The 57,671-nt window shown below is 41.7% G+C and carries 57 protein-coding genes, 2 tRNA genes and 1 rRNA gene (1 of these 60 running past the window's edge); 3 read left to right on the forward strand and 57 right to left on the reverse strand.

The window, feature by feature from the left end:
• The 22 genes from HF078_RS15240 to spoIIE all read right to left on the reverse strand — a co-directional run.
• Positions 1-153, reverse strand: a 16S ribosomal RNA gene (locus tag HF078_RS15240); the annotation flags it as partial.
• A gap of 417 nt (positions 154-570) precedes the next feature.
• Positions 571-2,061: a lysine--tRNA ligase gene (lysS, locus tag HF078_RS15245; protein WP_169291938.1), complete on the reverse strand. Its 1,491-nt coding sequence runs from the start codon at positions 2,059-2,061 to the stop codon at positions 571-573.
• Between the two features lie 158 nt (positions 2,062-2,219).
• Entirely contained in the window at positions 2,220-3,221 is a 1,002-nt protein-coding gene (gene dusB / locus HF078_RS15250) for a tRNA dihydrouridine synthase DusB (protein ID WP_169291939.1), read from the reverse strand.
• On the reverse strand, positions 3,221-3,451 hold the full coding sequence (locus HF078_RS15255; RefSeq protein ID WP_169291940.1) for a helix-turn-helix domain-containing protein: 231 nt from the start codon (positions 3,449-3,451) through the stop codon (positions 3,221-3,223). Before HF078_RS15255 ends, dusB begins: the two co-directional genes overlap by 1 nt.
• Positions 3,403-3,921 (reverse strand): 2-amino-4-hydroxy-6-hydroxymethyldihydropteridine diphosphokinase, encoded by a 519-nt coding sequence (folK, locus tag HF078_RS15260; RefSeq protein WP_169291941.1) that lies wholly within the window; start codon positions 3,919-3,921, stop codon positions 3,403-3,405. Before folK ends, HF078_RS15255 begins: the two co-directional genes overlap by 49 nt.
• Entirely contained in the window at positions 3,921-4,283 is a 363-nt protein-coding gene (gene folB, locus HF078_RS15265; RefSeq protein WP_169291979.1) for a dihydroneopterin aldolase, read from the reverse strand. The genes folK and folB overlap by 1 nt, the downstream gene beginning before the upstream one ends.
• Complete coding sequence (gene folP / locus HF078_RS15270; RefSeq protein ID WP_169291942.1) at positions 4,276-5,130, reverse strand: dihydropteroate synthase; 855 nt, start codon at positions 5,128-5,130, stop codon at positions 4,276-4,278. Before folP ends, folB begins: the two co-directional genes overlap by 8 nt.
• Positions 5,081-6,004: an aminodeoxychorismate lyase gene (gene pabC, locus HF078_RS15275; RefSeq protein ID WP_169291943.1), complete on the reverse strand. Its 924-nt coding sequence runs from the start codon at positions 6,002-6,004 to the stop codon at positions 5,081-5,083. Before pabC ends, folP begins: the two co-directional genes overlap by 50 nt.
• A 1-nt stretch (position 6,005) precedes the next feature.
• Positions 6,006-6,587, reverse strand: coding sequence for an aminodeoxychorismate/anthranilate synthase component II (gene pabA, locus HF078_RS15280; RefSeq protein ID WP_060666732.1), 582 nt, complete (start codon positions 6,585-6,587; stop codon positions 6,006-6,008).
• On the reverse strand, positions 6,584-8,014 hold the full coding sequence (locus tag HF078_RS15285) for an anthranilate synthase component I family protein (protein ID WP_169291980.1): 1,431 nt from the start codon (positions 8,012-8,014) through the stop codon (positions 6,584-6,586). Before HF078_RS15285 ends, pabA begins: the two co-directional genes overlap by 4 nt.
• Positions 8,015-8,129: 115 nt before the next feature.
• Entirely contained in the window at positions 8,130-9,056 is a 927-nt protein-coding gene (cysK, locus tag HF078_RS15290; protein ID WP_169291944.1) for a cysteine synthase A, read from the reverse strand.
• Between the two features lie 94 nt (positions 9,057-9,150).
• Positions 9,151-10,068, reverse strand: coding sequence for a peptidyl-prolyl cis-trans isomerase (locus HF078_RS15295; RefSeq protein WP_169291945.1), 918 nt, complete (start codon positions 10,066-10,068; stop codon positions 9,151-9,153).
• 9 nt (positions 10,069-10,077) lie between these two features.
• Entirely contained in the window at positions 10,078-10,959 is an 882-nt protein-coding gene (gene hslO / locus HF078_RS15300; protein WP_169291946.1) for an Hsp33 family molecular chaperone HslO, read from the reverse strand.
• A gap of 22 nt (positions 10,960-10,981) precedes the next feature.
• Positions 10,982-11,755 (reverse strand): type III pantothenate kinase, encoded by a 774-nt coding sequence (locus HF078_RS15305; protein WP_060666727.1) that lies wholly within the window; start codon positions 11,753-11,755, stop codon positions 10,982-10,984.
• Positions 11,730-12,152, reverse strand: coding sequence for a hypothetical protein (locus HF078_RS15310; protein ID WP_169291937.1), 423 nt, complete (start codon positions 12,150-12,152; stop codon positions 11,730-11,732). The genes HF078_RS15305 and HF078_RS15310 overlap by 26 nt, the downstream gene beginning before the upstream one ends.
• A gap of 121 nt (positions 12,153-12,273) precedes the next feature.
• Positions 12,274-14,208, reverse strand: coding sequence for an ATP-dependent zinc metalloprotease FtsH (gene ftsH / locus HF078_RS15315; RefSeq protein ID WP_169291947.1), 1,935 nt, complete (start codon positions 14,206-14,208; stop codon positions 12,274-12,276).
• 85 nt (positions 14,209-14,293) lie between these two features.
• Positions 14,294-14,842 (reverse strand): hypoxanthine phosphoribosyltransferase, encoded by a 549-nt coding sequence (gene hpt / locus HF078_RS15320; RefSeq protein ID WP_010191424.1) that lies wholly within the window; start codon positions 14,840-14,842, stop codon positions 14,294-14,296.
• Positions 14,839-16,260, reverse strand: coding sequence for a tRNA lysidine(34) synthetase TilS (gene tilS, locus HF078_RS15325; RefSeq protein WP_169291948.1), 1,422 nt, complete (start codon positions 16,258-16,260; stop codon positions 14,839-14,841). The genes hpt and tilS overlap by 4 nt, the downstream gene beginning before the upstream one ends.
• A 142-nt stretch (positions 16,261-16,402) precedes the next feature.
• Positions 16,403-17,446: a protein kinase domain-containing protein gene (locus tag HF078_RS15330; RefSeq protein ID WP_169291949.1), complete on the reverse strand. Its 1,044-nt coding sequence runs from the start codon at positions 17,444-17,446 to the stop codon at positions 16,403-16,405.
• Positions 17,412-18,149 (reverse strand): VWA domain-containing protein, encoded by a 738-nt coding sequence (locus HF078_RS15335; RefSeq protein ID WP_169291950.1) that lies wholly within the window; start codon positions 18,147-18,149, stop codon positions 17,412-17,414. Before HF078_RS15335 ends, HF078_RS15330 begins: the two co-directional genes overlap by 35 nt.
• 88 nt (positions 18,150-18,237) lie before the next feature.
• Entirely contained in the window at positions 18,238-18,705 is a 468-nt protein-coding gene (locus HF078_RS15340; RefSeq protein WP_169291951.1) for a hypothetical protein, read from the reverse strand.
• Complete coding sequence (spoIIE, locus tag HF078_RS15345; RefSeq protein ID WP_169291952.1) at positions 18,706-21,192, reverse strand: stage II sporulation protein E; 2,487 nt, start codon at positions 21,190-21,192, stop codon at positions 18,706-18,708.
• Positions 21,193-21,505: 313 nt separating this feature from the next.
• On the opposite strand from spoIIE, the gene HF078_RS15350 reads away from it, so the two are divergent.
• Both HF078_RS15350 and HF078_RS15355 read left to right on the forward strand, forming a co-directional pair.
• Positions 21,506-21,582 (forward strand) — tRNA-Met (locus HF078_RS15350).
• Between the two features lie 9 nt (positions 21,583-21,591).
• Positions 21,592-21,663: transfer RNA gene (locus HF078_RS15355), tRNA-Glu, on the forward strand.
• Positions 21,664-22,215: 552 nt separating this feature from the next.
• Here HF078_RS15355 and HF078_RS15360 read toward each other — a convergent pair.
• The 26 genes from HF078_RS15360 to metG all read right to left on the reverse strand — a co-directional run bounded on the left by HF078_RS15360 (position 22,216) and on the right by metG (position 49,047).
• Positions 22,216-22,677: a S1 domain-containing RNA-binding protein gene (locus HF078_RS15360; RefSeq protein ID WP_060666719.1), complete on the reverse strand. Its 462-nt coding sequence runs from the start codon at positions 22,675-22,677 to the stop codon at positions 22,216-22,218.
• Positions 22,678-22,766: 89 nt separating this feature from the next.
• Complete coding sequence (locus HF078_RS15365) at positions 22,767-23,150, reverse strand: FtsB family cell division protein (RefSeq protein WP_169291953.1); 384 nt, start codon at positions 23,148-23,150, stop codon at positions 22,767-22,769.
• A 15-nt stretch (positions 23,151-23,165) separates the two neighbouring features.
• Positions 23,166-23,804, reverse strand: coding sequence for a spore cortex biosynthesis protein YabQ (yabQ, locus tag HF078_RS15370; RefSeq protein WP_169291954.1), 639 nt, complete (start codon positions 23,802-23,804; stop codon positions 23,166-23,168).
• A complete protein-coding gene (gene yabP, locus HF078_RS15375) occupies positions 23,801-24,106 on the reverse strand; it encodes a sporulation protein YabP (protein ID WP_169291955.1) in 306 nt (101 codons plus the stop codon). The genes yabQ and yabP overlap by 4 nt, the downstream gene beginning before the upstream one ends.
• A gap of 78 nt (positions 24,107-24,184) precedes the next feature.
• A complete protein-coding gene (locus HF078_RS15380; protein ID WP_060666715.1) occupies positions 24,185-24,454 on the reverse strand; it encodes an RNA-binding S4 domain-containing protein in 270 nt (89 codons plus the stop codon).
• Positions 24,455-24,563: 109 nt separating this feature from the next.
• Entirely contained in the window at positions 24,564-26,027 is a 1,464-nt protein-coding gene (yabN, locus tag HF078_RS15385; RefSeq protein WP_169291956.1) for a bifunctional methyltransferase/pyrophosphohydrolase YabN, read from the reverse strand.
• Between the two features lie 272 nt (positions 26,028-26,299).
• A complete protein-coding gene (locus HF078_RS15390) occupies positions 26,300-27,883 on the reverse strand; it encodes a putative polysaccharide biosynthesis protein (RefSeq protein ID WP_169291957.1) in 1,584 nt (527 codons plus the stop codon).
• Positions 27,884-28,019: 136 nt separating this feature from the next.
• Entirely contained in the window at positions 28,020-28,556 is a 537-nt protein-coding gene (gene spoVT, locus HF078_RS15395; RefSeq protein ID WP_060666712.1) for a stage V sporulation protein T, read from the reverse strand.
• Positions 28,557-28,759: 203 nt separating this feature from the next.
• A complete protein-coding gene (gene mfd / locus HF078_RS15400; protein WP_169291958.1) occupies positions 28,760-32,296 on the reverse strand; it encodes a transcription-repair coupling factor in 3,537 nt (1,178 codons plus the stop codon).
• 111 nt (positions 32,297-32,407) lie between these two features.
• A complete protein-coding gene (fin, locus tag HF078_RS15405; RefSeq protein ID WP_148990146.1) occupies positions 32,408-32,638 on the reverse strand; it encodes an anti-sigma-F factor Fin in 231 nt (76 codons plus the stop codon).
• Positions 32,639-32,768: 130 nt separating this feature from the next.
• On the reverse strand, positions 32,769-33,329 hold the full coding sequence (pth, locus tag HF078_RS15410; RefSeq protein ID WP_346775353.1) for an aminoacyl-tRNA hydrolase: 561 nt from the start codon (positions 33,327-33,329) through the stop codon (positions 32,769-32,771).
• A 966-nt stretch (positions 33,330-34,295) separates the two neighbouring features.
• On the reverse strand, positions 34,296-34,940 hold the full coding sequence (locus HF078_RS15415; RefSeq protein WP_169291960.1) for a 50S ribosomal protein L25/general stress protein Ctc: 645 nt from the start codon (positions 34,938-34,940) through the stop codon (positions 34,296-34,298).
• An 85-nt stretch (positions 34,941-35,025) separates the two neighbouring features.
• Complete coding sequence (locus HF078_RS15420; protein ID WP_148990143.1) at positions 35,026-35,976, reverse strand: ribose-phosphate diphosphokinase; 951 nt, start codon at positions 35,974-35,976, stop codon at positions 35,026-35,028.
• 201 nt (positions 35,977-36,177) lie between these two features.
• On the reverse strand, positions 36,178-37,548 hold the full coding sequence (gene glmU / locus HF078_RS15425; RefSeq protein WP_169291961.1) for a bifunctional UDP-N-acetylglucosamine diphosphorylase/glucosamine-1-phosphate N-acetyltransferase GlmU: 1,371 nt from the start codon (positions 37,546-37,548) through the stop codon (positions 36,178-36,180).
• Between the two features lie 149 nt (positions 37,549-37,697).
• Positions 37,698-37,988, reverse strand: a complete 291-nt coding sequence (gene spoVG / locus HF078_RS15430) for a septation regulator SpoVG (RefSeq protein WP_010191385.1) — start codon at positions 37,986-37,988, stop codon at positions 37,698-37,700.
• A 127-nt stretch (positions 37,989-38,115) separates the two neighbouring features.
• Positions 38,116-38,490: a 2-iminobutanoate/2-iminopropanoate deaminase gene (gene ridA, locus HF078_RS15435; protein ID WP_169291962.1), complete on the reverse strand. Its 375-nt coding sequence runs from the start codon at positions 38,488-38,490 to the stop codon at positions 38,116-38,118.
• A 15-nt stretch (positions 38,491-38,505) separates the two neighbouring features.
• Positions 38,506-39,348 carry a pur operon repressor gene (purR, locus tag HF078_RS15440; RefSeq protein WP_148990140.1) on the reverse strand — a complete coding sequence of 281 codons (843 nt, stop codon included), beginning with the start codon at positions 39,346-39,348 and terminating at the stop codon, positions 38,506-38,508.
• A gap of 57 nt (positions 39,349-39,405) precedes the next feature.
• The gene (gene ispE, locus HF078_RS15445) at positions 39,406-40,275 is read right to left on the reverse strand and encodes a 4-(cytidine 5'-diphospho)-2-C-methyl-D-erythritol kinase (protein ID WP_169291963.1); all 870 of its coding nucleotides are present in this window, start codon (positions 40,273-40,275) and stop codon (positions 39,406-39,408) included.
• A gap of 160 nt (positions 40,276-40,435) precedes the next feature.
• A complete protein-coding gene (locus HF078_RS15450; RefSeq protein WP_169291964.1) occupies positions 40,436-40,618 on the reverse strand; it encodes a small, acid-soluble spore protein, alpha/beta type in 183 nt (60 codons plus the stop codon).
• Between the two features lie 281 nt (positions 40,619-40,899).
• Positions 40,900-41,163, reverse strand: coding sequence for a biofilm formation stimulator Veg (gene veg / locus HF078_RS15455; RefSeq protein ID WP_010191377.1), 264 nt, complete (start codon positions 41,161-41,163; stop codon positions 40,900-40,902).
• Positions 41,164-41,425: 262 nt separating this feature from the next.
• Entirely contained in the window at positions 41,426-42,328 is a 903-nt protein-coding gene (yabG, locus tag HF078_RS15460; protein WP_169291965.1) for a sporulation peptidase YabG, read from the reverse strand.
• 740 nt (positions 42,329-43,068) lie between these two features.
• Positions 43,069-43,959, reverse strand: a complete 891-nt coding sequence (rsmA, locus tag HF078_RS15465; protein WP_169291966.1) for a 16S rRNA (adenine(1518)-N(6)/adenine(1519)-N(6))-dimethyltransferase RsmA — start codon at positions 43,957-43,959, stop codon at positions 43,069-43,071.
• Positions 43,960-44,514 (reverse strand): ribonuclease M5, encoded by a 555-nt coding sequence (rnmV, locus tag HF078_RS15470; protein ID WP_205831647.1) that lies wholly within the window; start codon positions 44,512-44,514, stop codon positions 43,960-43,962.
• 184 nt (positions 44,515-44,698) lie between these two features.
• Complete coding sequence (locus HF078_RS15475; RefSeq protein WP_169291968.1) at positions 44,699-45,907, reverse strand: G5 and 3D domain-containing protein; 1,209 nt, start codon at positions 45,905-45,907, stop codon at positions 44,699-44,701.
• 224 nt (positions 45,908-46,131) lie between these two features.
• On the reverse strand, positions 46,132-46,899 hold the full coding sequence (locus HF078_RS15480; protein WP_169291969.1) for a TatD family hydrolase: 768 nt from the start codon (positions 46,897-46,899) through the stop codon (positions 46,132-46,134).
• 159 nt (positions 46,900-47,058) lie between these two features.
• Complete coding sequence (gene metG / locus HF078_RS15485; protein WP_169291970.1) at positions 47,059-49,047, reverse strand: methionine--tRNA ligase; 1,989 nt, start codon at positions 49,045-49,047, stop codon at positions 47,059-47,061.
• A gap of 544 nt (positions 49,048-49,591) precedes the next feature.
• On the opposite strand from metG, the gene HF078_RS15490 reads away from it, so the two are divergent.
• Positions 49,592-49,873 carry an AbrB/MazE/SpoVT family DNA-binding domain-containing protein gene (locus tag HF078_RS15490; RefSeq protein ID WP_010191364.1) on the forward strand — a complete coding sequence of 94 codons (282 nt, stop codon included), beginning with the start codon at positions 49,592-49,594 and terminating at the stop codon, positions 49,871-49,873.
• A gap of 445 nt (positions 49,874-50,318) precedes the next feature.
• Here the strand turns inward: HF078_RS15490 and rsmI are convergent, their stop codons facing one another.
• The 9 genes from rsmI to HF078_RS15535 all read right to left on the reverse strand — a co-directional run.
• Positions 50,319-51,200: a 16S rRNA (cytidine(1402)-2'-O)-methyltransferase gene (gene rsmI / locus HF078_RS15495; RefSeq protein ID WP_169291971.1), complete on the reverse strand. Its 882-nt coding sequence runs from the start codon at positions 51,198-51,200 to the stop codon at positions 50,319-50,321.
• Between the two features lie 20 nt (positions 51,201-51,220).
• Complete coding sequence (locus HF078_RS15500) at positions 51,221-51,973, reverse strand: tRNA1(Val) (adenine(37)-N6)-methyltransferase (protein WP_169291972.1); 753 nt, start codon at positions 51,971-51,973, stop codon at positions 51,221-51,223.
• Positions 51,974-52,485: 512 nt separating this feature from the next.
• Entirely contained in the window at positions 52,486-52,857 is a 372-nt protein-coding gene (gene yabA, locus HF078_RS15505) for a DNA replication initiation control protein YabA (RefSeq protein WP_169291973.1), read from the reverse strand.
• A gap of 12 nt (positions 52,858-52,869) precedes the next feature.
• Positions 52,870-53,697 (reverse strand): PSP1 domain-containing protein, encoded by an 828-nt coding sequence (locus HF078_RS15510; protein WP_060666692.1) that lies wholly within the window; start codon positions 53,695-53,697, stop codon positions 52,870-52,872.
• A 1-nt stretch (position 53,698) separates the two neighbouring features.
• Complete coding sequence (gene holB, locus HF078_RS15515) at positions 53,699-54,691, reverse strand: DNA polymerase III subunit delta' (RefSeq protein WP_169291974.1); 993 nt, start codon at positions 54,689-54,691, stop codon at positions 53,699-53,701.
• Positions 54,692-54,709: 18 nt separating this feature from the next.
• Positions 54,710-55,150: a YaaR family protein gene (locus HF078_RS15520; protein WP_169291975.1), complete on the reverse strand. Its 441-nt coding sequence runs from the start codon at positions 55,148-55,150 to the stop codon at positions 54,710-54,712.
• 77 nt (positions 55,151-55,227) lie between these two features.
• Positions 55,228-55,557, reverse strand: coding sequence for a cyclic-di-AMP receptor (locus tag HF078_RS15525; protein ID WP_010191354.1), 330 nt, complete (start codon positions 55,555-55,557; stop codon positions 55,228-55,230).
• Between the two features lie 81 nt (positions 55,558-55,638).
• Positions 55,639-56,277 carry a dTMP kinase gene (gene tmk / locus HF078_RS15530; protein WP_481748024.1) on the reverse strand — a complete coding sequence of 213 codons (639 nt, stop codon included), beginning with the start codon at positions 56,275-56,277 and terminating at the stop codon, positions 55,639-55,641.
• 7 nt (positions 56,278-56,284) lie between these two features.
• Positions 56,285-57,671: the 3' portion of an aminotransferase class I/II-fold pyridoxal phosphate-dependent enzyme gene (locus HF078_RS15535; protein WP_169291976.1), read on the reverse strand. It continues 65 nt past the right edge of the window; the window shows 1,387 of its 1,452 coding nt (coding positions 66-1,452); its start codon lies beyond the right edge, outside the window — the gene reads right to left on this strand; the stop codon is at positions 56,285-56,287.

Below are 57,671 nucleotides of genomic sequence, written 5' to 3' on the forward strand. Positions count from 1 at the left end.
AGTTATCCCAGTCTTACAGGCAGGTTGCCCACGTGTTACTCACCCGTCCGCCGCTGACCTTTCAAAAGCACGCTTTTAAACGGTCCGCTCGACTTGCATGTATTAGGCACGCCGCCAGCGTTCGTCCTTAGCCAGGATCAACCTCTCCAATCAAGAGTCTGAGCTTTTGCTCAAAATTTGCTAGCTTGTGTTACTTAAATTCATTTTGTCGTGTTCCGTAGAACCTACGTTATGACGCTGTTGTTTTGTTTAGTTTTCAAAGATCATTTACTCTGTCGTCTCTCTCAAGGCGACTTTATTATCTTATCAAATCAATCAGTTTGTGTCAACAACTTTTTTCAATTCTTTTTTTAGAAGAAACGATGTCGTTTGTGACAACGAATATTAATATACCATCGCTAGAATACAAAGGCAATAGGTTTTTTCGATTATTTTCGTTAAATGATAATGTTGTAATAGTCTCATTATTCAGTGTGCCTTTTTGCTCTTTTTCTAAAACTCCTTTTATTCTTTCTCTAAACTAAAAAACGCCGCACTGCTTATTCTACAGTGCGGCGTTACATTTTAAAATTAACGGTGTCTCATTTGCGGGAATAACAACACATCTCTAATAGAAGGAGAGTTTGTCAACAACATAACAAGGCGGTCAATTCCAATTCCGAGACCACCTGTTGGCGGCATACCGTATTCAAGTGCCTCGATGAAGTCGTGATCCATTTCGTGTGCTTCGTCATTACCTTGCTCTTTTTCTTTAAGTTGTGCTTCAAAACGCTCTTTTTGATCGATTGGATCGTTAAGCTCAGTGAAGGCATTGGCATGCTCACGGCCAACAATGAACAATTCAAAACGATCAGTGAAGCGTGGGTCTTCTGCATTTTTCTTCGCTAGTGGAGAAATTTCCACTGGATGCCCGTAAATGAATGTAGGTTGAATAAGCGTTTCTTCTACTTTCTGCTCGAAGAATTCGTTTAAGATATGACCGAACTGCATATGTTCTGTAATTTGAATGCCGTGTTCTTTTGCAAGAGCACGAGCGTCTTCGTCTGTCATCTGCTGCCAGAAGTCTACGCCTGTTGCTTCTTTGACCGCGTCAACCATGTGCAGTCGCTTCCACTCAGGTGTCAGATCAATTTCGCTGTCGGCATACTGAACCTTGGTGCTGCCCAATACTTCCTTGGCGATGTGAGCAACAAGGTTTTCTGTAAGGCTCATGATGTCTTTATAGTCTGCGTATGCTTCATATAGTTCAATCATGGTGAATTCCGGGTTATGTCTAGTGGATACACCTTCGTTACGGAAAACACGGCCAATTTCATAGACTTTCTCTAAGCCGCCGACAATCAGGCGTTTTAGGTGAAGCTCGATGGCGATACGCATGTATAGAGTCATATCTAATGTGTTGTGATGTGTAATAAACGGACGTGCTGATGCTCCGCCGGCAATAGAGTGCATCATTGGCGTTTCCACTTCCAGATAACCATGGTCGTCCAGGTAGCGGCGCATCGCTTGGATGATCTTAGAACGTGCAATGAATGTTTCTCTGCTTTCTGGGTTTGTAATTAGGTCAAGATAGCGTTGACGGTACCGTTGTTCCACGTCTTTAAGTCCGTGATATTTCTCAGGCAGCGGGCGCAATGCTTTTGTTAGAAGTTCAAAAGAAGTCGCTTTAATAGAAAGCTCACCTACTTTTGTTTTAAAAATAAAACCTGATACTCCGACAATGTCACCGATATCTGCTGAATTGAAGATTTCGTATGCTTCTTCTCCTACTGCATCTTTACGAACATACAATTGGATTTGGCCAGTAAGGTCCTGGATATGTGCAAAACCCGCTTTTCCTTTACCGCGCTTTGTCATAATACGACCAGCAAGGGTTACAGCGATTTCCTGTTCGTCCAACTGTTCTTTTTCGATTTCGCCGTATTGGTTAATCAGTTCTTTGGAGTCGTTTGTGCGCTCAAATCTAGCTCCAAACGGATCCAACCCTTTATCGCGGTGTTTTTGTAATTTTTCTCTCCTAACCATTAACTGATCATTCAAGTTTAATTCTTCTTGACTCATTCTATTCAACTCCAACTAGTAATTTATCTACTCATTTATGTAGCAGCTTTTCTTTTATCTATCATATAGACTTTCCAACTATAAATAAAGCTAAAACTGCCAGTAACAACTTACTGGCAGTTCGATAGTGTTTTTGAGGTACAGTCGCCTAGCGTAGTTTAGATCGCTTGAGAAGTCATTGCTTCTTTTTCCTCAGACTCTTCTACAAGGTTATCAAGCAAACTTACAAGATCCATTCTTGTGTTGCATTCATTAATAGAGTTACGTACTATTGCGTTGCCGCGGATGCCTTTTAGGTACCACGCTGTATGTTTGCGCATTTCGCGCACTGCTGTATTTTCTCCTTTAAGGTCGATAAGACGATCAAGGTGCAGCTTACATACGTCCATTTTTTCACGTACAGATGGTTCCCCAACAAGCTTTCCTGTTTCCAAGTACTGTACCGTACTATAGATCATCCATGGGTTTCCGAGTGCCGCGCGACCAATCATGACACCGTCCACTCCCGTTTCCTCAAGCATTCTTTTTGCATCTTGAGGAGTTTGAACGTCTCCGTTTCCGATGACAGGAATGTTAACAGATTCTTTTACCTGCTTAATGATGTCCCAGTCTGCATGTCCCTCATACATTTGTACTCTAGTACGACCATGTACGGCTACCGCTTGCCCGCCTGCGCGTTCAACGGCACGGGCATTTTCAATGGCAAAGATGTGATCTTCGTCCCAGCCTGTCCGCATTTTAACCGTGACCGGCTTGTCGACTGCATCAACAACAGCTGCTACCATCTCATAAATTTTGTTCGGATCAAGCAGCCATTTGGCACCTGCGTCACACTTGACGATCTTTGGTACCGGGCATCCCATATTAATATCAATAATGTCTGCTGTTGTGTTTTTGTCCACAAATTTTGCCGCTTCGACAAGCGTATCTTTCTCGCCTCCGAAGATTTGCAGGCTAAGCGGTTTTTCGCGCTCATCAATATAAAGCATACCCATCGTTTTAGCATTTTTATAGAGGATCGCTTTGTCACTTACCATCTCGGCACAGACAAGGCCCGCTCCGAATTCTTTCACCGTCAGACGGAACGCGGCATTACAAACTCCAGCCATCGGCGCTAAGACCACTTGGTTTTTCATGTTGATATTGCCGATTTTTAACATTAGTTGTTGACCTCCTCCCTTTTTAGTTCTGGTGGTTCGAGTTCCTTAACCGTAATATTTAGTTCATCGGCAATCGACTGAACTAATTCTTGTGAGGGAACGCGGTTTCCTCGTTCAACCTCTCCTAAAACAGAGACTGATATATGAAGATTCTTCGCAAATGATTCTTGGGTATATCCTTTCAGCTTTCGGTAAGCCCGGATACGTCTTCCCCACTTCTCGGCTTCCATACATGTACCCCTTCTCTATCTTGTTGTGCAAGTAGTTCTTTTCTATCTATCTCTATGGGCAGATCATTATTTTCCGCGATCTCCATTAAAGGAACAAAAACAAAAGCTCTTTCCCACATTCTTGGATGCGGGATAATAAGCTCTTCTGTTTCAATATTTTCTTGGTTATACAATAAAATGTCAAGGTCTAAAGTACGCGGACCCCATCGCACTTCTCTTTTCCTGCCAAAAAGATGCTCAAATCCTTGTAATACCTTTAATAAATCAACAGATGTCAAATGAGTTTTTACTTTAATTACCATATTTAAAAACTTGTCCTGTTCTGTATAGCCGACAGGATCTGTTTCGTAGATGGATGATTCCTTCTCTACTATTATCTTGTCATGTTGATGGATTTTGTCTACTGCATCCTGAAGGTACCGGGCACGGTTTCCTTGATTGGACCCCAAGGCAATATAGGCTGTATTCATTAGGATCGGCCCCTCGTAATTTCTACTGCGACAGATTCATAATGTCCAGGGATTGGAGGATCCGGCTTGATGGCTTTGATGGTACAACTTTTAATCCGTTCAAAGGATGACAAAATCTCCTCTGCGATTCTCTCCGCAACGGTTTCGACTAATTTATGCGTTTCACCCTCCACTACTTTTTTACATGTATTATAGAGGTCCGCATAATTGACGGATTGTGTTAGATCATCGGATTTACCTGCTTTGGATAGATCAAGTTCCACTATCAGATCAATTATAAACCGTTGGCCGAGTTTTGTTTCTTCTGGAAAAACGCCATGGTATCCGTAGAATTTCATCTGATTTACATATATCTTATCGATAGGAAAGCCCTCCTTCATAAAGCATCGCATCCATCATTTTCGCCATACGCGCAATCTCTTTTACATCATGTACACGGACAATGTGGCAGCCTTTCTGTATGCCAAGACACACCGTAGCCCCGGTCCCTTCCATTCTCTCCTCCGCCGGAAGATCTAACACATGGCCGATAAACCTTTTTCTAGACGTACCAAGGAGAAGTGGGTAACCAAGCGTATGGAAGTGCTCAAGCTTTTGCATCACTTTGATATTGTCTTCATATGTTTTAGCAAACCCTATCCCCGGGTCCAAGATAATGTTTTCATCCTTCACCCCGGCAAGTTTGACCAATGTAATACTCTCAAACAAGTCACTGATCATATCCGGAATCAATTGGTGATAGTCCCGCTCTTTCCGATTTTGCATAAGTATGATCGGTACTTGAAGCTCCGCTGCAACAGAAGGCATATCAAGGTCTCCCTTAGCCCCCCATACGTCATTGATGATATGGGCCCCTGCCTGAATTGCCTGCCTTGCCACTTCTGCTTTATAGGTGTCAATGGATATGGGCACTTGCACTTCCTTTGATATTGCTTGGATAACTGGAATGACCCGCTCCAGCTCCATTTCCAGACTCACCTTCTCCGCACCGGGCCTAGTCGATTCCCCGCCTATATCAAGGATGTCGGCCCCTTGTTCGACGAGTTCCTTAGCACGCAAGACTGCCATTTCCACTTCGTTGTATTTGCCTCCATCGGAAAAAGAATCTGGCGTGGCATTCAAGATCCCCATTATTAAGGTTCTTTCACCCAGCGGCAAGTTATATGGTCCACATATCAGCTTCGTTTGATATAAGTTTGTATTTCCCATTTTTCCAATCTACCTTCTTTACCTGTTGATAGGTCATCAATTGCTGTTCTGTACTCTGTTTATATAAATCTTTGAGACAAGTGAGCCAAGATGTCTCAACCATAGGGAATACTGTGTCATCAAGTTTATTGATTCTTATTATTTCCTGGGTGGAGTTGGTGACGAATACCTCATCCGCTCCCAGAAGGTCCTCTAGGGGGAACTCCCCTTCTTTCACTTCCAGGTTGAGAAGAGCGCATAAATGCAGAATGAACTTTCTGGTCACTCCATTTAGAATGCCTGTTGAAATGCTCGGGGTATAGACCGTGTCCCCTTTTATCCAAAAAATATTGGAAACAAGTCCTTCTGCCACAAAGCCTTCCTGTGTAAGAAAGATCCCCTCTACATCCAGCTGAGTCCCTAACTCCCTTTTACCTAAAAGATTATTTAAATAGTGGTGAGACTTTAACCTCGTATCACCTTCTGGTGTATTGCGTCTCCGCTTTAAAATTACAGCATGTTTACTCGCTGTATTGTGTTCAGGTACAGGCCTTGTAAATAACAACAAGGACGGGGCCCGGTAAGTCTCTGTGGGAAGCCCCCAGTTACTGATGCCGGCTGTAACATTGAGCCGGATTACACCATCCGTTAAATCGTTTTTCTCTAATGCTTCTGTTACCAATTTATATAACTGCTCATCTGAATGGTCCCACTCTATATAGACCGACTCTAACCCGTCCCTTAAACGTTTCATGTGATCGTGAAACAAGAACGGGATGCCGTAATACGTACGGAACGTTTCAAAAAGCCCCACCCCGTATAGAAAACCATGGTCCATAACCGAAACATTTGTCTCTTCTATCGGCTGCCAGCTTCCGTCTTTATAAACAATCATGTTATACCTTTTTGGTAGAGTAGGTTGAGATGAAGTTGCGCAATAATTCTTTACCTACGGAGGTCATGATGGATTCCGGATGAAATTGAACTCCTTCGATTGGCAGCTCTTTGTGGCGGATGGCCATTATCTCATCCTGATCTGTCCATGCTGTTATTTCAAAGCACTCCGGAAGGGTTTCCTTTTTCACAATTAAAGAATGGTATCTTGTCGCAACAAATGGATTTGCCAAGGTACGGAAAATTGTCTTCCCGTCATGATGCATCTCAGATGTCTTGCCATGCATCAATCTTTCCGCCTGTATCACGTCTCCACCAAACACTTGGGCAATCGATTGATGTCCAAGGCATACTCCAAAGATTGGTTTCTTACCGGCAAAATGCTTGATTACTTCTAAACTAATTCCTGCCTCATTCGGCGAACAAGGTCCAGGAGATATCATTAAAAACTCTGGATTAAGCGCTTCTATCTCCTCAATGGTAATTTCGTCGTTTCGCTTTACCACTAATTCCTCTCCAAGCTCTCCTAAATATTGCACCAAGTTGTACGTAAATGAATCATAATTATCAATCATTAAAATCATACTCTCACCTCTGCTCGTTTTTTTAACTCTTCTTCACTCAGCTCTTTCGCTTTCCATAAGGCTGCGGCTTTCTTTAAAGATTCCTTATATTCCCGCTTCGGCACAGAATCAATGACCACTCCAGCACCGGCCTGTACATAAGCCATTCCGTCTTTAGCAATCATTGTTCGGATGGAGATATTCAATTCCATCTCTCCATCATAGCCAATCCACCCTATGGAACCAGTATATACAGAACGTCTTACCGGCTCAAGTTCTTCTATGATCTCCATTGTCCTAACCTTGGGAGCACCTGTTATCGTACCGCCGGGGAAAGTCGCCTCGATGATATCAGAAATATTCTTTCCTTCTTTCAATTTCCCCTGAACATTGGAGACAATGTGCATGACATGCGAATATTTTTCGATAGCCATGAACTCATTCACTTCTACCGTGCCGTACTCACAGACCCGGCCCAGGTCATTCCGCTCCAGGTCCACTAGCATGACATGTTCGGCACGCTCTTTTTCATTATCAATCAGCTCTTGTGCAAGCTTGAGGTCCTCTTCGTCCGTCTTGCCACGGGATCTGGTCCCTGCAATTGGCCGCGTACTTACCATATCTCCTTTTTTCTTAACTAAAAGTTCCGGGGAACCGCTGACCAGCTGGAAATCAGGAAACTGCAAATACCCCATATATGGTGAAGGGTTAATCTTTCTCAAAGAGGAGTATACTTCCATCGGATGAGTCATGAGTGGCTCTGCCTGTCTGACAGAAAGATTCACCTGAAAAACATCACCTTGTGCTATATATGCTTGAACCTTTTTCACAGCTTTTATGAAGTCCTCTTCTGTAAAAGAGACCTCTCTGTTTTCTATAGGTTGTCTTTCTGATGTATAGGGATAGCTAGATTCTTCCACTGGCTGTTCCCATTGCTTTTTATATTGCTCGAGTCGTGCTTTGGCGGTCCCTTCTTGTCCTTCACGAGAATGGCTAATTAAATAAAGCACGCTCTCTTGCTTGTCATATACGAACACATCATCAAATAACAAAAAGTAAAGATCAGGCAAGGCCAAGTCATCCTCTGCTATTTCCGATAAACGCTCAATGTATCTGACACAATCATAGGTCAAATAGCCAATTGCTCCTCCTGTAAAGTCAGGGAAACCTTGTAGTTTCTGAATAGATCGCTCAGAAATGATTTCTTGTAATGAAGATAAAGGATTGCCACTTCTCTTTTCCTTTTTCCCATCGTGATAGTCAATGTGCAGCTCTTGTCCTTTCCCTTGAATAGAGGCAATTGGGTCGAGCCCGATAATATGGTATCTCCCCCCACGTCCACTCTCCAAAAGGACATGATAAGGCTTGTCCTTTGCAAGTGCTTTATATTTTTTAAACCATTGATCTTCATTTAACGTTAGCTTAATTCCTACAGGCACCTTTTGCATTCTTGCTGTCACGCTCCTAAATTGCATACTACCCTTATATTACATGAAAATTACACTCGGATGCACGATAAAAGAAAAGGGAAACAGTTCAACAGACTGTTCCCCTTAAGATAACCTATTCTTCAAATTGATATAATGGTGTACTCAAATAGCGTTCCCCATTACTAGGGATAATTGCCAGCACCTTTTTGCCTTTTCCTAGCTCCTTAGCCACTTGCAGTGCCGCAGAAATGGCAGCGCCGGAAGAAATACCCCCAAGCAAGCCTTCACGTTTAGCGGCAAGGCGTGCATATTCAAATGCCTCTTCATTTTTCACTGTGATAATTTGATCGTAAATGTTTGTATCTAAAATTGAAGGTACAAACCCTGCACCAATTCCTTGAATTTTGTGGGGGCCTGGTTTTCCACCAGAAAGCACCGGGGAATCCGCAGGCTCTATAGCTACTATCTTAATTCCTGGGAATGCCTCCTTTAAGACCTCCCCAGCACCTGTTATAGTACCGCCTGTTCCGATACCGGAAACAAAGGCATCCAGACCGCCGCTGAATTGTTTTACAATTTCTCTGCCTGTCGTGTTACGGTGAATTTCAGGATTTGCCGGATTATTGAATTGCTGCGGCATGAACAACCCTTTTTCTTTTGCCAATTCTTCCGCTTTTCTAATCGCCCCACCCATGCCTTCCGGACCAGGTGTAAGCACTAATTCTGCTCCATATGCACGGAGGAGATTTCTTCTCTCCAAACTCATCGTCTCAGGCATGACCAAGATAGCCTTAAGTCCTTTAGCTGCCGCAATCATTGCGAGACCAATTCCGGTGTTTCCACTTGTTGGCTCGATAATGGTGTCGCCTTCTTTTAACTTGCCGTCTTCAATAGCAGCGTCAATCATCGCTAGGGCGATACGATCCTTTACACTGCTGCCAGGATTCATAAATTCAAGCTTCAGATACACATCTGCCATGTCTTCTTCTACAATTCGATTTAGCTTTACGACGGGAGTATTCCCGACTAACTCATCAATAGAATTTGCTACTCGTACCATTTATTTTTCCCCCTGCCTCTAAAACTTAGTGTTTTTGTCGGATTAATCCCATTTAACACCATTAAATCTGAATTGTCAATTTATTTGGTTCGACCTATTGTGCAGAAGGAAGGTTCCACTCCACACCCACTTCGTCCCAGAATATCGAGGCATCCACCGAACCGTCCATGTGTTCCATTGCAAGATGTCGTCGAATCTGATCTTTTACTTCTTCAAAGGAATATGTGACTCCGTCCATTTTTTCATGAAGGTAGATGATTGCATACTTTCCGTCAACAGAAATGGGATCGCTCCACGACTTTTCTTTTAGGTTTGCAGCTTCTGTCATATAGACTGTTGGATAGACTTGCGATTCATGTGTTAAAAATCCAAGGTCTCCTCCTTGATTTGCCGTCAACTCATCCGTTGAAACTTCCATTGCAAGAGACGTAAAATTGGATCCATCTTTTAGTTCCTTTACAACAGTTTCCGCCTCGTCCTTGGTCTCTACAATAATATGTGAGAGATGAAAAGAATCCTCAATCGTATATAGCTGCTTATTTTCTTGATAATAACTTTGCAATTCCGTTTCAGGTATCGTGACATCTTTAACAAGTAATTCTTCAAGCAATAAGCTAGAACGAATCTGTTCCTTCACAAGCTCTTCAGAAGTATTTGTATGCATAGGAGAACGGCTGTACATCGTTTTAATCATTTTCCATTCTCTGTCGACCGACTGTTCCGATACTGTCACCTTGTATTTCTTCGCAATTTGCTTAACCACTTCATTATTGACCATTTTCGTCAGCATTTCCTGTCCATACATGCCTTCAAGTTCCTCTAACATATCTTTCCTCGTGATGACGGTATCTCCAACTGTTGCAACAATATTGGCTTGACCATTGACAAAAGCTGCCTCTTTTAACGAGAAGCTCTGTTTTACCACTACAGCTAGAGTGAGACAATTAATAATCACAAGACCAAAAATGATATTCCATACCCACTTTTGTTTTAATCTCCGCTTTTGGTTCATATGTGCCCCCTAGCCTTTTACTTGCTCCCTCATTGCCTCTAATTCCTCTTTGCTGAAAAGATACTTTGCATTACAGAAATGACAGTGTGTTTCTGCTTGACCGTCTTCCTCGATAATTTCTGTTATATCCTTCTCGCCCAATGAGATAATCGCTTGTTCAAAGCGTTCTTTTGAACATGTACATTTAAATTCAATCGGCATGGTTTCCAGGAACTTAACATTCCCTTCACCAAGAATGTCTGTCAGAAGTTCCTCCGGCGATAAGCCTCTTTCAATTAATTTTGAAACAGGAGTCATATTGTTGATTTTCTCTTCAATCAACGTGATCGTCTCTTCTGACGTTCCAGGTAAAAGCTGAATGATGAATCCTCCCGATGCAAGAATAGTGTTGTCAGGGTTAACAAGCACACCCACTCCGACTGCAGAAGGAACCTGTTCGGAAGAAACAAGGTAATAAGTAAAATCCTCTCCCAGCTCTCCTGATATCAATTCGGTTTGACCAGAGAAATGTTCTCTAAGTCCGAGGTCTTTAACAACAGAAAGCGTTCCGTTGGTTCCGACCGCACGTGCTACATCAAGCTTGCCGTGCTGATTCAAATCAAAATGCGTTTGTGGGTTTGTAACATAGCCTCGAACTTGTCCCTTTGCATTGCTGTCGACTAAAATTACCCCAATTGGACCACCGCCATCAATTTTCACGGTAAGTTTATTTTCTCCCTTTAACATCGCACCCATCATGACGGAAGCAGTCATCGCCCGTCCTAGTGCAGCAGAAGCGGTTGGCCAAGTCTGATGGCGTTGTTGAGCTTCCCCCACTGTTTCTGTTGTTCTAATTCCATATGCACGTACCTGGCCTTCAAAAGCCAAAGCTTTTACGAGATAGTCTGACATGCTAGTTAGCTCCTTTCGACTTTCAATCCTCTTTAGTATTTTTCATGTAAATCAAATGCAGTCCCTTCAACGTTAAGAAAGGATCTACGATATCAATGACATCTGATTCATTACCGATAAGCGCGGCAAGGCCACCAGTAGCAATCACTTTAGGTGTTACGTCACTTTGTCTCTTCATACGATTTACGATACCCTCAACTTGACCAACATAGCCAAAAAGAATACCCGCTTGCATCGCACTTACGGTGTTTTTACCAATTACTCCATCTGGTCTTGCTATTTCTATTCTAGGAAGCTTGGATGCACGTGAATAAAGCGCTTCTGTGGAAATGCTGATTCCCGGCGCGATTGCGCCGCCCATATATTGCTTGTCCTCGTTTATGTAGCAATACGTGGTTGCAGTCCCAAAGTCCACAATGATTAATGGGCTTCCATAAAGATGGATCCCTGCGACCGCATTGACGATTCTGTCTGCACCAACTTCTCTAGGATTTTCATACTTTATGTTTAAGCCTGTTTTGATTCCTGGTCCTACAATCAATGGTTTCAGATGAAAATATTTTTGACACATTCTTTCAAGGGAGAACATGATTGGCGGCACAACGGAAGAAATGATGATTCCTTCAAAGTCTTTAAAACTTAAGCCCACATGTTCAAGGAGAGATTTAAAGATCATCCCAAATTCGTCTTCTGTTTTATTACGGCTTGTTTCGACACGCCAATGATGTTTTAATTCTTCTCCGTCATATACACCTATTACGGTATTGGTATTACCGACATCTAACACAAATAACATTTATATCCCCACCATGCTTTAAAATTAGTTTCATTATACTATATGGTAACCTAACTGACCCAATAGAAATGATTATTCCTTGGGAAATCATGATTCGACAGAATTCTACTGTTCGCGTTAACTCCCTGTCCCCTTCCGTTCCGGGGTTCGCTTTCTTAGGGGCGACCTTGAGCCTCTTCACATCGTTTGACCTCTTTAACGCCGCTGTTGATTTCCTCAAATGGCTTCGCTTTCCTAGGGGCGCTGCTGGAGCCTCCTCGGCTACGCCTGTGGGGTCTCCACCGAGCGCTATCTCCCTCAGGAGTCTTCGCCTTTTGCTCCAATCAACAGCTATAAATTCTTTCACCACATAAATTTTCAGTTTTTCTGCGTTCTCCTTCGTGATTGCTCTCAACATTGCCGCTACTTCCCCGCAGGGAGTCTCACCTCTGCACTTCAGTCAACAGGGGGGGAATTCTATTTGACACTTTTGGATTACATAAAAAAGGTGCCTGATTTTACTCCAGGCACCTTTTTGTTTATTCAGGTTTGTTTTGATCAGTGGATTCAGTTTTGTTTTCATCTTTTTTAGAGTTGATATTCACTTTCACATCTTCGCCACCATCAGTCTTTGTAGGAAGTTCTGGAAGCTTCCCTTTATCATATAGGTGTCTGATTTGATCTGCATCAAGTGTTTCAACTTCTAAAAGAGTTTGTGCTACAAGCTCCAGCTTATCTCGGTTCTCGGTAAGAATTTGCTTCGCTCTTTCATAACACTCTTTGATGAAACGTTGAATCTCCATATCAATTTGGTGTGCAATGGCATCACTGTAGTTTTGCTCATTTTGGATATCACGGCCAAGGAAGACTTGCCCTCCTGAAGCCTGACCAAATTGTAATGGACCAAGCTTTTCGCTCATTCCGTATTCGGTTACCATTTTACGCGCTATACCTGTTGCACGTTGGAAGTCATTATGGGCACCAGTACTTGCTTCACCAAATGTGATTTCCTCTGCAACACGACCACCCAATAGACCTGTGATCTTATCTAATAGCTCTGGTTTAGTCATAAAGTAACGATCTTCTTTTGGAAGCATGACCGCATATCCTCCAGCCTGCCCGCGAGGTACAATTGTCACTTTATGTACCGTATCAGCTTCATCCAATACGACACCGATAATAGTATGGCCCGCTTCATGGTATGCAACGATATTACGCTCTTTTTGAGAGATAACTCTGCTCTTTTTAGCAGGTCCAGCAATTACTCTATCAATCGCCTCATCAATATCCAACATATCGATATGCTTCTTGTCTTGTCTTGCAGCAACAAGTGCCGCTTCATTCAACAAGTTCTCAAGGTCCGCCCCAGAGAAACCAGGGGTACGCATCGCAATTGTCTTCATATTGATACTATCATCGATAGGTTTATTTCTTGCATGGACTTTCAGTACTGCTTCACGGCCTTTCAAGTCAGGACGATCTACCGTGATTTGACGGTCAAAGCGACCAGGTCTCAATAAAGCCGGGTCAAGAATGTCCGGTCTGTTCGTTGCGGCAACGATAATGATCCCTTCATTCGCTCCGAAACCATCCATTTCAACAAGCAATTGGTTTAAAGTCTGTTCACGCTCATCATGACCTCCACCTAGGCCTGCGCCACGTTGGCGACCTACTGCATCGATTTCATCGATGAAAATGATACATGGAGCGTTCTTTTTCGCATTTTCAAAAAGGTCACGCACACGGGATGCACCGACCCCGACGAACATTTCCACAAAGTCAGATCCACTGATAGAGAAGAATGGTACTCCAGCTTCTCCTGCAACCGCTCTTGCTAGTAACGTTTTACCTGTACCAGGAGGTCCAACAAGCAGAACCCCTTTAGGGATACGTGCACCAAGCTCGGAGAATTTACGTGGATCCTTCAAGAATTCCACAACCTCGACAAGCTCTTGCTTTTCCTCATCTGCACCGGCAACGTCTTTAAATTTAACCTTTTTCTTCTCTTCGCTATATAGCTTTGCCTTACTTTTACCAAAGTTCATGACACGACTTCCGCCGCCCTGCGCTTGATTAAGTAAGAAGAAGAATAAGATAAAAATAATGACAAAAGGAATGATGGAAGTAAAGAAGGTTACCCATCCGCTCGTTTCTTCCGCCGGATCAACTGTCATTGGAATTTTTTGCTCTTGGGCAATGGATTCTACACGTTCCAAAGCACTTGCACTATTTGGAAATACGGATACAAAAGTCTCTCCTTCTTTAGCGCCTTCCAACTTACCACGCGCTTCATACACCGAACGCGTTGGCTGAATGGTGAATACTTCCACCTTATTTTCTTCAAGATTTTGGATGAATGTATTATAGGTGATCGGTTTTTCGCTCGTGTTAGGGCTATTGAAAAAGCTCACAACACCAATGACCACTAAAAATATTAATAAATAAAAGATGGTATTACGAAATATTCTGTTCATCCCTTACCTCCTCCCACGATAGCCAAACTAAACCAATAGTAACATAGTAAATTAATCCAATTCAAGGAATCTGTATTGGGATAGCTTATTCTTCTACGTTAGAATAAATTTCAGGTTTTAATACTCCGATATACGGAAGGTTACGATATTTTTCAGCATAATCAAGGCCATAACCTACAACAAATTCATCTGGTACGATGAACCCAACATAGTCAGCTGTGATATCAGCTTTTCTTCCACTTGGTTTGTCAAGTAGTGTAACAATCTTGATAGATTTCGCTTTGCGGTAGCGGAATAATTCCACTAGGTAGCTTAGCGTCAAACCGCTGTCGATGATGTCTTCGATGATCAGGATGTCTCTTCCTTCTACTGAAGTATCTAAGTCTTTTAGGATCTTTACTTCACCAGAGGAAACAGTGGAATTTCCGTAGCTTGAAACGTCCATGAAATCCATTTCCAAATATGTATCCATACGTTTGATAAGGTCACCCATGAAAGGCATTGCGCCTTTTAACACACCAATCGCCAAAGGAAAACGATCACTGTAGTCTTCTGTTAATTGTGCACCTAGTTCTCTAACCTTTACTTGAAGCTCTTCTTCACTAAAGAGTACTTTTTCGATATCTTTGTTCATTTCTTTGTTGCCTCCCAAACTTTTTGACTCGTTTTGCAAGTTAATACTAAAACAGGACCCATCGTTTCCTCTGTTGCTTCGAAAGCGGAACGTTTAAGCATGGGTATCCACAAAATCTCATGGTTGGCATCGACGATTAAAGGCCATAGTTCTCGTTGTTGAAGAGGTACTTTACCTTCAATGAAGATGCTTTTGATTTTTTTGGAACCGTTTGTCCCCTTCAGTTTCATTCGATCGCCGTCTAAACGGGTTCTCACATATAGCGGAAGAGCGACCTTCGATAAATCAATCACAGCTTGATTTTCTTTGACATCTTGAGGTTGTTCTTGTGTCTGAATCTCACTGGTGATCATAAAATCGGTAGGTAACGCCACATTACCAGGGACTTCAAGCATATGCTTGTAGGCTTTATCACGTTTATCCTCATCAAATGTCAATGTGCATTCATTATAGGATTTGATAACCTGTAAGCCATTTGGGAAATGCAGCCTTCCAGAAGGGTGTTCACTTTCCAATAAGGATAATAAATTATCAATATGTATAGAGGAAAGAGATGGAGGAATTTCATTATTATAGAGATAGTTTAATATTAGTTGAATCCCACGCCTTTGTAAAGGTTTAGCCATTAAAAGCAATGGTTTGGTATCCAATATCACTCTATTGATTGCTTTACTCTTAATAACGGCAATCCATTCCTTTTCCATTAACGCCTCTATGTATTGTTCACTCTCCTGTATTTGCTCGCTGAAAGCTTGAAACCTTTCATGAAGTCCAGGAAATTCCTCCTTCAATATTGGTAGAATGTGATGCCGCAGCCTGTTTCTTCTGTAGGTGTCCTTGTCATTGCTGGGGTCATGCCTGAATGGAACGTCATAGACAGTGAGATATTCCATGATTTCAGACTTTGTTACAGTCAAGAACGGACGAATAATCACTCCATCTCCAAAGGCCCGTTTAGGAAGTATCCCTGCGTAACCTGTCATAGAAGATCCCCTTCCAAGTCTCATTAGGATGGTTTCCACCTGATCGTCAGCGTGGTGACCGAGCGCAAGGAAGTCAGCATGATATTTCTTCATCACTTTTTCATAAAAAGCATAGCGGCATTCTCTTGCAGCAACTTGCACGGTGAGTTTCTTCTCTTTTTGATAGGCAGACACATTGATTTGTTCTGCTTCAAAAAGAAGACTCCTTTTTTCACAATGTTGCTTTACGAACTTCATATCCTCTTCGGATTCCGCCCCTCGGAACATATGATCGACGTGGGCTACTACTAGCTTCAGGCGCTTAGCTTCTTTAATGGAATCTAAATAATGAAGCAAACCCATGGAATCTGCTCCGCCACTGACACCAACCACCACAGTCGAGTTGGCTGGCAGCAAGTCATATTTATCTATGAATGTCGAGACAGTCTCCCACATAGTGTGTACCCATTCCTTTAATCTACGCGTATAATTTCTATTTTATCCTACCATTTGACTTCTTCTCCTGCAAAAATAGATGCTTATCCAAAAACATCCATACTGCTTTATACCCCCGTACACATCCTCAAAACGCTTATACCTACATTATCTGACCATATAAATAGAAGAAATAAGCAAATAGAATGACCGATAAAAGCACGGCAGTTTCCATCCACCCTTTGCTTGTGGCTTTCTGTGGCACAGGCTGACTTTGTGTACTAGCACCTTTTCTAGCTGCTCGACTTGTACTTGAGGCAGTTCCTTGTTTGGCTTTGTTGTTTACTGTTCGCTGTGCCGTCCCTTTTGGTGAAGTGCTTGGGTTACGTTGGCTCATGACAGAAAGCATACCGCTTTTCATTTCATCTGCAGAGTAATATTCACCGGCTAATGCTCGCATTAGGACAATTTTATACCTTTTTAGCCAAGCATTTTTATCAATCTGCTCTTCTAGTTGCTTGATTCCGCCCTCTCCGTTTTTTTGGAATTGTTTTGGGTAACAGATGTGAATCATGATCATTGCTACGGCAAATAGATCATAAGTAGCTTCTGCCTTCCTAGAACCCAGTCCCCAATAACCCCGATCAAAAAACTCTGTGAATTCTTTAATGGCCCGGCCATGCTGGGTCGTGCCGCCAACATCCACAAGCCGTACTTTGGGAGGGGTTGCCGTTACAATGAGATTATCGGGCTTCAGATCTCCAAACACCCAACCTTCACGATGAAGCGTTTCAAGATCTGTCAGCAATTGCAAAGTTAGAATGCCAGCCCACTCCATTCCCCTTTTCTGAACAAAAGATAAAAGAGGTTCCCCTTCAAGAAATTCCATCACATAAAAGGAAAAAGTCTGTTTTCCTCCAAGGTTTGGCCTCTCCCAATCATCTACATCTAACAAAGAAGGCCCCAGGGAGAACCCTTGGACCTTCGAAAAATGACGCAGGACATTAACCTCAGAAGTAATGGACATGCTGTTTTCACTTATTTTTAATGCAGCTAATCCCTTTGAACTCCTAGTTAGATATACATACCCCGTCGCACCGTACCCGAGTGTTCTGACAATAGTGTATCTCTCTTTATGCCATTTTCCGATAATGGTCGTCCCTTGAGGCAGATTACCTACCGGATTCTTCATAGTATTGTTCATCATCGGAAATCAAGCTCCTCAGGTTACGTGTTTCTTTAAAATAAGGAATGGCTTCTTGAATGGCAGGACCTGTTGGCGTGATCCCGCCTGTCGATAGCTTTGGAAAAATACTGGACAGCGATTCCAACTTCGGTGTCCAATCTAAGATCTTCTCCACTTCTTGGCGTTTTCCCGGGAAAACAAAGGCTGAAAACTGGTTATCACCAATTCTTGCATTCAAGCTTAGTGCCAAATCCAATAGTGCTTCCTTGACGGTTGGAAGCTTGGACTTCATGCTAGCACTAGTATCAACAAGAATCAGCACCTGCAGGGAAACCGTTTCACCCAGTTCATCCACTACTTCCATCACTTCCCCGCGTTTCTCAGGCGGAAGGTCCTCCATGGAAGTTTCTGAACCCAATATTTGTTGAAGCTCCTTATTAATAACCCCCTGTAATGTTTGGGTCATCGCTTTTCTGGTCACCATCTGGACTGTCTGAGATAAGTTCTTGGCATACACAATTTGACTGACGCCGCCACCAGACATTGCGATCCCCTCTATCTCTTGCATTCCTCTTTCATCTATCGTATCCTCATCCATCACCCCAATAACATTTACTGTAATACCCTGTTCTTTCGCTAGGGCTGCCATGGCAACTGGGTCATCTCCTGAATTTGAGCATCCGTCTGTAATTAATAGAATTTGTTTTAACGTTCCTTTATACACGTTTCGTCCCCTCCTAATGCGTATAATTTACATTAGCCATCATGGACGAGACGGGCTTAATTTATACCTTTTGTACATAATTTACCTTCTAAGAGGTATTCACCCCAAGCACTTCCTTGTTGCTAGAAAGAGATAGTGCAAACTTGAATTCAGCCAGTAAGTTGATTGGCAGTTTTGAAAGGTGTCCTATTCGTTCCTTGACTCTCTTTGCTTTATTCGGCATTGCTGCTTGAATCTTTCCTTTTCCATTCTCGTTCGTTGCTTTCATACCCGTTAAAGCGATCATCTCTTTTTCCGTCACATTTCTTGCAATAACTGCCAGCATGTTTTGCTTTCTCCACATCATGCTTTTGGCATTATCTGACTCGTTGGCAGCTCTTCTAAACTTGATCTCCGCATTAATTGCCAGTTTCAGGACTTGTCTCCCCAGCAAATTCATCGGACTAACCGGTACCACACTAACAGTTTTGCTCTCCTGCACTTTCTCCGCAATCTCACGACGGCCACCCATTTCTTTCACAAGACCCGTTACCATTTTAGATAAAGTTTTCAACATTTAAAGCGCCTCCTTCATTCCTTGGTTTTTGGATAAATAGTGATAGGCAGGAATGGCTGCCCATTTCGGAATATTCCTCTCTATTTTTGCTACCACAACCGTCATGTCGTCCTGGATCTGACCTGATCTTGTCCGAATGACTTCCTCCATTATGATATCTGCCATTTCTTGCGGGTCGTCTGTTCTGATTTCGGATACTTTTCGCTTCATCCATAAATCATAGTTTTCTACATGTTTTGGTCCTTCAAAAATTCCATCGCTCATCATAATCAGTAGATCACCAGCTTTTAACTGCGAACTCACGACGTCCACATCGAATTCTTGAATAATCCCCATTGGTAGATTACTTGCTTCAATTTTAATTACTTTATCTCCTCTCTTCACAAAACTTGGAGTCGAACCAACTTTTAAAAACTTAGCAGAAGCATCTTGAAGGTCAATCATTGCTAGATCGAGCGTAGTAAATATCTCATCGGTCGTCCTTAATGATAGGACCGAATTAACCGATTTGATGGCTACTTTTTCTTTGATTCCAGACTGTAGAATCTCTTGAAGCAACTTTAATGTTTCTTTACTTTCATAGTGCGCGCGTTCACCATTTCCCATCCCGTCACTAATGGCAATGGCGTATTTTCCGTGACCTAATTCTATGGTGGAATAGCTATCCCCTGATATCAGTCCTCCTCCTTTAGCGGCATGCGCAACGCCTGTGTCGACTACAAACGCTTTTGCAGAGCCGAATGATACATGACAGTACCCATTGTTATCAGAATTACATTCTTCCTTTTTAACAATAATATTCTCTCGCAATATATCTGAAAGCATCGGAGCGATGAGCTTTTCACACTCACCACGCCCTTCGCAGTATGGAACGGTCATTTCAATATCGACATTCCCCTGCTCGACGCTGTATATTTCCACTTGTTCAATTTCAATACCGAATGCTTGGAGGGCGTCTAAAATCTGATCTTCCTGAACATAATGATTCTCCCTCTCTCGTTGAATCTCCCTTGCAAAGTCCTCCATTACTTGTGATACTCCCATTAATTGATCCGCTACCAACCTCCTACTCTCCATTAATTGTTTTTTTAGTTTCTCACTCGCGTGGAACTGGGCTAGCTCGTTTTTGATCACGGTTTTTACCTTTTCCGATTTTACGCAATGGCGATCCCACTCCTTTTGCAATTTGACATTCAGACTTATGGTTCCTTCCTCTGTATCCTCCATTAAATGAGTCATATAATCATAGGTTTTCTGGAAATTCTGTGTCCAGCACTGCTCTTTTTTAAAGCAATTTTGACACGTTTTCTCTGTAACATTGCTCAAAAAGAGATCCACTTCTTTTTCCGAATTAGGGTGTTCAAATTGAAATTTTGAAAAGCTATTGGATAACGCTTGGAAAACGTGTGAAAATTGTTCCACTCTATTGGCAGTAACATCACGGATCTTCCGCATGTATTGCTGTTGCTCGGCTGTATGTTCAGCTGTTCCGGGAATGGATTTTGCCAAATTAGCGATAGCTCTTTGCGGTGTTAGCAGAAAGAGTGCAACAGCTACCATCGACTCCATGATGGTAAGAACAATTAGCGTCATCCCATCCCCATAAATGCCAATTAGTAATGTGCCTAGAAGCAGTCCCACCGATACACCAATCTTATTTCCTTCTCGCAGCAGCCCTCCTAACAGACCGGCAAAAGCCAGCAGACTCATCTGATATAGATTGGTTACAGTAGCTAAGCTTAAAATGAGACCTGTCACCACGCCAACCGTGGAACCAATGGTGGCCCCAGCAACAAATGCAAAGATTAACACAAGATATCGAGATAATATATGTTCAACAGAAAGATCATAGGCTGTCCAACCGATGGTCCCTGTCAGAACGGAAGCGAACAAAATAATGAGGCAAATAATCTCTTCTGTTTTAAACGCCTGTCTCTTTTTCTTCATTGTGATAAGCGGTAGGCTCTGAAAGAAGATAAGTGTGAGGATAAATCCAAGCCCCGCCTCTACTCCAATCATCAGCCAATCATACGTCACAATTCCTGTTGTAAAGTAAATCATTGTTGTTTTGGAGAGAAAAGCCGAGAGGAAGACTAGGAACGGCATAGACTTAAGTGGCTCTATCTTTAATGCCTGTGCCCACTTGAAAAGAAGAACAAATAATATCATCCCACCCAACACATATGCGACTGTCAGTGCCGAGATGGTGGCCGACCCAACCATTAAGGCAATCAACGTGAGTCCAGCCCGTTTCTTTTTTAAAAAATACACTGCTGCGAAAAACGGTAACGCAAAAGGTGTAATTTCATTTAGGATCAAGGCTCGTCCCAGCAAAAATCCAATAAAGACTAAAAGAAATCCTTGGTGAAAAAGGATGGTCGTAAGCTTCGTTTTCGTCGAATGCATTGACTTCATTAATGTTTTTCTGACTTTCCCAAACTGAAGATTGGAAACCGGTTCCCCCAAATCTCTTTCTAGTCCCTGCATGATATCCACTCCCATATTTTATCTATTGGGGTCATTATACAAGCTTAAAAGGAAAAGATTTGTCAAAAGAACCGCCCAGAACCTAAGAAGTGTTCGACGTATTACAAGGAAAAGAGGGAAAAGCTGTCATGAAATCATCGCATTTGCTAACTACTCTCATCAGTTTTTGTAAATTCTATAGGTAATTGCTAGGATAATGTTCTAATAATTCTTACATTTTTAAAATGTATTGACATATGAATGATAAGTTAGTATGATAATTCTTGTGTCTTATGAGAGACTTTTAATTTCTTATTGCATTACTTATAAATTTGGCGGTGTAGCTCAGCTGGCTAGAGCGTACGGTTCATACCCGTGAGGTCGTGGGTTCGACTCCCTCCGCCGCTACCAACTTTATAAGGCCCATTGGTCAAGCGGTTAAGACACCGCCCTTTCACGGCGGTAACACGGGTTCGAATCCCGTATGGGTCATAATAATAAAAGCTGTCACAGCTTCAGACAATATCTGAAATTGTGACAGCTTTTTTGTGTTTGTAGAACTTATTTAAGTGGTTTTGGGTAACTTTCTTTTCATTTTAGGGTAGATCCATCCATATTAACTGTTCCAACTGTTCAGATTCAGGGTGAATATTCGTTTATCCATCGTAAATGGAATATATCCATTGTAAAGTCGATATATCCATTGCAAAAAGAATATATCCATTGTAAAACCGATATATCCATCATAAAAAAGATATATCCATTATAGCAACTTAAGTTAAGGTAACTGCCCCTTTGCTAAATGCATAACCTAAGTTGATTGCAGTGGAAGGCGCGAAGACGCCCACGGTAGGAAGGGACAGGGGAGACCCCACAGGCGAAGCGAAGCCGAGGAGGCTCCCGGACCGCCCGCAGGCAAGCGATGCGCCTGGAACGGAAATCAACTGTTCTACAATTTTCCCCCTGCAAAACAAAAAACACACCCCAAAAATTCAGGGCGTGTTCAAACATTACGTTTATATATATGAGATTTTCAGCAGCAAGTTACTTTCTACTTGCTCCACGACCTCCACGTTTTGATTCCGTGTTGCGCTTCAGGGAAGATAAACGATCTTCACTATCTTTCAAGAATCTTGCCATCTTCTGTTCGAAGTTTTCCTTTGGTTTGAATTCTTCTCTTCTTCCTCGTGGTGGGCGTTGATTTGAGCGTTGTTGATTGTTGTTCGGACGTTGTGATGGTGCAGCAGAACGTGGTTGTGGCTCACGGTAAGTGTCGCTTGCCTTTTTAATGGATAGGCCGATTTTGCCATCCTTCTCCACGTTGATTACTTTCACCTGTACTTCGTCACCAACTTTAAGATGGTCGTTGATATCCTTTACATAGTTGTCTGCAACTTCACTGATGTGGACAAGACCAGTTGTTCCTCCTGGCAATTCAACAAACGCACCAAAATTAGTTATTCCTGTTACCTTTCCCTGTAACTTGCTGCCTACTTCGATTGACATAAAAAAAATGCTCCTCCTTAAAATCATAAAAAATAAATCACTTTACCTACCATTATACCTAGAGCAAAATTGAGGTGTCAATATGACGACTAATCTGACGACGAATCGTCAGGCATATTGAAGATGATTTCATCCTCTTCTGACATGAAATAATCTCTACGTGCGATCTTCGCAATATAATCATCATCGTTCAGTTTTACAATTTCCTCTTCTAAATGTTGTTGTTCTTTTTTAAGTTTTGCCAGCTCTTGTTGGACAACTTCTTTTCTATCCTCTTTTTCTTGAAGGATAGCTCGTTGATCTAAGAGTGTTTTTCCCATTAGTATTCCAAAGACTAATGCTAAACAAAAGAATAATGATAAACGGCGATAAAGCCCACGGCGTCTTTTCTGTTGTTTCAACTGCTGGTCCTGTTTTTGTTTGGAATAATCAGAATGGATTTTTGCTACCTTTTCATCTTTTGCCGCGCTCATCTTATCATTCCTCTCCTAGCGCTTTTTCCAAAAGTTCTTTACTCTATTTATTATACTATGTTTCCTATTCTTTACTAGTGTGAAAAATCCTTCAAGTTTTTTGAAAACAATGTGTAAATATTTTTTCACCACGTTCGGGACCAACTTCCATACTAGCATAAGGATCCACTTGAATGGTAAGGAACAAATTTTAACAATTCGCCATAAAAACAACAGCAGAAAGCGAACGGTTGAGTAAAGAAACTTCCAAATACCTAATAATAATACGATAAGTGCTTGTACTAATAGTTGAATGGGCTTCACTATTAGCATTCTTACCATTTTTTCCAAGAAGCGATACAAGTTGATGACAAGTTGTATGATGGACTCCAGCAAGCTCAAATAAAAATATCGGAATAAGCTTTGATAAGCTGCAAAGCCACACACGAGTGCAATGAGAATATAAAAACGAATTTCTCCTTCATTGACTCTCAGCAATACATAAAAGCCGATAAGGGCTTGCAAGAGCCAAAAGAGGATATCATGAATAAACACAATCCACTTGGCTCTCTTTTCCCGTTTCAGAAAACGTCCATACGTATCGATGGCAGCTCCAAGCCATGCCCCCATCCCAATCATGGCAAGCATTGTATAAAGCTGGGTGCTAAGTGTCATTTGAACAACTTACTAAAGAACCCTTTAGCTTTCTCCGCCTGTTGGTCATCTAAATAAATGATTTCCATGATCTTTCCTTTGATTGAGACGACGCCACTTTCTACATCCAAGTTTTTCATCTGGAGATTTTGGCCCCTTACAGAGAGATATCCCATCACTGTTTCTAATAAAAACTCTTCGTTATCAAAACTTTCCACTTGCTTTACACCGGTGATATCTAACATTCTGCGACTTCTCATCACGATGTCTTGCTCTTGGACAGTCTGCTTATTTCCTTGATTTGAATCATAGTATTGGTTCATATTCATCCCTCACCTATCTAGTACTTGAAGATAGTACATGTATATGAGAGGGATAATTTTTTAGAACATGCCTGTCCGTTACTCTTCTGTTTGTTCTACTCTTTCTTCTTTCACGATGGTGTACATCATGGCCGCATCTTCTTTTTTGGCATTTTCCTGAATGTTATCGACAGAAGCAGTCACGATTTTTTGACCAAAATGAATTTTCAATTCATCTCCTGCTTTTACATTGCTGCTCGCTTTAGCTTGTACGTTGTTGATATAGATACGTCCCTGCTCTGCCACTTCTTTAGCAAGTGTACGACGCTTGATGATTCTTGATACTTTCAAAAATTTATCTAATCGCATTCTGTTACTCCCCCTAAATTATATGTCTGTTAAACGACGCTGGTGATTTCCGCACTAGGCTTCAATTACCAGCTAGGATATTTACGTAGAACGAAGAATCTTCATCAAATTATAACCCGTTCTTTTTCGCTTCTTCCCAAATAGCATCTAATTGTTCTAATGATAGATTCTCGAAGGTTTGCCCTGATTCCTTTACCTTCTTTTCGATAAAAGTAAACCTGCGGTAAAATTTTCGGTTGGTTAGGGACACGGCTTCTTCCGGGTCGATTTTATAGTATCTTGCAATGTTAACGAGAGCAAAAAGTACGTCCCCAAATTCTGCAGCCACAAGGTCCGAGCTTGCATCCTTTGTCAATTCTTCCTGCAACTCCTGGATTTCCTCATTCACCTTATCCCACATTGGGGCGACATCGTTCCAATCAAACCCTACTTTACCTGCTTTTTTCTGATATTGGAATGCTTTTGTAAGATTAGGAAGCCCTTTTGCAACCGAATCAAGAATGGACTGCTCGGCCCTTTCTCCTTTTTCCTCAGCTTTGATGGCTTCCCAATTGGTGATGACATCCTCTGCATCTTCCACAGAGGTGTCGGCAAACACATGAGGATGTCTGCGGATCATCTTCTCATTAATTCCTTCTATCACATCTTCTATGCTAAAGTAACCTTCATCCTCCCCGATTTGGGCATGAAGCATTACTTGTAAAAGAACATCCCCAAGTTCCTCAATAATTCCATCTGTGTCATCCTCATCAATGGCATCGAGCAATTCATATGCTTCTTCGATTAGGTATTTTTTCAGCGATTCATGCGTTTGTTTCTGATCCCACGGGCAGCCACCAGGACCTCTAAGTGTCGCTATAGTGTTTCTAAAAGAAGAGAATTGTTTATAAAGCAGTTCCTCCTCTTTTACTGCTGGTACATAGACACTTGTCAGGTTATTGATTTCCGCCACCCTATCGAGTTCGTATAACGGTACCTCTGTAATCTGTTCCATCGAAGACCCTGCTGCTGTTACAATCGTCACAGGATAGTCGTCAGGCAACAACTCCATCAAGGTGAGCTTCACTTCTGAAGCAATGAAAGCATCATATACCTGACAAAAGATCATCGCCTGGGTCGGTTCAATCGCTTCTTTTCCAAGTGCGGTAGCATCATGGAATTGAAAACCATCGATGGGATCCAATCCTACTGCTGTAAACATCGGATCGAGGAAGCTTTGCCCGCCTTTGATATCAAGTTTGATGATGCCTTCTTTTTCTTTTTCAAGTAAAATCTGAACGGTTTTCTCAGCCACAAGCGGATGTCCTGGTACAGCGTACACAATTTCCTTATGTGCACTATGCTCGATTATTTCTTCCGCAATTCTTTCATATACCGTGCCGAATGTACCTTCCTGTTCATAGATAGAATCAAACGACTCGTAAGTCAGCCCTTCTTTTTCGAGCTCTTCGATAACAGGATGTTCTTTCGTTCGAAGAAAAAGATGGTCCGACTGCATTAATTGCTTGTACACTCCCATTGGAAGCTGTTCGAGATCACCTGCACCAAGGCCTAGAACCTTTATCGTATTCATATTTTGGACACCAACTTTATTTTTATTTTTGCTCTGTTAAAACATACTGTTGATTTTTGCAGCAACCTAGCTGTTGATTGAAGCAATAGGCGCAGACTCCTCGAAAATGCTACGCATTCTTCCTGAGATGTATCGCTGTCGAAGCCTTCCTTGCCCTGAGGGAGATAGCGTTTAGGGGAGAACCCGCAGGCGCTTTTCCGAGGAGGCTCCCCTAACGCCCCTAGGAAAGCGAAGCCTAGTGCGGAAATCAACAGCGGTGTTTAACAGAGCTATTATTTTAATAGCTTCACCAATTTTTTTCCTAGCGGGAGAAGCATGAGTTCTTCTGTCGTAAAAAAGTGATTTTTTATTAAAATTAATAGATAGGTGATTCCGCCTATCATCACTCCTACCATGCTTTGGACGGTGGCCAGCGTACGGTTATCCCCTACTAGTGAATCCGTAAGAATTAGATAGACTGCCAAAACGGCAGACATCATTCCGATGCTCACAAGCAAGGGGACGGTTGGCATCCTTTCAAAAATAGAAGTGCCTGTCTTCTTTTTTAACGCCAGGACCAACAAGACGGCGACCGTACTGAACGCGACCAATGTACTGACCGCCGCTCCCAAAGTTGAGTGAGTAGAAATCAATAGGTCATTCAACAAATATTTTAAGCCAATTCCGATACCTACAAAAAGAGCAGGAAGATACGGGTTACCAAGCCCCTGCAGGATAGCAGCCGCGGTCAAGGCCATACTGCAAAAGAGAATGGACAAACTAAGGACCAATAGTACGTTGTAGCCATTTTCATTGGAAAAAAGCATTACATTCACTGGTTTGATGAGCCAGGCAAGACCCACTGCCGCTCCTGCTCCCACTCCTATGCTGACACGGATGGAGAGACTGATTTTTTCTTTTACTTCCCTTTCATTGCTCTTGGAGAGAATAATGTATGGGACAAGAGATAGCGAGAATGCCGTTGCTACCACTGTTCCAAGCTGAATCAGCGGCTGCCCCCGGTCATAGACCCCTTTAAGCTCTTTGGCTTGTTGTTCGTCGACACCTGATTCCAATAGTCCGGCATAAATGGTGAACGCATCCACCATTTGAAAAAGGATCAGCAATAGTGAGCTGATGCAAATGGTAAAGCCTTGAAGAATCAGGACCTTTACAATAGACTTCGAAGAAGGAAGTATGTTTGAAGGCACAACCGTATGTTTCTTTTTCATCTTTTGATAAAAGGTCAACAATACTAAGACTGCAGCAAATCCCCCAATGACGGAACCGAATATGGCACCCGCTCCTACTTCATAAAGGGAAAATCCCGCGTTTACGAGCAGGTAGGAGAGTACCAGAATCGTTCCAACTCTTATTAATTGTTCACTGACTTGCGAAACGGCGGTCGGCGTCATTTCTCCAAGCCCTTGAAAACTTCCCCTCCATACCGAAACTAATGGCATTAGTAAAAAAGAGAAGGCGACAATTTTAATTAATACAGAGAGCTTGAGGTCCCCCATAAAAGCTGCTAAGTGGGTCGCACCTAGGTAAAGCAGCAGGAAAAAGCTCACACCCAAAACCGTTAAGAAACAAAAGGACACCCAACGAATTTTGCGTGCTGCATGCTCTCTTGTCTTCTCAGGGTGTTCTGCAATGAATTTAGAAATGACAACCGGAAAGCCATATGTAGATAAAATGATAGCCACCCCGTAAAAGGGATATACCTGCTGATAAATATAAAAGCCAACATCTCCTACAATATTTTGAAAAGGAACGCGATAGGCTGCACTGAGGATTTTAATGATGATCCCTGCAATAGTAAGAATCATAGCGCCTTTCCATACCTTTTGATAGGAGTGTGGTGATAAATCATTCATAAAAAAGCCCGCCTTAAAGTATTCGTACAATTGTATAATTATAGCATATTTTGAATGGAAAGATGGATCCATTATGTCCTTTAGAAACAAAAGAAAAGAAGCAACAGACCATCACGTCTGCTGCTCCCACTATTGATTATTGCTCCATCTGTCTCGCTAGGAAGCCTGCAGCTGTTTCCACTGCTTTCTGTTCCACTTCTCCAAGCGATTTATCTTTGGACATAATCACCACTGCTCCAATTGGATCTCCGTTTGCCACGATAGGTCCAATGGTATAAGAAGCAAGTGATTCTACATGCCCATCGACAATTGCCAGTTGCTGTTCTTCCGTTTTTAGTACGGAATTGCGGTCTTCCATGGATTTCTCCACTACTTCGCTGATACTTTTGTTCAGATATTCCTTTTTAGAACTCCCAGCGACAGCAATGAACGTATCGCGGTCACAGATTAACACAGGGTGTCCCAAGCTATCATACAGAGCTTCGGCATATTCCTTAGCGAAATCGCTAAGCTCACTAATAGGAGAGTATTTCTTTAAGATAACCTCTCCATCCCGATCGACAAAAATCTCAAGGGGGTCACCCTCGCGAATACGCAGGGTTCTTCTTATTTCTTTAGGAATTACAACGCGACCGAGGTCATCAATACGACGTACAATACCAGTTGCTTTCATTTCTTAGGTTGCCTCCTTCATCCGATGATAAAAAGAGATGAGTTAAATTGGTGGAATTGATCAATATGTCCTGCTTTTGAAGAATTCACCATTCGTTGAAGTTAGTATCCTACACTCAGGGAGTTATATACATGTTGGAAAAGTTTTTTTCTGATAGTAAATTCCCCCAGTATTTATATAGACGTTTCTTCACAAACTCAAACCTATGAGGAAGCATTCACGCTTTCTTTTTTTACTTTTTCTAGTCCTTTTATCATGGAAATGGCCACTTGTATCCACTCTTCTGTCGCAGAGCGTTTCGTCTGGATGACAATCTTCAGATGCTGTCCTTCCATGCCGAGGCTTACCATCCTGCCAAACTCATTTCCTAATAAGAATAACTTCTGACCATCAATAACGCTACTTGCTTCTTCAGAAAGAAGAATGACGAGCTCTTGTTTTGTTTGTTTGATGGAATCCACTTTTTCCTTGAGGCCATAGACCCTCATCTCTGAGACTTGGAATAAGTAGTCGACCTCTTTTGGATAGTTACCGAAACGGTCCTTCATTTCATCTTGAAGCTCAACAAGATCTTCTTTTGATTCTAATCCACGGAAACGCTTATACATATCAATCTTTTGCTTACTATCAGGGATATAAGACTCTGGAATGTATGCATCAAGCTCCACATCAATGGAGATTTCATGCGCCTTTTTCGCATCTTTCGGCCCTTGGCGCTGCTCGATTGCTTCTTTTAGCATCTGAGAATACATATCAAAACCGACAGAATCGATAAAGCCGTGTTGCTGGGCTCCAAGCAGATTTCCTGCACCACGAATGGAAAGGTCACGCATTGCAATTTTAAAGCCTGATCCAAGTTCTGTGAATTCCTTGATAGATTGCAGACGTTTTTCTGCTACTTCTGTAAGCACTTTATCTTTTCGATACGTGAAATAGGCATATGCCACACGATTGGATCTTCCTACACGCCCTCTAAGCTGATAAAGCTGAGACAATCCCATCCTATCTGCATCAAAAACGATCAATGTGTTTACGTTCGGAATGTCGACACCTGTTTCGATGATGGTCGTACTGACAAGCACTTCCGCTTCTCCTTCAAGAAACTGAATCATCACCGACTCTAGTTCATTTTCGGTCATTTTTCCATGCGCATAAGTAACGCGAGCTTCTGGGACAAGCATGGAGATCTCATCTGCTTTTCGCTCGATATCTTCGACCCTGTTATATAAGAAATAAACTTGACCTCCTCGGGCCAGCTCTCTTTCAATTGCTTCTTTCACTAAGTTTCCGTTATATTCCATCACATACGTTTGCACCGGGAAACGATTTTCAGGTGGTGTCTCGATGACAGACAAATCACGCACCCCAAGCATAGACATATGAAGGGTCCGTGGAATTGGCGTAGCTGTTAAGGTAAGCACGTCGATATTGGCTTTAAGCTGTTTGATTTTTTCCTTATGGGTAACTCCAAAGCGCTGTTCTTCATCGATAATTAACAAGCCAAGGTCTTTGTATTTAATATCTTTGGACAACAAGCGATGTGTCCCAACAACAATATCCACCGTTCCATTTCCAAGTCCTTTCATTGTTTCCGTCTGTTGCTTTCTAGAGCGGAAACGGCTTAACAGACCAATATTGATAGGGTAATCTTGGAACCTTTCTCTGATGGTTTCATAATGCTGCTGAGCCAAAATGGTTGTTGGTACCAAAATAGCTACCTGCTTGCCATCAGTAATGGCCTTAAAAGCTGCCCTTATGGCCACTTCCGTTTTTCCATAGCCTACATCTCCGCAAAGCAAGCGGTCCATTGGGCGGGTCTTTTCCATATCCAATTTAATTTCATGAATAGAGCGCAATTGATCTTCTGTTTCCTGATAAGGGAAGGTTGCTTCAAACTCCCTTTGCATTTCTCCGTCTGGCGAGAAGGCGTGACCAACACTTGCTTCCCTTTCTGCATATAACTTAATAAGGTCATCGGCAATATCCTGGACAGACGACTCTACTTTATTTTTGACTTTTTTCCAGTCCGTACCACCGAGTTTATAAACTTTCGGTTCTTTTCCTTCTGAACCTACATATTTTTGAACTTGATCAATTTGCTCAACAGGAACATAAAGTTTGTCAGAGCCTTGGTATTTAATATGAATATAATCTTTATGAAGACCATTGATATCAAGTGTTTCAATACCTAGATATTTACCTATTCCGTGATTAATATGGACAACATAGTCGCCGACATTCAATTCGGTATAGTTTTTAATCCGTTCCGCATTGGAGAGCTTTTGTCTGTTTTTAGGCTTTTTCGCTTTCTTTTTGAAAAGCTCTTCCTCCGTGATGACTGCAAGCTTCTGCATAGGTAATTCAAATCCAGAATGCAAGTCACCCTCCACAAGCTGGACCTCTCCATGGGCGAAGGCCGAGCCTTTGGAAAGCTTTCTTATGTCCATCTCATAATCAGCAAAAACCGTCTCTAGCTTCTCCATCCGCTCTTGGTTGGAAGCAAGGACTACAATTGCATAATTTGCCTTCCTCCAACGCTCAATTTCCGATTTTAACAGATGCATCTGCCCGTGGAAGTGCTGCATGCTCTTAGAAGACATATTAATCAAGTTTTCCGGATGCGTATGTGGCACCGCCCTTAAGAAGAGGGAAAGATAAAGAAACGGCTGCTTTTTGCTATGTACAATCTGGGCAAAAGAATGAGAAAACTTTAGATCCTGCACCGCTTTTCCTTCTGCCAATAGCTCTACAAGCCATTCTGCTTCCTCTTTATCAAGACTTTCCGCCGTTTCATGGATTCTGCTGATTTCATCCATGATAACTAAACCGCCTGGAGGGATGTAATCTAGTAAACTAGCTGGTGAACTGTAGAAGAATGAAAGATATTTATACAACTCAGAAAATACTTGTCCGTTGCGTATTTGTTCTAGCTCATAGGAAATATTTTCTGTTAACAGCTGTTTTACTTTTTCATTTTTCACTTTTTTAATCGTTTTAGCTAGTTCCTTTTCGAGAACTTCTCGACCATTTGTAAGCTCTTGATTCGTAAGCAGCATCTCTGTTGCCGGGCCAATCGTCACCTTATCCATATGTTTTTGAGAACGTTGATCCTCTACCGTAAAATATCGGATAGATTCCACTTCATCATCAAAAAGTTCAATCCTTACGGCAAATTCTTCCGTGATAGGGTATATGTCGATGATTCCCCCTCTGATACTGAAATCCCCTGGCGTTGCTACCATCCCTACTCGCTGATACCCGTATCTGACGAGACGATCTGCTAAGTTATCGAGTTCCAGCGTCTTTTCTACTTCAATAGTCAACAACGTTTGCTGCCATTTTTCTTTAGATGGGAGTATTCTTTTTAACCCTGCGATTGGTGCAATGATAATTCCATTATTTTTAGTAGCCCAATGATTAAGCGCCTCTACACGCTGAGCTTTAAGCTCCGGACTCGCAATTCCAATTTCCGCTGCTAACACATCGTTTACAGGATACAGATACAGTTCATCCTCCGGCAGGAAGCTTGCTAGGTCATCGTATACTTTTTGGGCATGAAATAAATTATGCGTAATTAGGAGGATCGGCGCTTTTCTCTCTTCATACAACGCTGCAATTAACATGGACCTTGCCGAATTAGATATCCCTGAAATTAACTGTTCTTCTAACCCTTCTTGAAGACCAACCAAAACCGACTGAAAATCATCATTTTCGCTCAAATATGGAATAAAACCTTTCATAACATACACCCTCCCCTCTCCATTAATAGTGTTTCTTTGTGTTCTTTTTTATCATGACGTTTCTCAGACGCAAAAAGGCTTTGGTATCTCACCAAAGCTAATTTATCTGCTCTATTGTATGAACCGTTCTTGTTCATGCCAGTCAGGATTCCGATCAAGGGCTTCCTGGCAATCCTCACAAATTGTTTTAACATGTACATCACCATTTTGTTGATATGCTATCATTTCATGTCGTTCTGTATCCGACAGTTGATGAAACCCTAGTTCTTCTGAAAATACTGATTTGGACTCGATGGTGCCGACCTTATAGCCGCAATGCCTGCAATGATAATGGATAGCCATCCTTTTTCCCTCCACTTTTCTGCAAGACCTAAAAATGGCCCCTTTTACCACTAGTATAAACAGTGAGAAACATTGTTATACAGGGTTGGTTTGGTTAGAGAAAACTCAGGAAAGCTACCTTAACATTCTATTATTGATTAAAAGTGTTCATTACTTGTAGGAACTCTTTAGACAAGCTTTCTTCACAGGCTTCTGCAGCTTTCTTCACGCTGTCATCAATAGCAGGACGCTCATCAGAGTGGAATTTCCCAAGCACATAATCTGAGATGGACGGTCCATTCTTCGGACGGTCAATTCCCATTCTGATACGGTTAAAATTCTGGGTCTGAAGGTGCTGTATCAAGGACTTAATCCCATTATGCCCTCCGGCACTTCCCTTTTGGCGAAGACGCAGCTTTCCAGCTGGCAAATCTAAGTCATCATAAATTACCACCAGATCCTCTACATCTAGCTTATAGAAGTCCAATAACGGGCGAACACATTCCCCCGATAAATTCATATATGTAAGAGGCTTCACTAATAGTACTTTTTCGCCGTTTATCGTGCCTTGTCCGAATATCCCTTTGAATTTGGACTGTGTCAATGGGATGTTCCATTTGTCTGCTAATTCATCTATTACCATAAATCCGATATTGTGCCTTGTTTCTTCATATTGACGGCCTGGATTCCCCAGCCCCACAAATACTTTCATTATTTTTCCTCCTGAAACGTCTTGCTCTTTACCAAATAAGGATTGTAAAAATTTCTTCATGGATACCTCCCACAAACCTATTCGCTATCTTTCATTTTACTTGAACATGGGGTGAAAAGGAAATGAGAAGGAGTTTTGTCCATTAAAACAACATTATATTGCTGAAGTTTAGTAGCAACTCTGTTGTTAACGAGCGCTATCCGATCCGTTAACGCGTTTCCCTTTTGGCTTCGGGCGTATAGAAGCACTTTATTTGACCGTTTTCTCTTTTTCCTCTTGGCTTCGGGCATATAGAAGCACTCTATTTGACCATTTTCACCTTTTCCTACTGGCTTCGGGCGTATAGAAGCACTCTATCTGACCGTTTCCACTTTTTCCTCTTGGCTTCGGGTGTATAGAAGCACTCTATTTGACCGTTTTCTCTTTTTCCTCTTAGCTTCGGGTGTATAGAAGCACTCTATTTGACCGTTTTCTCTTTTTCCTCTTGGCTTCGGGCATATAGAAGCACTCTATTTGACCGTTTTCAACTTTTCCTCCTGGCTTCGGGCGTATAGAAGCACTCTATTTGACCGTTTTCTCTTTTTCCTCTTAGCTTCGGGCATATAGAAGCACTCTATTTGACCATTTTCACCTTTTCCTACTGGCTTCGGGCGTATAGAAGCACTCTATTTGACCGTTTTCACTTTTTCCTCTTAGCTTCGGGCGTATAGAAGCACTCTATTTGACCGTTTTCACCTTTTCCTACTGGCTTCGGGCGTATAGAAGCACTCTATTTGACCGTTTTCACCTTTTCTTCTTGGCATCGGGGTGTATAGAAGCACTCTATTTGACCGTTTTCACTTTTTCCTCTCGGCCTCGGGTAATTATAATTGTCTTTTTTCTTATAAAGCTTCCCGTTGACCTTTTTATACCCTAAGTATTTAGAGAATCTTCTTCACAACAAGAGAAAAGACGTAACCTTTAAGGTTACGCCTCCTCCTCTGTGCTTTCATTGTTCTCTCTACCTTCTACAAGTTCAGGTTCGCCTGGTTCTTGTTCTTCACCAGGGTCGATTTCCTCTTCTTGTCGTGGAGGTAAGATGGAAGCAATCACTTCATCATCTTCATGATTAAAGCTATATTTTCCTGATGTATTTAGGTCACCGATTGTAATGTTTTCATTCACATCAAGTTCCGTTACATCCACATCAATGGATTCCGGTACATTGTTTGGAAGTACTTTGATGGATACTTCATGGAGAACTTGTTGCAAGACTCCGCCATCTTTCACTCCCTTAGAATCGCCTGTAACGTGAACCGTAACATCTACATCGATTTCTGATTTAAAATTAACTACATGGAAATCCAAGTGGACAAATTCCAGGCTTTTCAGCGGGTTGATTTGATAATCGTAAAGCATAACTTTGCGCTTATCGGAACCAATTTCAAGCGAAATGATGCCGTTTCGTCCAGTTTCACGAATAGTTTTAATAAATTCCTTACTATCGACAGTAATAGATTTATTTTCTGTATCATTCCCGTATACAACCGCTGGAATTAATCCTTCCTCACGGATTTTGGTTATTGAAGATCCTTTGAATTCTGTACGTTCATTTGCATGTAATACTGACATTCTTATCACCTTCCTGGGAAAATAAAATACTTGTCTCTCATACAATTTCCCCTATTTACAGAAGGTTAAACATGAATCTTACCAATTAATCAAATAAAGTACTGACGGATTTCTCTTCATGGACACGAATAATCGCTTCAGCAATAAGCTCTGCAACGGATAATTGTGTAATCTTTTCGATTTTCTTGTCTTCCGCTAAAGAAATGGTGTTGGTCACTACCAATTCTTTAATTTTTGAGTTTTGGATACGTTCAATAGCCGGACCTGATAATACTGGGTGTGTACAGCATGCATACACTTCTTTTGCACCATTTTCGATCAGGGCATTTGCCGCCAATGTAATAGTACCCGCAGTATCAATCATGTCATCAATCAAGATTGCTGTTCTACCTTCAATATGACCAACAATGTTCATCACCTCTGCAACATTTGGACGAGGTCTGCGTTTGTCGATGATGGCAATCGGAGCTTTCAAGCGGTCAGCAAGCTTTCTTGCTCTTGTTACACCACCGTGGTCCGGTGAAACGATAACAAGATCCTCTAGGCCTTTGCTGTCAAAGTACTCTGCCAAAATAGGAACACCCATTAAGTGGTCAATAAGGATATCAAAGAATCCTTGAATTTGTGGTGCATGCAAATCAAGCGTAATAACGCGGTCTGCTCCAGCAGTTTCTAACAGGTTTGCCACTAATTTCGCTGTGATTGGTTCACGCGCGCGCGCTTTACGGTCTTGTCTTCCGTAACCGTAATACGGCATTACGATATTGATCGTTTTTGCAGAAGCACGTTTTAGTGCATCAATCATGATAAGTGTTTCCATGATGTGCTCGTTTACTGGTGCGCTGGTAGATTGGATAACATACACGTCACAACCACGGATACTTTCTTCGATGTTGATCTGTACTTCTCCATCACTGAAACGAGCAACGGAACATTTTCCGATTGGAACACCTACATGTTGTGCAATTTCTTCCGCTAAGGCTGTGTTGGAATTTAACGTAAAAATCTTTAGATTGGAATCTGCATACTTTGGCATGATAACTTGTACCCTCCGCTAGGTTTTTTTAATGGCTTCTTTAAATGACTTTGTTAAACACTGCTTTTGATTTCCGCACCGGGCTTCGCTTCCCTAGGGGCGCTGCTGGAGCCTCCTCAGTTACGCCTGCGGGGTCTCCACCTAGCGCTATCTCCCTGTGGAGTCTTCGCCCTGTGCTCCAATCAACAACTATAAAAAGATTTATTTATTGTGAATCTTGTTTACGTAGTTTTCTTTGTTTACTTGGCGAGCGCGTGCGATGGACAGTGCTTCTCCAGGTACATCTTCTGTGATGGTAGATCCTGCTGCAACATAGGCGCCTTTGCCAATAGTCACTGGTGCCACCAAGTTGGAGTTGCAACCTACAAACACACCATCTTCAATTTTAGTTAAATATTTCTTCTTCCCATCATAGTTGACAGTGATAGAACCGCAACCCAGGTTTACATCCGCTCCAACTTCCGCATCTCCAATATAGCTAAGATGAGAAGCCTTGCTTCCGTTCCCAAATGTCGCTTTTTTTACTTCTACAAAGTTCCCAAGCTTCACTTCATTGCCAATCTTGGAATCCGGTCTAACGTGTGCGAACGGTCCGATATTTACATCGTTTCCAATTTCGCTGTCATGCGCCACAGATTGGCGGATAGTTGTACGGTCCCCGATTTGGCAGTCTTTAATCTCAGAGTTTGGACCGATGATGCAATCCTCTCCAATTTTAGAAGCACCCAAGATGACAGTACCAGGGTTGATGACTGTATCTCTGCCAATCTCTGCATCCGCAGAAATATACGTGTTATCTGGGTCAATGATGCTTACTCCATTGATCATATGTTTTTTATTAATTCTTTTCTTCATGGTTTTTTCAGCCTGAGAAAGTGCCACTCTGTCATTGACTCCAAGTGTTTCATCAAACTCCAATGTTTGGTAGGCAGAAACGATATCGCCTTGTTCTTTCAAAATTTCAATGACATCTGGAAGGTAATATTCTCCTTGCACATTGTCATTTGAAACATTGTTAAGCGCTGTAAAAAGTGCTTCATTGTCGAAGCAATAAGTACCCGTATTAATTTCTGTCACTTTGCGCTCATCTTCACTAGCGTCCTTATGTTCCACAATTTTCCCGACATGCCCTTCGCTGTTACGGATAATGCGTCCATATCCAGTAGGGTCTTCTGCGTAAGCTGTCAGAATAGTAGCCTTTGCTCCCGTGTTTTCGTGCAGATCAAGCAATTCCTGCATCGTTTCCGGTGTAATAAGTGGAGTATCTCCACAAATGACCAATGTTACGCCTTTTTTATCTTGAAGCATTGGTGCGGCTTGCATAACTGCATGTGCCGTTCCCAGCTGTTCTGCCTGAAGGGCATATTCGCTTTTTGTTCCAAGATGACTCTTTACTGTTTCCGCTCCATGTCCAACCACTGTTACTATCTTCTCGAAGTTGAGTGCAGAAACATGATCCACGACATGTTGAACCATTGGCTTGCCACAAACAGGGTGTAACACTTTATATAATTTGGATTTCATTCGTGTACCTTGTCCAGCTGCTAATATTACGGCATATCGATTTATCATAACGGCCTCCATTTTCACCTAATTATCCATTACGAATATATCCTAAAACGTTGCCCATTTCAAGGAAGTACACGAAAGTACATTTATTTGTCAAAAAAAGGCCAAAAGAAAAAACAGGTCGCATAGCAACCTGTTTCACCTTCTATCGATTAAGAAGCGCCTGCTTCTTCGTATTCTACTTCTAATTCGCCTAAGCGGTGATACTCTGCTAAAACCGCTTCTTGGATTTTTCCACGCGTCCCGGAATTAATCGGATGCGCAATATCGCGGAATTCTCCATCCGGCGTACGTTTACTTGGCATCGCAACGAACAAGCCGTTGTTTCCATCGATTACACGGATATCATGAACAACGAATTCATGATCTAATGTAATAGATGCGATAGCTCTCATGCGACCATCGGTATTTACGCGGCGTAATCTTACGTCAGTTACTTCCATTCTGTTCACCACCTTTTGTCCCAATAAAAAACTTAGTATTATAAATTCTCTAAATTTTCTAGAATTCCTTCTTATTTTCAAATTTTTTTTGAAAATTTTGGGCAAATTGGTGTAAAAAGAACAGATTCTATTTTACTAGAGCGATAACCTCTATTTCGACAAGAACATCTTTCGGTAAACGTGCAACCTCCACACAGGATCTTGCAGGTTTGTGGGTAGAGAAATACTCCCCATACACTTCGTTAATATCTCCAAATTGATTCATATCTTTAATGAAAACAGTAGCTTTTACTACCGTCTCAAAGGATGCACCTGCTTCTTCTAGTACCGCTTGCAGGTTTTTAAACACTTGATGAGTTTGCTCTTTCACATCCCCATCTAGTAGGTCTCCACTAGGCAACAACGGTATTTGACCTGAACTGTAAAAAAGATTGTTGACGATGATTCCCTGGGAATATGGACCTATCGCTTTTGGAGCGGCATCTGTATGAACAACTTTCATGAACTTACACACCCTTTAGTTTAATGTAATATTTTCTTTTACATGTTGAAGATAGTTGCCTTGCTGCACTTCTATCTGTCGATCTCTCTCACTTACCTTTTCAAGCTTAGCTAAGGAAACATAGTCATCGACCAGGCGTTCTTCAATGTTTTCAGACTCCACTAGAATCCCGATACCTGCTACGGTCGCTTGAAATTCAGCAAGTAGATTCACCATTCCGCTTACTGTCCCACCAGCCTTCATGAAATCATCAATGATCAAAACGTTAGAACCTGTTTCCAAGCTTCTTTTTGCCAATACCATTGTTTGAATTCTTTTGGATGAACCTGAAACATAATTTATGCTTACAGTAGATCCTTCTGTAACCCTGCTGTCACGTCTTACAATGACAACCGGTACATTTAAAAAGCTTGCCACTGCATGTGCAAGCGGAATTCCTTTTGTCGCCATCGTCATGACAACATCCACTTTTTTATGGCTAAATGCTGTTGCAAACATTTTCCCCACTTTATTTAACACTTTTGGGTTACCAAGGATATCGGTCATATATAGGTAGCCGCCTGGCAGTAACCTTTCCGGCTTTGCAATCATTTCACACAATTCCTCAAGGTAGGCAGATGCCTCTTCATGGTTTACATATGGGATATACCTAACACCGCCAGCAGCACCAGGTACTGTGACAAGCGTTCCTATTCCTTGCTCTTCGAAAGTTTGTTTAATGATTCCAAGATCTTCACTGATAGAAGACTTTGCAGACCCATAACGGTCAGCAAAGAAGGAAAGCGGAACTAACCCTTGTGGATGCTGCAACAAATAATGCGTCATGTCCACAAGACGACCACTTCGACGTAATTTCATGCTACTTCCTCCTAAAATCCGAATATTCTAATGTAAATATAACATTAATATCCGGATTTAATCAAGACTGTTCCGCTCGCCAAGGATTCTGACGGCAAACACTTGATCACAGAACCCTCTCAGTCCATTGCATATGCGATGCATTCTTGAGTCATATTGAACGATTCCGAAGACAGTCGGTCCACTCCCGCTCATCAAAACCGCATCCGCTCCGAATTTCTTCATCTGTTCCTTGATATGCGCCACTTCCGGATAGAGCTTCAAGGTAACACTTTCCAACACATTGCCAACAAGCCCAATCATCTTTTCATAATCATTTTCATGAATGGCATCAAGCATGCCTTCAACATCCGGATGCTCTACCTTACTAAGGTCAAGGTTATTATATACTTCTGCAGTAGATACACCGATTGTCGGCTTCGCAAGCACAATCCAGCTATGAGGCGGTGCTGGGATATGTTGAACGATTTCCCCTCTTCCGGTTGCAAGGGCTGTTCCGCCATACACACAGAACGATACATCAGAACCTATTTCAGCGCCAATCTCGGCCAGCTCATCCAAGGTTAACCCAAGTTTCCAAAGCCTGTTCAAACCGCGTAGCGTTGCAGCGGCATCACTGCTTCCGCCAGCCAATCCTGCTGCAACAGGAATCACCTTTGTTATCCCGATGGAAACCCCTTGCTTCACGTTAAACCGTTCTTTTAAAAGGGCAGCTGCTTGGTAGGCCAAATTTCGATTGTCGTCCGGAACATACCGATTATGAGATAGAATGGTGATTTGACCATCTTTTCGCTCTGACAGTTCAATACGGTCAGCTAGATCGATAGTGGTCATAATCATTTTCACTTCATGGAATCCGTCTGGACGCTTATGTAGCACATCTAGCGACAAGTTTATTTTCGCTGGTGCTTTTTCTAACAGTCTCACTTTCTTCACCTTCTTCATTCGTCTCCAATTATCTATGTATTGTACCATATTCCTTGACAGAAATATCTCCATGAATGGGAAATATTATGTTTTCAAAAGTGGCCTACTTTTTTATGTTGCTAAAAAACCGAAGTGGCTAACACTTCGGTTCTTCATTTATCTATTTTTGGGGATGTTGTACAAGTTGTCGCTCTGCCAATTCTATGGCACGTTTTACCATGTTCCCGGCATCCTTGGCTTTTATTCCACCCCAGCCTTCGTTTTGGACGACATCATAGAAACCAAGTTCTTTTGCGAGTTCTTCTTTAAGCTGATGAGACATTACGCTTCGTCTTCTGCTCATGATAAAAGCCCTCCTTGTTGATCATTGAACGCGACAATATTAGTATTGGAGGGGTTTTGTGTTTTTATAAGCGGTTATATATGTTTTTTGGGGAGAGTTGCATTAATCACCGCTGTTGATTTCCGCGCCAGGCTTCGCTTTCCGCGGGACGGTGCTTGAGCCTCCTCACTACGTTGCGGGGTCTCAACCAACCGTTAACCCCCGCTGGAGTCTCAGCCTTTCGCTCCAATCATCAGCTATAGTATTTTTGGGGCAAAATAAAAAGCAGCAAACAAATTTGTCTACTGCCCACTTATGGCCATATTTCCTTCTTCAAAAAATGTAAGTTGTACCGTCTCTGTGAGGACATCTGCATAGCTGTAGGATACACGTTCAAAAGCATTTTCGTCTTGATCTAGTTCTATTACAAATACTGATGGATAAGTTTCTGCTAATATCCCTATGCGCTCAATTGTCTTTCTACGACCACCGTTAGCACGAAGAGTTAACTTTTTACCTAAATTAGAATCTAACGTCCTTTTGATATCTACTAACGTTTTTCCCATTTTACTCCACCTCACTATACTATAGTTAGTGTAACATAATTTTAATAAAAAATCAAATAAAACTTAAAATTATAACAACCACAAAAGCAACCTGTCAATATATTTCTGTCTACAATTATCTTCATATGTCTACATTTACTATGCGCATATATTGGAATAAATATGTATAAATTTTAAAATCACCTTTCAAGCATTGCCATTAAAGGTTTTTGATCAAAGATAAAGATGCGAAAATACGACAAAAAACCCTTAACTTCCACCGTTAAGAGTCTTCATCTTCCTCTTCGTCTTCTTTATAAGGTCTAAAAGGCATCCCCGTTCGTAACACTCCTCTTGTCTCAATACCACCCAATCCCTTATCTCCTGTTAATGTATTCCTTAGTAAATCCCAAACATTTACCCGCTCCATAAATGGAGTAAAGCAGATTCTACCCACAATATAAACTGGATCTAAAGCATGAATATTCACTCGAGAAGGAGAGCTTGCAAAGTTTGCGCCTGCCTGTATTAATGATTCAAAGTGGGACTGGCACGCTCCTGCAAAAATGACTAACTGATCCAGGTTTGGTTGGATCCGGCGGGCTTCTTTTACTGTTTGCACAAAATGCCATGAGTGGCGATATGATTTAAGGTCAGACACTTTCCCTTTGCTTTTGGAGTATGCGTCATGGCCGGTGATGACCAAAATATCCGGTCGATACCTTTCCATCAACTCTGTTATTTTCAAAGGCATTTCTTTCTCATTCGCATGCACCCCATGTACTGGTACGCCAATTCTTTCGTAAAGCTCCAGGCACTTTTTCAAATACAAAGGATCTCCATCCAAATGCAACACCTTACCCGGCACTTGAAAATAGTTTTGCTCTGTACTATAGCCACCTGTTGCCTCGTATTCATTCTTCTCCCGAATGAGCTGATAATCCTGTTGCAGTAGCTGCAAAGATCTGTTGACCTTGGATTCTGCTCGTTGCTTTCTGGTCATCTGCTCTTTACCATCTACCACTTTCAAATCTTCGTAGAGGGCGTCTGCCATCAGCCTGACATCTTCCCCATATAATAAAACAATTCGCTGTTTTAATTCATTTTCATGTATATCCATCACACGAAATAACAGGTCATAATTATAGGATTTTCGTGCAACAATGTCTCCAATTTTCAGCATCATTTTTCCCTCCAACTTGGAGAAGGCATTTACCCCAACGGTCTATCTAACCTAGAGTATGCACGGGTCTTTATGTGTGTGAGCACTTTCCTTGGTGTAAAAAAGGTAACGAACGCATTGGCCCGTATTCCATTTCAGGGCATTAATAAAAGCTGCCACATCTTTAGGGAATACTTGATGCTGTGGCAGCTTTTTTGTGTTTGTGGTTTTACTTTAAAGTGTTTTGTGGGATCTTTCTTATTAATTCGGCACAACTCCCTTCATATTAGCTGCCTTCGACACTATAATATCGGGTGAATTTTCGTTTATCCATCCTAAAATTGTTTTATCCATTGTAAAGACACTTATATCCATCGTAAAAACGATTTATCCATTATAAAAGTGATTTATAAATTGTAAATAGGGTTTATCCATTTTTGAGTGGAAGGGACAGGTGGACCCCACAGGCGCAAGCGAGGCCACTGAAAAAGCCTTTGATTTTAGATGATGTATAGACACCGCTGTTGATTTCCGCAAATGGCTTCGCTTTCCTAGGGGCTGGAGCCTCCGGGGTCTCCACCTAACGCTATCCCCCTCAGGAGTCTTCACCTTTTGCTCCAATCATCAGCTAGGAATCATTAATAAATTTACGTTATCAGTTTTCAGTGGCCTCAGCGCAAGCCGAGGAGGCTCACGGACCGCCCACAGGCAAACGAAACGCCTGGAACGGAAATCAACTCGATCCAAAAAAAAAACGACCCTCTTCAGGCCGTTTCCGTTTTAAACAGTGGGAACAATTCATCACTTAGAGCACCGAACTCCTCAATTGAGAGAGTTTCCCCACGTCTTTTGGGATCAATGGAAGTATGGGCAAGTGCCGCTTCAATCCCTTGCTTCTTTGCCTTTCCATCAGGCAGATTGCTTGTCAGGTTATTTAAAATCGTCTTCCTTCTTTGTCCAAAGCTTGCACGAACCACTTCAAAGAAGAAGTCCTCATCTTTCACACGAACAGGCGGCTCCTCACGGACTACCAGGCGAATGACCGCAGAATCCACATTAGGCTGTGGAACAAAAACTGTTTTTGGGACGATCATGACGGTTTCTGCCTGCGTATAATACTGCACTGCAATGGAAAGAGAGCCATATTCCTTGGAACCAGGCTTAGCGGCCATACGCTCTGCCACTTCTTTTTGTAGCATGACAGTAATGCTTTTTAGTGGTAATCCTTCCTGCAACAGCTTCATGATAATAGGAGTAGTGACGTAGTAAGGAAGATTGGCAACCACTCTTACTTCCTCAAACGTCTTTAACTCTTCACCAATCAGTTCTGTTACATCTGCCTTCAGAATATCCTTATGAATAACTGTGACATTGTCATAAGGAGATAGGGTGTCTTCCAAGATTGGCAACAGCCTTTGATCAATTTCAAAAGCAAAAACCTTGCCGGCTCTTTTGGCAATCTGCTCCGTTAACGCCCCTATCCCTGGACCAATTTCAATGGCTGCTGTCTTTTCGGACACTTCTCCATATTCCACAATATTCCTTAGAATGTTTGTGTCAATTAGGAAGTTTTGTCCCAGACTCTTTTTAAAAGAGAATCCGTACTTATCCAATATTTCTTTCGTTCTTTTCGGTGTGGCAATATCTTTATGCATTTATTGCTCCTCCTGGTCAATTTTCATCACTGCTTGTTTCAATCTATCTAAAGAGATATGGAACATTTGCAGACGCTTTTGCAACTGTTTGCCGTTCGTATAGCCAATGTTTAGTTCCATGCCAAGGCGTTCTCTTCTATTTTTGGCTGTAGGACCCGCAACAAGTCCATAATAGACAAGCGCTTCAAAAGGAATCTCTTCGGTTTCCTGTTCATACTCTTGATGCAACCCGTTAAGCGCTTGTTGAATATCACTAACTGTGGCATGCTCTACCCCTATCCCTTTGCCTTTTTTGCCGCGCGCCTTTTCTTTAGGTAAAAACGCGTGTTTACAGCCAGGAACGGCCTCTCTGATGGTATGGCGTATCTTTTCCCCAGGATAGTCAGGATCTGTGAATACAATGACACCTCTTGTCTCCTGAGCATGCTTTATACGGTTTAGTATCTCCTCATTTATTGCCGATCCGCCTGTTTCGATCGTATCAGCATCAACAGCCCGTTTAATGGCTACCGTATCATCTTTTCCTTCCACCACAATAATTTCTTTTATTTTCATTTTTTCCTCCAAAAGAGTGAAACTTTTCGTCTATGATAAACGTCTAATGATATGAAAGCAAAAACAAACAATAGTATGTATTCTACTTTATTTTGTCTTTCATGACTAATATTTATTTTAACAGAAGAACAGAAAAAAGCAGAGGCTTGAAAAAAACCCCTGCTAGAACTAGTATCTCAATACATTAATCGAGAATCTTGATTTTCACTTTTTTCCTTCCCCAACGATAAGCAGCATCTTTATCAGAGAAGAACACATCGATTTTGTGGCCTTTGATGGCACCGCCGGTATCTCCAGCAACAGCATAACCATAGCCTTCCACATAGACTTTTGTCCCTAAAGGAATGACACTAGGATCTACTGCAATTACTTTTGCTCCCGGATTTGTACGCAAGTTAATGCCTGTACTCGTCACACCACTGCATCCATTACAGAATGCTGTATACGCCGTAGAAGAAACATAAAACTCTTTAGAGCTTGACTCTGTACTACGTGACACAACCTGTTGCGGTTTAGGTTGTGGCGGAGCTTTCGTTCCAACAGCAACGATGCGGTCTAACGATTCTTTCACCGTTTCGGTTTTCACCAATTCACGGGAAACTTCTTTGCCGTTCTCTAATATAACTTCATAATGATTGGCAACGGTCCCATTTTCCCCTTGCTGGACCACTTGTTCTTTTCCCTTATCAAGGGAACTATCATTTTGTGTTACAACACCAAACTCTATAGGCTCTTCCACTACATCGGTGACCTTTTCAACTCTAGTAATATTAACTACAGTATCTTTTGCTACCAATTCTTCTAGACTAGGCTCCACTCGGTCAAGATCATTTACTGTGATATCGTGCTGTTCTAAAAAGTCAGCGACCGTAGTCGAAGTAGACCATACTTGTTGTTTTTCCCCCCCGACATTCATAGTAACTTCAAATGCCTTCTCTATGGCAATGACTAGATTGTCTTTAAGTGGGGTATTTAACTCTTGACTTACTTTATCGTGCTCTTTTATATCTATATCTCTTTCTGTTAAGAAATCTTGTACTGTCTCTGCTGTCGTATAAATGCTGTGTTCCTTATCATCGATGACAAGTTTCACTTCTTTGGCAGGATCCCAGACAATCTGCATGGAATCGCTGACAACGGTATCCTTAGAAGGCTCCAATCGGTCCTCAGGATGGACTTCTATGTCCAACTCTTTTAGAATATCCGCTACAGTTTTTGCGTGCGTGCGAACCGTGACTTCCTCACCGTCCACATTCACTGTTACAGCAGCCTTTGTGCCATGAAAGACACCAAAGCCAAGTATGGTTGAGAAGACTATGAAACTAGTTAAAGTAATGGCCAGTTTCGTCCTGCTCAACTTACCAGAAAACAGTTTTTTCATGCTATTTAACATGTAAAAAAACGCCTCCTTCTCCTCGAATGGATTATATAGACAGTTATGTAACTTGTCAACCCTTTCCATTGGCTCGACCGTAATGTCTATTATGCAGAAAATTCTCACAAAAGGGAAGTGAAAACTATCGACACGTTTATCCTATGAGGAGAAATAGAGAGGTAGAACTTATTTGTTTTTCCCCGAATTGGACAAGTATCTGCCATTTTTGACAAGATTTTTTGTCAATTTATGCCGAATAATTTTTTAGCATTTGCTGTTGTTTTTTCTGCTACTTCCTCTATCGTTAATTCTTTTAACTCGGCAATTTGTTCCGCAACCAGTCTTACATACCCCGGCTCATTTCTTTTTCCTCTGTAAGGGTGTGGCGTAAGATATGGGCAGTCTGTTTCGATCAAAAGTTTTTCCATCGGAATCTCTTTCACGACTTCTTTTGGTTTTTTCGCATTTTTAAACGTGACAGGCCCACCAAATGAAATATAGAAATTCATTTCCATACATTCTTTCGCCACTTCTAAGCTGCCCGTAAAGCAATGCATGATTCCTCCCACTTCTTTGGCATCCTCTTCTTTTAAAATTTGCACTACATCTGCTGTTGCATCCCTGTTATGGATGACGATAGGTAGTTTCACTTTTTTCGCCAGCTGAATTTGTTTGCGAAACACTTCTTTTTGTACATCTTTGGGGGATTTATCCCAATGATAGTCAAGCCCCATCTCTCCGATTGCTACTACTTTTTCATGAGATGCGAGATCTTCTATCCAAGCTAGATCCTCTTCTGTCATATCTATCGCATCGACCGGATGCCAACCTACAGCTGCATAAAGAAAATCATATTTTTCCACAAGCTCTATCGCCCTGGTGATCGTTTTTCTGTCAAACCCCACCACCACCATATTCGTTACTTTTTCAGCTTGCGCACGATCAATTACCTCTTGTAAATCTTCCTCATATTGATCTGCATTCAAATGCACATGTGTATCAAATAACATGAAAAACACTCCCGTAATATATTGGTTGAAATGAGAATTAAATCCTTTTATTAAAATAATATAAGCAAATAGTATCCTGTAAAAGAAACAAAGAGGTGCAACCCGTTGTTACACGTGAAACACCTCTTTCATTCTGAAATTATTTTATCCAAAAACTAATTATTTTACTTTAGCACCTAGCGGCAGGGACGCGTCCACAGAAGCTAAGGATAGGACCCCATCCTTTTCGCCTGCTAATATCATTCCTTCTGATAACTCTCCGCGTAGTTTAACAGGCTTTAAGTTTGTTACGCAAATAACTCGCTTTCCAACTAGCTCCTCTGGTTTGTAAAACTTGGCAATGCCGGAAACTACCTGTCTCTTTTCATAACCAAGATCCAATTGAAGCTTTAATAACTTGTCGGCCTTTTTCACCGGTTCACAGTGAGTCACTTCTGCTACACGCAAATCTATCTTCATAAAATCATCAAACGTGATTTCTTCAGACGCTGGTGGTGCTTCTACCACTTTTTCTTCCGCCTTTTCTGCTGGTACTGAAGGCTGCATGACTTGTTTAATGTGCTCTACTTCTTCCTTCACATCAAGTCGAGGGAAAATAGGGTCTGCTTTCACTGTCTTTGTACCTGCAGGAATCTGTCCGAATGCGGACAAGCTTTCCCATGTTGTTAATGAGTCCTCCACTCCAAGTTGAGCAAATATTTTACCAGGTGTTCTAGTCAAGAACGGCTTTAAAAGAATTCCAATGAATCGCAATGATTCTGCAAGGTGAGCCATCGCAGACGCAAGCTGATCTTTTGTCTCTTCATTTTTTGCTAAAACCCATGGCTGTGTTTCATCAATATATTTGTTCGTTCTGCTAACAAGCTGCCAGATAGAAGATAACGCCACAGAGAATTCCATGTTTTCCATTGCATGTTCATACTGTTGAACAGTGTGAACCGCAAGTTCGCTTAACGTCTGGTCAAACTCTGTTACATTACCGTTGTAAACAGGAACTTCTCCGTCAAAATACTTGTCAATCATGGCAACCGTTCTGTTCAGTAGATTGCCAAGGTCATTTGCTAGGTCAAAGTTTACTCTTTCCACGAAGCCTTCAGGCGTGAAGACACCATCCGCTCCAAACGGAACTTCTCTTAATAGATAATATCTCAATGCATCAAGACCATAACGATCAATTAAAGTGACAGGGTCTACAACATTCCCTTTTGATTTGGACATCTTTCCATCTTTCATTAAAAGCCATCCATGTGCAAAAACTTTCTTTGGAAGTGGCAGATCAAGTGCCATCAACATGATTGGCCAGTAGATAGTGTGAAAGCGAACGATTTCCTTCCCTACAAGATGAACATCTGCAGGCCAATATTTCATATACTTCTCATCATTGTCCGTACCATAACCAAGTGCCGTAATATAGTTGGACAATGCATCAATCCATACGTAAATAACATGTTTCGGATCACCAGGGACCTTTACTCCCCAATCAAAGGAAGTTCTAGAAACAGCAAGGTCTTCAAGTCCAGGTTTAATGAAGTTGTTGACCATTTCATTTTTTCTGGATTCTGGTTGGATGAATTCTGGATTTTCCTCGTAAAATTGAAGCAAACGGTCCACATATTTACCCATGCGGAAAAAGTAAGACTGCTCTCTCACCAATTCCACTGGATGGCCGCTGTCAGGACTCTTTCCTCCTACAACTTTCCCATTCTCGTGAATCGGGTCCACTAACTGATGTTCTCTGTAGTACGTTTCATCCGGAACCGAATACCATCCTTCATATTCATCCAAATAAATGTCACCTTGGTCTAGTAGTTGCTTAAAGATTTTTTCTACTACCTCTTTATGGCGGCTTTCCGTTGTACGAATGAAGTCATCATAGGAGATATCAAGCTTTTCCCAAAGTTCTTTAATTCCTGACACAATATCGTCTACGTATTGTTGAGAAGTGACACCTTTTTCTTCGGCCTTTCGCTGAATCTTCTGTCCGTGCTCGTCTGTACCGGTTAAGTACATCACATCAAAGCCTTTTAGACGTTTATAACGGGCCATCGCATCACCCGCCACCGTCGTATATGCATGCCCAATATGTAAATTACCACTCGGATAATAGATAGGTGTTGTAATGTAAAAAGTTTTTTTATCGGCTACCATCAAAAATTACCTCCCTATAATCGAAACATATAAAAGTAGAAAACTCCCGCCCAATGGACGAGAGCGATGAGCGTTTTCGACTTCCTATATATATCAACATCATAACCTTATTTTTATACCTATTATACATGGTTTACGCCAGTATTGTTAAGGATTGAGCAAAAACTTTTTCTATCCTCTTTTATTTCCGCAACACTTAACGAAGTGTTTCCTACCACTTCGACATTTGTCGAAAAATTTGTCGAAAAAACTAGTTGAAATTTGTCGAATGATGATTATAATTAAGTTAGTATTCTATTGAAAATTAGTAAGTAATTGTAAATGTTAACCTGAGACAGATTCCAGTAAACCCTTATTACAAAGCTTTTTTTCCGCTTTTTGAATACATTATTTAAAAGAAATACAAATATTTTCAAACATAATTGTTGACGGATTTTGTAAATATTGTTATGATGAAAACACGTTAGATTTGTCGAATAATGACGAAAATGATAGATTAATATTATTCATAATAACTTATAATTTGGAGAGGGGTATTTTTCTTATGAAATCTACTGGTATTGTACGTAAAGTTGACGAGTTAGGCCGCGTGGTTATTCCTATCGAGCTTCGCAGAACTTTAGGAATTGCAGAGAAAGATGCTTTAGAAATCTACGTTGATGATGAAAAAATCATCTTGAAAAAATACAAGCCAAACATGACTTGCCAAGTTACTGGTGAAGTTTCTGACAACAACCTTACTCTTGCAGATGGAAAAATCATCTTAAGCCGTGAAGGTGCAGAGAAAATTATTCAAGAGATCCAAAACAACTTACAAGCTAAATAATGATATGACATAAAAAAGAGGGTGCTGCGGCACCCTCTTTTTTATATGCAAATTAATTTTTAAGTCTCGCCTAACACCTTCCGATTTCCGTTCCAGGTATTCGCTTTCCGCGGGACGGTGCTTGAGCCTCGGCGGCTTCGCCGAAGCCACTGAAAAAGACTTTGATTTTGAAATTTTACTAAACACCGCTGTGGATTTCCGCAAATGGCTTCGCTTTCCTAGGGGCGGTGCTTGAGCCTCCTCGCAACGCTTGAGGGGTCTCAAGCTACCGCTATCTCCCTCAGGAGTCTTCGCCTTTTGCTCCAATCCACAGCTAGGAATCGTAAAAAACATTACGTCATCATTTTTTCAGTGACTTGGCTTCGCCTGCGGGGTCTCAATCAACCGTTACTCCCCCGCTGGAGTCTCATTCCTTGCACTACAATCTTCAGGGAAAATCTTATTACTACTCAACATGATATGCTTGGTATACTTCTCTTTTTGGTAAGTTACGCTCTTTGGAGACTTGTTTGATGGCTTCTTTGGATGAATAACCTTCTGTCTCTATCACTTGTTGGACATGCTCTAAAATGGAGAGATTCTGCCACCAGGATTCTGTGTCATCCTGAACTTCTTCACTACTTCCTTCTATTATAATGCAACACTCACCTTTAATCCCTTGCTCTTCATAAAGAGCCAATACCTCAGAGATGCTCCCTCGTGTGAACTCTTCAAATTTTTTCGTAAGTTCGCGGCTCACGACGATGGAACGATTCCCTAGTATCTCATGCATCACGCTGAGTGTTTCTTTTAAACGATGTGGAGATTCGTATAGAATAAATGTATCTGTGAACTTTTTTAAACGCTCCAGTTCCTTTTTCTTTTCCTTCTTCTGACGGTCGAGGAATCCATAGAAGTAAAAAGGCTGTGACACTAGTCCTGATGCAATTAAAGCTGTTAACGCTGCGTTTGCTCCCGGCAAAGGAACCACATATAGCTTTTCTTCTAGGGCTTCCACCACTATTTCATAACCTGGGTCTGAGATCGAAGGCATGCCAGCATCACTGACTAGTCCAATGTTCTTTCCATCTTTTAGAAGGTCAATTATTTTTCTGCCGCTTTGTTCTTTGTTGTGTTCGTGATAACTGATTAAAGGAGTGGTTATTTCAAAATAGTTACATAGTTTTTTGGTGTTACGTGTGTCTTCTGCTGCGATATAGTCTACTTCCTTTAACATCCTTAAGGAACGGTAGGTAATGTCTTCTAGGTTCCCAATAGGCGTTGGGATGAGATAAAGTCTGCCTTGAGTATATGATTCAGAAAAGCTATTTTGTTGCCATAATTCCATATTGTATCCCTCTTTTATGATTAAACTTGTTCTTTCCCAAAGAGCATCTTTCTCACTTCCGGTGTGTATTCGCCGTTTTCATCGTACACTAATAATGGTGGAAGGATTTTTAAGTCAGGGTTACCGTCCTTTATTCCCTCTATTAGAAGTGTATTGGCGGGTTTTCCTAGTTTGGAATGAACAAATTGAAGACGCTTTGGTTCAATTCGGTATTTCCTCATCAAGGAAATGATATCTAATAGCCTGCCTGGACGATGTACAAATGCGACTTTTCCGCCTTGTTTCGTAATCTGGCTACTAACCCGTACCACATCCTCAAGCGTACATTCTATTTCATGCCTTGCAATAGCATAGTGGATATTGCTGTTTATCTTTTCTTCCTGCGCTGTTAATGGAAAATAAGGTGGGTTGCACGTTACCACATCAAATTTTCTATTCTCTAACATAGCTGGAAGTTCCTTAAGATCCATGTTGATTACTTTTAGCTGGTCCTCTAAACCATTATAAGAAAAGCTCCGCTCAGCCATCCCAGCAAGTCGCTCCTGAATCTCTATTCCAGTGATATTTCCCTTTGTCCGTTTACTTAATAAAAGTGGAATAATGCCGTTTCCTGTGCAAAGATCCATCACATTTCCTTTTTGGATCGGAACATACACAAATTGAGCCAACAGAACTGCATCTAACGAAAATGAAAATACCGACGGACTCTGTATAATCCGTAAATTCTCCGCCAACAAATAATCCAGGCGCTCATCGCCTACAAGCTCTACCATCCTCAAAACCCTTTCGTACCATAATCTTTCCCTATTATAACGCAATCCCAACAAAAAACATAAGAACCATTAAGATTTTACTTTCCCCATAAGTGTGACGTGAATCCTATTGATTGGAGTGGAAGGCGCGCAGACGCCCGCGGGAGGAAGAGACAGGTGAGACCCCGCAAAGGTTGAGGACAATAAAAAACTGATAACGTAAAGTGTTTAATGGTTCCTAGCTGGTGATTGGAGCAAAAGGTGAAGACTCCTGAGGGAAATAACGCTAGGTGGAGACCCTGCAGGTGTAGACGAAGGAGGCTCACGTCTGCCCCTAGGAAAGCGAAGCCATTTGTGGAAATCAACAGCGATGTTTAAATAAATTCTAAAATCAAAGAAATTCAGTGGCCTCGGCGTAAACGAGGAAGCTCAAGTACCGTCCCGCGGAAAGCGAACACCTGAAACGGAAATCGGAAGGAGTTATATCATTGACACAAATAAAAAGTCGCTACCCCTTTACGGAGAGCGACTCTTTACTTCTTATTAAGAAAAGACAAGCAAAACATACAATCCCCTTCTTTGCGTGGACTGCCGAAATTCAAGTTACAAATATGAAACCCTTCCTGGTAGAGCCTGGCCAAATTATCATAACCTTCCCCTACATCCGTCTGTTTTTGCTGGTCCTGCTGCTTTTTCTTGCGTTTTTGTTTCGGTAAAGGAGTTTCATCCTCCACAGCCGTCATTTGCTCTAGACGTTTGCGGAGGTGACTATTTTCCACCAGTACACTGTTGTTTTCTTCAATAATCAGGGCAAGGTGTTCTTTTAATTCTCCAAGCTGTTTATATAAATGTCCGATCTGTTCTTCCATGTTGCTGACAGAATCAAAAATTTCCTTCTTGTCCAAGTTTTCCACCTCTTAATCTGTGGCTTGCGTTGAAACGGCTCCCTCTTGAAGTAATTCGTCTAGAGAAAATTCGACCACTCGGTCCTTCCCGGACAACTCCACTTGAAGCACGCGTTCGAGTATATTTAATCCTACAACCCGGCCTACCCCATTTGGTGTTTTAATTACTTCATCCAAATCCGGTAATTGTTCTTTGGCGGACTCGTATTCGTCATTTTCATATTTCAGACAACACATTAGACGACCACATAGTCCGGAAATCTTGGAAGGATTCAACGACAGGTTTTGATCCTTCGCCATTTTTATGGATACCGGTTCAAAGTCTCCCAAAAATGTGGAACAGCAGAGCATACGTCCACAAGGGCCGATACCACCTAAAAGTTTGGCTTCATCACGAACACCAATTTGTCTAAGTTCGATTCTGGTACGGAAAATGGAAGCAAGATCTTTTACAAGTTCTCTGAAATCCACACGTCCATCGGCAGTGAAATAGAAGATGATCTTATTGCGATCAAATGTGTATTCCACATCGACTAGCTTCATGTCCAGCCCATGGTCATTTACTTTACCGAAACATACATCAAACGCTTCGTTAGCAGCCTTTTTATTTTCTTCTACAATAAGTCGGTCTTTCTGATCAGCAATGCGGAGTACTTTTTTCAATGGCAGAACGACATCGTTTTCGTCGACTTTCTTTTGACCGATGACAGCCTTTCCGAACTCCACACCTCTTACCGTTTCCACGATGACAAACTCATTATCTTTTATATCAAGCCCATTTGGGTCAAAATAGTATATTTTCCCTGCTTTTTTAAAACGAACTCCCACTACTTCATACAAACTAATATCCCTCCTGCAAGTTTAACGCTAATTGTTCCATGAGAAGGTGCGGATTCACATTCGATGCCAACCGAGACTTGCTCTGTAATATATAGGACAGTTGCTCGGTCACTCGCTGTTGAGTCGTCTGGAGTGCCAACTTTTGAATCAACTCTTTCTCGTCGACAAACACCAGCTGCTCCTCTTTGGATAACTGAGCATACAGCATATCTTTATAAATAAATAGCATTAAATCTAAACCTATCTCCAGCTGCTTTCTATCGGAAAAATGGGGCATCCATTTTTCTTGTATAAATAGCAAAGATGCCTGAGGACGATTAAATATTGCTTCATACAATTTTATCACTAAGTTTCTAGCCAGCGCAAACCAATCATCTCGACATAATTCTACTGCTTCCTCTAGACTGTTCGTTAAGGATGCCGCTGACTTGGCTAATGGCAGTGGAATATCTTCCGCTGTAAGCTTTTCTATCAGTCCATCTGATGTTAATGCGCGGAACGATAGCGGCTGACACCTCGAAATGATCGTATTTAACATTTGATTAACATTTTCCGTCAATAAAAAGGCAAACGTTTCTTGGTTCGGTTCCTCCAAGAATTTTAATAAACTATTGGCTGCATTTGTCGTCATCTTATCTGCATGCTCAATAATATAAATTTTCCTCTTAGATTCCAAGCCCGTTTTCGTAAACTCTTCTTGCAAGAATTGAATTTGTTGCTTCTTGATGGAGTTACCGTCCGGCTCCACGACATGGACATCAGGATGATTTCTTGAATCTATCCGCTTACAATTTGAACAGCTCTGACAGGGATTAACTCCTTTTAGGTCTTTACACAACAAGCTCTTTGCAAATAGGTAGCTGACTTCTTTTTTTCCTGTGCCCTTCATCCCATCTAGCAAATAAGCATGGGCAATTCTATCTCGCTCTAAACTGTTTGTGACGATTCTTGCAACGGTAGGCTGGTTTTGTAGATCCGACCAACTTTTAATCACTGTTTATCACTCACTAACCTACATATATAAATTGATGAGCAAGCCCTTAATCTCACCAATACTGCTTAATATGTTTATTCTTGATTCTTCTTGGCTCATGACCTTTTCAGTCAGGCCGAGAAGTGCTTCGTCCACCTGCTTGACCACTTGCAAATGTCTAGATTGTCCATCATTTGTCCAATGATGGGACTGGTTCAGCTCCATTCCAAACTCAACCGCCTCTTCCATAAAACGTTTAACAAGTGTCTTATACTTGGCCAAGTCTTGGAAAGAGCGAGAATTTCCTAAGCGGTCGCCTACCAATTCAATATCCTTCATTAATAACTGCAACTGTTGGGTATGCAGTTTACTGGAGTGTCTTTGCATGATCTCACCAAAGGCAGTCGTGGCAGCAGAACCGCTTCTCATATCCATCCTTGCATTATCTACGTTTGTTCGAAGGTCGGTTGAAATTTTCATGACAGTATGTCCCTTTCCCATAACTTCATTTCATGGAACTTTTATCTGAAAAAAAGCAGCCTTTCAGCCGCTTAACGTTAGAATTGATGAAAATGCTCAATAGGCAAGACAAAGACCGTCGCACCGCCTACTTCCACCTCTACAGGGTACGGAACATAGGAATCTGCATTCCCACCCATAGGTGAAACAGGTGCAACCAATTGCTGTCGGTGCTGGCAATTGTCTTTAATGATATCCAATGCCTTTTGTACGCGAACATCTTCTGTACCAATCATAAACGTAGTGTTTCCAGACTTCAAAAAGCCGCCTGTACTCGCAAGTTTCGTTGCACGGAAATTATGTTCTACCAAAGCATTCATTAATCGATTGCTATCTTTATCCTGAATAACAGCCATAATCATTTTCATTTAAAGCGCCTCCTTTATTTTACCATTAATTAGCTTCCACTTCATTACTTCGTATTTGGTAATTTATTTTTATGTTAAGAATTAGAATCCGTGTTTAGAAATATAGGAGATTAAAACCTCTCTTACTTGATTGCATACGGACTCTAAGTCCATAGACGCATCCACCACCGTAATTCTTTCTCTATACTTCTCTTTTACAAGGTCATATCCTTCTTTCACCTTATAATGGAAGTCTAGTTTTTCTTGATCTAAACGGTTAATTTCTCGATTATTATTTGCTTCAATACGCTTAAGTCCTGCTTCTGGTTCTATATCAAAAAAGATAGTAAGGGACGGCATCATTTTTTCCGTTGCAAACTCATTGATGCTAAGCACGTCTTCTACACCAATTCCCCTCGCATGACCTTGATAAGCAAGAGAACTATCAATAAAACGGTCACACAGCACAATCTTATTTTCTTCTAATGCAGGTATCACCCGCTCCACTAAGTGTTGACGGCGAGCCGCAGCATAAAGCAATGCTTCTGTTCTTGCATCCATTTCTGTGTTGTCACAATCTAATATAACATTTCGGATCTGCTCAGCTATGCTAATGCCTCCGGGTTCTCTTGTTAGTAAAATCGGATATTCCCGTTCTGTCAATTCTGCTGCCAACTTTTGAATGACAGACGTCTTTCCTGCACCCTCAGGGCCTTCAAATGTAATAAATAATCCCTTCACAATCCTGTTACTCCTTTATCTTCTTATATATATAAATATAATTACTTTTAAACGCTTCGCTCGCTTGAAACCTCGCACCGATTTGTTGAAGAGCCTTTATGTATTCCACGGTGGAACTTGTAATCTTCTCCCCATTAAATAAAAGTGGGATTCCAGGAGGATACGGCACAATCGCTTCGGCAGCGGTTTCATCGATTGCTTCCTCTATTGGGCATTTTACCCTTTGATAGTCCGTTTGTTCGCCGAAAGGAATAGAAAGTTCACTAATTTCAGCTGGAAAGGGTGGAAGTGTAATCTGTTCCTTTTTTTGGCCTCCATCTGTTTCTTTGGATACAGCCCGGACTATTCTCTCTATCATATCATGTTTTTTCTCATTCACCGCTAGTGGCATAATAATTAATACATTATTAGGATCTGCCAGTTCCACATAAAGACCTTCCTTCTCCAGAAGGCTGGAAAGTTCGAACCCACTCATTCCTTTAGTGGAGCGCAATGTAAGCTTTAAAGGGTCGACAAGTAAACGACTGTCACTAGGAGTAACCAATTCTATCTCCTTTACCTTTTTCAGCTCTTGGTGGATTTCTTTGATCCCCTCTACAATAGCTTGTTTCTCCTGTAGAGACAAACTCGCAAGATAATATCTCGCAAGATCCAAGGATGCCATTAACGGATAGGATGGGCTGCTCGACTGTAACATCTTAAGGTAATGAGTGACTCTTTCCTTCTTCACCCTATTCCCCTGTATATGCAACCATGATCCCATGGTCATTGCAGGAAGAGTCTTATGCGCGGAATGTACGACTACATCTGCCCCACAAGAGAGTGCTGACTTTGGAAAAGGGGTTCCCAACAGAAAGTGAGCCCCATGCGCTTCATCCACTAAAACAGGGATGCCGTGACAATGTATAGCTCGTATGATATCCTCCAAATCTACTGCTACCCCATAATAATTCGGATTGGTTAACACAACCGCAGTTATCCCATCTATCGTTTCCAGTGCCTTGTATAGATAGGGTAAGTCTACAGATACAGCAACCCCCAAATTCTCATCCACATTACACGGTAAAAAAACGGGATCTACTCCTGCAAGCTCTAATCCATTTAATATTGATTTATGGCAATTCCTCTGCACCAGCGCCTTGCTACCACGGCTACACGTGGCTAATATCATTGCGAGGTTTCCTATAGTGGATCCATTCACCAGAAAAAATGTCTCATCAGAACCGTATAAGTCACACGCCAAACGTTGCGCTTCATCTATCATGCCTTCTGGATCATGCAAATCATCCAATCCGGTAATCTCCGTCGCATCCAACTTCAATATATCTTTATAATAATCCCTTGCTTCCTCAGGAAAAACAGTACCATACTTATGACCAGGAACATGCCCAGAC

Origin of the sequence: Bacillus sp. RO2 (assembly GCF_012911845.1) — a bacterium.
Taxonomy (GTDB): domain Bacteria; phylum Bacillota; class Bacilli; order Bacillales; family Bacillaceae_I; genus Sutcliffiella_A.

Coding starts and splice junctions, on each gene's coding strand:
- HF078_RS15310 (WP_169291937.1), bottom strand. CDS start 12,152: ATGTTGAGAGCAATCACGAAGGAGAACGCAGAAAAACTGAAAATTTAT.
- HF078_RS15490 (WP_010191364.1), top strand. CDS start 49,592: ATGAAATCTACTGGTATTGTACGTAAAGTTGACGAGTTAGGCCGCGTG.
- HF078_RS15340 (WP_169291951.1), bottom strand. CDS start 18,705: ATGTTGAAAACTTTATCTAAAATGGTAACGGGTCTTGTGAAAGAAATG.
- pabA (WP_060666732.1), bottom strand. CDS start 6,587: ATGATTTTAATGATTGATAATTATGATTCATTTACGTACAACTTGGTG.
- yabQ (WP_169291954.1), bottom strand. CDS start 23,804: ATGACACTTAGCACCCAGCTTTATACAATGCTTGCCATGATTGGGATG.
- rnmV (WP_205831647.1), bottom strand. CDS start 44,514: ATGAAAATAAAAGAAATTATTGTGGTGGAAGGAAAAGATGATACGGTA.
- pabC (WP_169291943.1), bottom strand. CDS start 6,004: ATGATTGTTTATAAAGACGGAAGCTGGCAGCCGATAGAAGAGACAAAT.
- HF078_RS15390 (WP_169291957.1), bottom strand. CDS start 27,883: ATGAATGATTTATCACCACACTCCTATCAAAAGGTATGGAAAGGCGCT.
- spoVG (WP_010191385.1), bottom strand. CDS start 37,988: ATGGAAGTAACTGACGTAAGATTACGCCGCGTAAATACCGATGGTCGC.
- metG (WP_169291970.1), bottom strand. CDS start 49,047: ATGGTAGCCGATAAAAAAACTTTTTACATTACAACACCTATCTATTAT.
- HF078_RS15255 (WP_169291940.1), bottom strand. CDS start 3,451: ATGGAAGCCGAGAAGTGGGGAAGACGTATCCGGGCTTACCGAAAGCTG.
- ridA (WP_169291962.1), bottom strand. CDS start 38,490: ATGAAAGTTGTTCATACAGATGCCGCTCCAAAAGCGATAGGTCCATAT.
- rsmI (WP_169291971.1), bottom strand. CDS start 51,200: ATGGAATTATGGCAACAAAATAGCTTTTCTGAATCATATACTCAAGGC.
- HF078_RS15420 (WP_148990143.1), bottom strand. CDS start 35,976: ATGCCAAAGTATGCAGATTCCAATCTAAAGATTTTTACGTTAAATTCC.
- HF078_RS15450 (WP_169291964.1), bottom strand. CDS start 40,618: ATGAGCAGAAGACGAAGCGTAATGTCTCATCAGCTTAAAGAAGAACTC.
- HF078_RS15330 (WP_169291949.1), bottom strand. CDS start 17,446: ATGATGAACAATACTATGAAGAATCCGGTAGGTAATCTGCCTCAAGGG.
- hslO (WP_169291946.1), bottom strand. CDS start 10,959: ATGTCAGACTATCTCGTAAAAGCTTTGGCTTTTGAAGGCCAGGTACGT.
- spoVT (WP_060666712.1), bottom strand. CDS start 28,556: ATGAAAGCAACTGGTATTGTACGTCGTATTGATGACCTCGGTCGCGTT.
- folK (WP_169291941.1), bottom strand. CDS start 3,921: ATGAATACAGCCTATATTGCCTTGGGGTCCAATCAAGGAAACCGTGCC.
- HF078_RS15380 (WP_060666715.1), bottom strand. CDS start 24,454: ATGCGATTAGATAAATTTTTGAAAGTATCAAGAATCATCAAGCGTCGT.
- HF078_RS15480 (WP_169291969.1), bottom strand. CDS start 46,899: ATGTTATTTGATACACATGTGCATTTGAATGCAGATCAATATGAGGAA.
- HF078_RS15285 (WP_169291980.1), bottom strand. CDS start 8,014: ATGCAAAAGGTGCCTGTAGGAATTAAGCTAACGTTAAATGAAGATCAA.
- HF078_RS15415 (WP_169291960.1), bottom strand. CDS start 34,940: ATGTCAGTATTACATGCAAATGAACGTACAGAATTCAAAGGATCTTCA.
- yabN (WP_169291956.1), bottom strand. CDS start 26,027: ATGAATACGATAAAGGTTCTAGGCCTTGGTGCAGGTGATCTCGAACAG.
- HF078_RS15475 (WP_169291968.1), bottom strand. CDS start 45,907: ATGTTAAATAGCATGAAAAAACTGTTTTCTGGTAAGTTGAGCAGGACG.
- fin (WP_148990146.1), bottom strand. CDS start 32,638: ATGGCTATCCATTATCATTGCAGGCATTGCGGCTATAAGGTCGGCACC.
- cysK (WP_169291944.1), bottom strand. CDS start 9,056: ATGGTACGAGTAGCAAATTCTATTGATGAGTTAGTCGGGAATACTCCC.
- HF078_RS15520 (WP_169291975.1), bottom strand. CDS start 55,150: ATGAAAATTTCAACCGACCTTCGAACAAACGTAGATAATGCAAGGATG.
- glmU (WP_169291961.1), bottom strand. CDS start 37,548: ATGATAAATCGATATGCCGTAATATTAGCAGCTGGACAAGGTACACGA.
- pth (WP_346775353.1), bottom strand. CDS start 33,329: ATGAAAGTATTTGTGGGGCTGGGGAATCCAGGCCGTCAATATGAAGAA.
- HF078_RS15365 (WP_169291953.1), bottom strand. CDS start 23,150: ATGAGCGCGGCAAAAGATGAAAAGGTAGCAAAAATCCATTCTGATTAT.
- mfd (WP_169291958.1), bottom strand. CDS start 32,296: ATGAAAGGTTTTATTCCATATTTGAGCGAAAATGATGATTTTCAGTCG.
- yabG (WP_169291965.1), bottom strand. CDS start 42,328: ATGATGCTGAAAATTGGAGACATTGTTGCACGAAAATCCTATAATTAT.
- dusB (WP_169291939.1), bottom strand. CDS start 3,221: ATGTTAAAAATCGGCAATATCAACATGAAAAACCAAGTGGTCTTAGCG.
- yabP (WP_169291955.1), bottom strand. CDS start 24,106: ATGAACCAATACTATGATTCAAATCAAGGAAATAAGCAGACTGTCCAA.
- HF078_RS15525 (WP_010191354.1), bottom strand. CDS start 55,557: ATGAAAATGATTATGGCTGTTATTCAGGATAAAGATAGCAATCGATTA.
- purR (WP_148990140.1), bottom strand. CDS start 39,348: ATGAAATTACGTCGAAGTGGTCGTCTTGTGGACATGACGCATTATTTG.
- spoIIE (WP_169291952.1), bottom strand. CDS start 21,192: ATGCAGGGACTAGAAAGAGATTTGGGGGAACCGGTTTCCAATCTTCAG.
- veg (WP_010191377.1), bottom strand. CDS start 41,163: ATGGGAAAAACGTTAGTAGATATCAAAAGGACGTTAGATTCTAATTTA.
- lysS (WP_169291938.1), bottom strand. CDS start 2,061: ATGAGTCAAGAAGAATTAAACTTGAATGATCAGTTAATGGTTAGGAGA.
- hpt (WP_010191424.1), bottom strand. CDS start 14,842: ATGAACAAAGATATCGAAAAAGTACTCTTTAGTGAAGAAGAGCTTCAA.
- rsmA (WP_169291966.1), bottom strand. CDS start 43,959: ATGCATAAAGATATTGCCACACCGAAAAGAACGAAAGAAATATTGGAT.
- HF078_RS15500 (WP_169291972.1), bottom strand. CDS start 51,973: ATGGTAGAGCTTGTAGGCGATGAGCGCCTGGATTATTTGTTGGCGGAG.
- HF078_RS15360 (WP_060666719.1), bottom strand. CDS start 22,677: ATGTCAATCGAAGTAGGCAGCAAGTTACAGGGAAAGGTAACAGGAATA.
- HF078_RS15305 (WP_060666727.1), bottom strand. CDS start 11,755: ATGTTATTTGTGTTAGATGTCGGTAATACCAATACCGTAATAGGTGTA.
- HF078_RS15295 (WP_169291945.1), bottom strand. CDS start 10,068: ATGAACCAAAAGCGGAGATTAAAACAAAAGTGGGTATGGAATATCATT.
- folP (WP_169291942.1), bottom strand. CDS start 5,130: ATGGGAAATACAAACTTATATCAAACGAAGCTGATATGTGGACCATAT.
- tilS (WP_169291948.1), bottom strand. CDS start 16,260: ATGTGGGAGACTGTCTCGACATTCATAGATAAATATGACTTGCTGCCA.
- ftsH (WP_169291947.1), bottom strand. CDS start 14,208: ATGAACAGAATATTTCGTAATACCATCTTTTATTTATTAATATTTTTA.